The sequence below is a fragment of the Nocardioides marmoriginsengisoli genome, assembly GCF_003725695.1.
Classification (GTDB): Bacteria; Actinomycetota; Actinomycetes; order Propionibacteriales; family Nocardioidaceae; genus Marmoricola; species Marmoricola marmoriginsengisoli.
This window is the reverse complement of sequence record NZ_RJSE01000003.1, coordinates 331,018-387,145: the sequence shown is the minus strand read 5'-3', so window position 1 is coordinate 387,145 and position 56,128 is coordinate 331,018. Positions and strand designations below refer to the sequence as shown.

Here is a 56,128-nt window from a genome sequence, read left to right as displayed (position 1 = left end):
GCGCCCTGGGAAGCACCCTGGCCCGTCGATCCATCACCCCCGCCCACCCGGTCTCCGGGCTGCGGATCCTGGTCGTCACCGAGTCGTTCCTGCCCCAGGTCAACGGCGTGACCAACTCGGTACGGCGGGTCCTCGAGCACCTCGAGCCCACTCCGCACCAGGTCCTGGTGCTGGCGCCCTCCGGCCCCGACGAGTACGCCGGAGCGCGGGTGCACCGGGTTGCCTCGGTCGCGATGCCCAGCTACCGGGACTTCCCGATCGGGTTGGCCTCGGCGCACACGCTGCGCCGGATCTTCGCCGAGTTCCAGCCGGACGTGGTGCACCTGGCCTCGCCGGCCCTGCTCGGTCGTGCCGCCGGCGCGATGGCCCGCAGCCTGGGCATCCCGGTCGTCGCGGTCTACCAGACCGACCTGATCGGGTTCGCCGCCCGCTACCGGTTCCCGGGTGGGACCGCGATGATGCGCCGGCTGACCACCAGCATCCACGGCGCTGCCGACCTGAACCTGGTGCCGTCGTCGGCCAGCGCCGAGCAGCTCGCGGCGCTCGGCGTCGGGCGGACCGTGCTCTGGCCGCGCGGCGTCGACACCGCGCAGTTCCACCCGGGTCGTCGTACCGACCAGCTCCGCGAGGAGGTGGGCGCCGAACCGGGGGAGGTGCTGCTCGGCTACGTCGGGCGCCTGGCCGCGGAGAAGGAGCTCGACCTGCTGCACGCCATCCAGCACCTGCCCGGCCACCGGCTGGTCGTCGTGGGCGGAGGCCCCGAGGAGGGCCGCCTGCGGGCGCTGCTCCCGGACGCGCACTTCCTGGGGGTGCGGCACGGCGAGGACCTGGGCCGGATCGTGGCGTCGCTCGACGTGTTCGTGCACACCGGCAGCACCGAGACCTTCTGCCAGGCGGCGCAGGAGGCGCTCGCGTCCGGCGTACCGGTGGTGGCGCCCGACGCGGGCGGGCCCCGCGACCTGGTCCGCTCCGGCGAGAACGGGCTGCTCTTCACCCCGGGCGACGGGTCCGACCTGTACGCCCACCTGGACGCCCTGGTCTCCAGCCCGGGGCTGCGCGCCCGGATGGGGGCAGCGGCGTACGCCGGCACCCGCGGCCGCACCTGGGCCGGGGTCAACAACGCCCTCCTCGACCACTACCTCCGCCTGGTCCGACAACCCGGCGTCCTCCCCCTGGCAGGTTGAGTAGGCCCGTTCTGCACGTTGAGTAGGCCCGAGATTCCGTCGAGAGAGACGAAAGGGGCCCACTCAAGCATCAAACGGGCCTACTCAACGTCACCAGGAGGCGGCGAGGAGCTCGGCGAAGAGCTCGTGCTCGTCGACCTCGAGGCCTCGGCGGACGAACCAGGTGCAGACGTTGTGGCAGTCGCGCATCAGGAACTCCGACCCTTGGGGATTGGCGACCACGTCGACCATCTGCGGCAGGTCGATGATCACCAGGCGCTCGCCCGCGGCGAGGATGTTGTACGGCGACAGGTCACCATGGGCGAGCCCGCGCTCGGCCAGCGTGACCATCGCGGAACGCAGCTGGTCGAACCAGTCCTCGAGCAGCGCGCGCTCCGGCCGGGTGTTCGCCAGCCGCGGCGCGGCCTCGCCGTCCACGGTGATCAGCTCCATCAGGATCTCGGTGCCGTCGATCTGCACCGGGTAGGGGACCGGAACCCCGAGCTCGTAGCAGCGCTTCAGCGACTCCCACTCGGCGCCGGCCCACTGACCGGCGGCGACCTGGCGGCCGAAGCTGCTCTTCTTGGCCATCGCCCGGGTGACGCGGGTGTCGCGGACCCGGCGGCCCTGGGTGTAGCCGTCGTTGCGGTGGAAGTCGCGGTGGTCCTCGCCGCGGTAGCGCTTGGCGGCGAGCACGCACGAGGCGCCCGTCGCCGGGACCGACCGTTCCAGCAGGAAGACCTCGGCCTCCTTGCCGGTCTTCAGGATGCCGAGCTCGTGCTCGACCGCCGCGCGGTCGGTGACGAGCCAGTCCGGGACCGGCTGCGGGCCGCGCTGGAGCGGCTCCAGGTCCCAGTACCGGGTGAACCGGCCGCCGTCGGTCGGATCGTCGATCGCGACGTAGTCGAACTCGAAGGCCGGGTCGAGGGTGGAGAAGTCAGCGTCGGGAGACGCCGGATCGTGCGTAGTCATGAGTACTCCGGGAAGAAAGGGAAGGGGCGGCGGGCAGGCCGACAACAGCGACGTACATGTCACGCTCCCTTCTCCGGAGTACGGGGCGACCGATCAGCCGCAGCACCATGGTGACGGACCGGCCGCGGCGGGGCAACGGGTTATTCGCGGCTACGGTGCAGCAGGGTCGCGAGCTCCTCGACGCCGTCCACGAGCCGCGTCCCCGGTCGTGCCCAGGAGGCGTTGGCGTCGACGGCGTGCACCGGGACGCCGGCGGGAAGCACCCCGGTCGCCACCAGGGCGTCGGCCAGCGCGGCGGAGCCGGCCCGGTCGTACCCGCACGGCGCGACGATCACGACCTCGGGAGCGGCCTCGTGCACCTGCTCCCAGGTCACCCGCTCGGACTTCGCGCCGGGGGTGGCGAGCAGCGGCTCGCCGCCGGCCAGCCGGATCATCTCCGGGATCCAGTGCCCCGGAGCGAACGGCGGGTCGGTCCACTCCAGGAACATCACCCGGGGCCTGCTCCGCCCGGCGATCCGGGCCGCCACCGCGTCGAGCCGGGCGCGCTGGTCGAGGACGAGGGCCCGGGCCTCGCCGAGGTGGCCGGTCGCGGCGCCGAGGGTCTCGATCGAGTCGAAGACCTCGCCCAGGGTGTACGGGTCGATGGTGAGCACGTCCGCCGTGCAGCCGAGGTGGGCGAGCGCCTCGTCGACGACCGAGACGTCCACCGCGCAGACGGCGCAGAGGTCCTGGGTCACCACCAGGTCGGCGTCCAGGCCGCGCAGCGCGCCCGCGTCGAGGTGGTAGAGGTCGTCGCCCCGGGCCATCGCGGCGACCACGAACGCGTCGATCTCCGCCGGGGTCAGGCCCTCGGGCATCGCCGAGGTCGAGACGATCCTGCGGGACCGCGCCTCGGCGGGGAAGTCGCACTCGAAGGTCACGCCGACCACGTCGCCACCGGCACCGATCGCGAACAGGATCTCGGTGGTCGACGGGAGCAGGCTGACGATGCGCACACGACGACTCTAAGGTGATCAGCATGACCAGTGTGCCCACCGAGCAGTCCGTCCTGAGCGCCGTACCGAAGCAGCTGCTGATCGCCGGGGAGTGGCGCGACGCCTCCGGCGGAGCGACCTTCGGCGTCGAGGATCCGGCCACCGGCCTGACCCTCTGCGAGATCGCCGATGCCACGCCCGACGACGCCCGCGCCGCGCTCGACGCCGCGGTCGCCGCGCAGCCGGGCTGGGCCGCGACCCCGCCGAACGAGCGCTCCGAGATCCTGCACCGCGCCTTCCTGGCACTCGGCGAGCGGTCCGAGGAGCTGGCGCTGCTGATGACGCTGGAGATGGGCAAGGCGCTCGCCGAGTCCCGGGGCGAGCTCGCGTACGCGGCTGAGTTCTTCCGCTGGTTCTCCGGCGAGGCGCTGCGGCTCGACGGCTACTACAAGACCAGCGGCAACGGAGCCAGCCGGGTGCTGGTGATGCGGCAGCCGGTCGGTCCCTGCTACTTCATCACGCCGTGGAATTTCCCGAACGCGATGGGGACCCGGAAGATCGGTCCGGCGATCGCGGCCGGGTGCACGATGGTGGTCAAGCCGGCGCAGCAGACCCCGCTGTCGATGCTCGCGCTGGCGAAGGTGCTCGAGGAGTGCGGTCTGCCGCCAGGGGTCCTCAACGTGATCACCGCGACCAGCTCGTCGGCGGTCTCGGAACCGATCATCGGCGACCCGCGCCTGCGCAAGCTCTCCTTCACCGGTTCCACCGAGGTCGGCAAGAAGCTGATCGCGCAGGCCGCCGACCAGGTGCTCAAGGTCTCGATGGAGCTCGGCGGCAACGCTCCGTTCCTGGTCTTCGCCGATGCGGACCTGGACGCCGCGGTCGACGGCGCGATGCTGGCCAAGATGCGGAACATGGGCGAGGCCTGCACGTCGGCCAACCGGTTCCACGTGCACGAGTCGGTGGCCGAGGAGTTCGCCGCGAAGCTCGCCGCCCGGATGGGCGCTCTCGCCGTCGGCCGGGGCACCGAGGCCGGCACCGACGTCGGGCCGCTGATCGACGCCGTCCAGCGCGACAAGGTCGCCGAGCTCGTCGACGACGCGGTGGCCCGCGGTGCGACCGTGGTCACTGGCGGGACGAAGGGCGACGGCGCCGGCTACTTCTACGCCCCGACCGTGCTCACCGGCGTACCGGCCGAGGCGCAGGTGCTGAACGAGGAGATCTTCGGCCCGGTCGCCCCGATCGCCACTTTCGCGACCGACGAGGAGGCGATCGCGGCGGCCAACCGCACCGAGTACGGGCTGGTCGCCTACGTGTTCACCCGCGACCTCGGCCGGGCCTTCAAGGTCTGCGAGGCACTGGAGACCGGGATGATCGGCCTCAACCAGGGCATCGTCTCGAACGCCGGCGCGCCGTTCGGAGGCGTCAAGCAGTCCGGGACCGGCCGGGAGGGCGGCAACGAGGGGATCGCGGAGTACCTGGAGACCAAGTACGTCGCCTTCCCCGCCTAGTCCGCCTCGCCTTTCGGGGTTTGGAAGAATGCTCCGGTGAGCAGACGCGATGTAGTGATCCTGGGTTCGACCGGATCGATCGGGACTCAGGCGCTGGACGTCGTACGGGCCAACCCGGATCGGTTCCGGGTGGTGGGGTTGACGGCCGGTGGCTCGAACCGGGACCTGTACGACGCGCAGGTGGCCGAGTTCGCCCCCGGATTCTGCGGGTTGGGGGAGAGCGCCTCGGTCGAGGCGGCCTCGCTGGAGGTCGACGTCGTCCTCAACGGGATCACCGGGGCCGTCGGCCTGCGTCCGACCGTCGCGGCCCTGGACGCCGGCAACACCCTGGCGCTGGCCAACAAGGAGTCGCTGATCATGGGCGGCTCGGCGGTGACCTCGCGGGCACGGCCGGGCCAGATCGTGCCGGTCGACAGCGAGCACAGCGCGCTCGCCCAGTGCCTGCGCTCCGGGTCGGCCGCCGAGGTCCGCAGGTTGGTGCTGACCGCGAGCGGGGGACCGTTCCGCGGCCGCACCCGGGCCGACCTCGCGTCGGTCTCGGTCGACGAGGCGCTGAACCACCCGACCTGGGACATGGGACCGGTGGTCACGATCAACTCCGCGACCCTGGTCAACAAGGGCCTGGAGGTGATCGAGGCGCACCTGCTCTTCGGGATCCCGTTCGACCGGATCGACGTGGTCGTGCACCCCACCTCGGTGGTGCACTCGATGGTCGAGTTCGTCGACGGGTCGACGATTGCGCAGGCCTCGCCGCCGACGATGCTGATCCCGATCGCGCTCGGGATGGCCTGGCCGGACCGTCTCGACGACGTGGCGCCGGCGGTCGACTGGACCAGCGCCCAGACCTGGGAGTTCTTCCCGCTCGACGACGAGGCGTTCCCGTCGGTCCGGCTGGCCCGTGCGGCCGGCACCGCCGGCGGCACCGCACCGGCGGTCTACAACGCCGCCAACGAGGAGTGCGTCGCAGCGTTCCGCGCGGGGCGGCTGCCGTTTCTCGGCATCGTGGACACAATTGGGGCAATTCTTGATCTTCGGGCAGGCGGTTCGACCGGGAACGACGTACGCTCGTCGGGAACGAACCTCACCGTCGAAGACGTGCTCGAGGCCGACGCCTGGGCTCGCCGCGAGGTCGCCCGTCTGCTGGAGAAGAATTGATGACCGTGCTGTTGTACGTGCTCGGCGTGCTGGTGATCGTGGTCGGCCTGGCCATCTCGATCGCCTTGCACGAGTGCGGCCACATGCTGCCCGCGAAGCGCTTCGGCGTCCGGGTTCCGCAGTTCTTCGTCGGCTTCGGGAAGACCCTGTGGTCGACCAAGCGCGGTGACACCGAGTACGGCGTCAAGGCGTTCCCGCTCGGCGGTTTCGTCAAGCTCGTCGGGATGCTCCCCCCGAGCGACCCGTCGACCCCGGCCAAGGACAGCACCTTCGGGCGGCTGATCTCCGACGCCCGGGCCGCCGAGGCCGAGCTGGTGCGTCCCGGTGACGAGCACCGGATGTTCTACCGGCTGCCCTGGTGGAAGAAGGTCATCGTGATGGCCGGTGGCCCCACGGTGAACCTGGTGATCGCGTTCTTCCTGTTCGGTGCCGTGTTCTGGTTCCACGGGGTCTCCGAGACGACCACCAAGGTCGCCACGATCCCGGACTGCGTGGTCGCGGTGCTGCCGGACAAGCCGGCGCCGAAGTGCACGACGAGCGACCCGGTCGCTCCGAGCAAGCTGGCGGGCATGAAGGTCGGCGACGAGATCGTCGGCTTCAACGGCACCCGGATCACCTCCTACGACCAGTTGCAGAAGCTGATCCGGGCGACCCCGGAGCAGAAGGTCGCGATCGACGTCATCCGGGACGGCGAGCGGCTCACCCTGACGGCGACGACGCTGCTGAACACGGTGCCCACGTCGGGCGACTCGACCAAGACCGTCGACGTCGGCTACCTCGGCATCAGTCCGCTCGCCGAGAACGTCTCCAAGGGTCCGATCTTCACCCTCCAGCAGATGGGGGACTACACCGGCCAGACCGTGCAGGCGCTGGGCCAGCTCCCGCAGAAGCTGTGGGGCGTCGCCAAGGCCGTGGTCGGCCAGCAGGACCGCGACCCGGAGAGCCCCCAGAGCGTGCTCGGCGTGAGCCGCTTCGCCGGCGAGGTGACCTCGGACGACCGCCTCGACGCGGGCACCCGGGTCACTCTGCTGGTCTCGATCCTGGCCAGCGTCAACCTGTTCGTCGGCATGTTCAACTTCGTGCCGCTGCTGCCGCTCGACGGCGGGCACATCGCGGGCGCCCTCTACGAGGCGGTACGACGCGGCTTCGCCCGGCTCTTCGGTCGCCGCGACCCCGGGCACTTCGACGTCGCGAAGCTGCTGCCGGTGACGTACGTCGTCGCGGGGCTGCTGCTGCTGATGACGGCGCTGCTGGTCGTCGCCGACCTGATCGTCCCGGTCAACACCGGTCTCTGAGCCTTCCCGAGCGCCGGTAGGCTGGTCCCATGACATCGGTCTCCCTCGGCATGCCCGCAGCACCGCCGCCGGTCCTGGCTCCGCGCCGTACGACGCGCCAGATCAAGGTCGGCAAGGTCGGCGTCGGCAGCGAGTCGCCGGTCTCGGTGCAGTCGATGACGACCACGCTGACCTCGGACGTGAACGCGACGCTGCAGCAGATCGCCGAGCTGACCGCCACCGGCTGCGACATCGTCCGGGTCGCCTGTCCGTCCCAGGACGACGCCGAGGCGCTGCCGGAGATCGCGAAGCACTCGCAGATCCCGGTGATCGCCGACATCCACTTCCAGCCGAAGTACGTCTTCGCGGCGATCGAGGCCGGGTGCGCCGCCGTCCGGGTCAACCCGGGCAACATCAAGAAGTTCGACGACCAGATCAAGGAGATCGCCGCCGCGGCCACCGACCACGGCACCTCGATCCGGATCGGCGTCAACGCCGGCTCACTCGACCCGCGGCTGCTCGCCAAGTACGGCAAGGCGACGCCCGAGGCGCTGGTCGAGTCCGCGAAGTGGGAGGCGTCGCTCTTCGAGGAGCACGGCTTCCGCGACTTCAAGATCTCGGTCAAGCACAACGACCCGGTCGTGATGGTCCGCGCCTACGAGCTGCTCGCCGAGGCGGGGGACTGGCCGCTGCACCTCGGCGTGACCGAGGCCGGCCCGGCGTTCCAGGGCACGATCAAGTCCGCCACCGCGTTCGGCGCGCTGCTCTCGCAGGGCATCGGCGACACCATCCGGGTGTCCCTGAGCGCGCCGCCGGTCGAAGAGGTCAAGGTCGGCATCCAGATCCTGCAGTCGCTGAACCTGCGTCCGCGCAAGCTCGAGATCGTCTCCTGCCCGTCCTGCGGTCGCGCCCAGGTCGACGTCTACACCCTCGCCGAGCGGGTCACCGCCGGTCTGGAGGGGATGGAGGTCCCGCTGCGGGTGGCCGTGATGGGCTGCGTCGTGAACGGACCCGGCGAGGCCCGTGAGGCGGACCTGGGTGTCGCGTCGGGCAACGGCAAGGGTCAGATCTTCGTCAAGGGCGAGGTCATCAAGACGGTGCCCGAGTCGATGATCGTGGAGACCCTGATCGAGGAGGCCATGCGACTGGCCGAGGAGATGGAACCCGTCGAGGGCGCCTCCGCCGAGGTCACCGTCTCCTAGGGAGTCGGGGTCGGCGTCGAACCGCCGACACTGCCCTCCTGCGCCCGTACGGCGGCGACGAGCACCTGCAGCGCCGCCTCGCACTGGCGCCAGCTCGGGCTGTCCTGGGCCAGGAAGTCGAGGTCGTCGAGGGCGGTCTTGACGGCGGTCGCGTCGGTGAGCTCGACCGAGGCGAGCTGGCCCCAGCCGGGTTGCAGCTCGCCGTTCGCGTTCGTCGCGTGCGCGGTGAGCGTCCCGATCGCGGCAGTGACGACGGCCTTCGTCGGCGGCTTGACCAGCTTGCCGTTCTCGTTGCGGGCAGGCTTCGGCAGCGGCTCGTGCAGGTACAGGTCGATCGACGCGCTCACCCGGTCGAGCTGGTAGGCCATGTCGTAGGGGCGGAGCTTCTCGCTGAACTGGCGCAGCAGGGTGATTGCCTTGACCTGCGACTCGACCTGGGTCTCGCAGTCCTTCGCCGTCTTCGTGTTCCGGTAGTAGTCGACCGTTGCGACCACGCTCGTCCACCGGCTCGCCAGCGCCGAGGGGTTCGGGTCGGTGTCGAGGCCGACGACACTCTCGGCGACCTCGCCCCACTGGTCGTGGCACTGCTCCAGCGCGGAGGTCTTCGCCTGAGGCGGGTCCTCGTCCGCGCTGCAGGCACCGACCCCGAAGGTCAGCGCGAGCGCCAGCGCGGAGGCGGCGACCAGCGGCGGACGAGGCATGGGGCAACGGTAGCGGTCGGCGGTGTCGCGGGTGGGTGTTCGGAGGACCGAATCGCGGGCCTCTACGCCTACCGGCGAGGAACCTTTAGGCTCACGACGTGATCGTCTCCCCAGGCCCGGACGCCGACCGGACGCAGACGCGTCCGGGGGTCGTCCGCGTCCTCGGCCCGGCGGACCTGCCGGCGGCGCTGGCGGTGCTGGAGGCCGACCCGGTCACGAACGTCTTCGCGGACTACCGCAGCCGGATCACCCAGCTGGACCAGCGCTGGCTCGGCGGCCAGATGTGGGGGTACATCGAGGACAGCGCGCTGGTCTCGCTGTGCCACGTCGGCGCGAACCTGGTGCCGGTCCAGGCCGGCGAGAACGCCTGCGCCGCGTTCGCCGAGCGGGCGCTGAGCCAACGCCGGCTCTCCTCGACGATCGTCGGCCCTGCCGAGTCGGTGCGCTGGTTGTGGCGCGACCTCGCCGACGCCTGGGGGCCCGCCCGCGACGAGCGCTGGGACCAGCCGCACCTGGTGATCTCGACGCCGCCGCTGGTGGCTGCGGACCCGGGCGTGCGCCGTACGACGCCCGAGGAGGTCGACACGCTGTACCCGGCCTGCGTCGCGATGTACACCGAGGAGGTCGGGGTCTCGCCCGAGGCCGACGGCGGCCGGAACCTCTACCGGGCGCGAGTCACCCAGCTGGTCAACAAGGGCTGGTCGTTCTCCCGGATCGAGGGCGGCAAGGTGGTGTTCAAGGCCGAGATCGCCTGCGCCTCGCCGCTCGCGTGCCAGGTCCAGGGCGTGTACGTCGATCCGGAGCACCGCGGTCGCGGGGTGGGTGCGTCCGGGATGGCCGCCGTCGTGGCCTACGCGCTCGCCGAGATCGCGCCCGCGGTCTCGCTCTACGTCAACGCGCACAACGCGCCCGCGCGGGCGGCGTACGCGAAGGTGGGCTTCAGCCAGACGGCGACCTTCTCGACGTTGATGTTCTGAGGTTGGACCCGTGGCTAGGGTGGCGGCATGACTGCACCGTTGCGTCGTGACGCCAAGATCGTCGTCGCCGGCTTCCTCGCGTCCGGCACCGTCCACCTGGTCAAGCCCGAGGTGTTCGAGCCGCTGATGCCGGACTGGGTGCCGATGCACCGCGAGGTGATCATCTACTCCGGGATCGCTGAGCTCGCCTGCGCGGCCGGGATGTTGTTCCCGCCCACCCGCAAGCTCGCCGGGCTGGCCAGTGCCGCTCTGCTGGCAGGAGTCTTCCCGGGCAACGTGAAGATGGCCGTCGACGCGTCGAGGTCCAAGAACGTGCCGTTCAAGGCGGCGGCGTACGGGCGGCTGCCGTTGCAGCTCCCGATGATCCGGGCGGCGTTGCGGGCGGGGCGAAGCTGACGGTCATCGACTCCCGGGGCAGTGGTCGGCGTCGACCGGGTCCTCGGGGAGGAGCGTCTCCTCTGCCGGTCGCTTGACCGAGAACGTCCGATTCAGGTCTCCGATCGTGAAGGTCGCATCTGCGTTCTGCGCCCTCACGACGTACGCAGTCGAGGCGTCGATACCTCGCTCCGGTGCAAGGCTGGCGGCAACGTCTCGGCCGCTGAGCTCGAACCCGCCAGGTGATCCATCAGCGTTCAGGTACAGCGTCAGCGGAACCGTACGGGCCGACAGTTCCTTTCTGGTCTCCTCGGTGACGAGGTCCTGCTCGTCACGGTATTCCTCCACTCCCAGGACCCTTAGCGCGGCGAGGGCAACGGTGCGGCCCCTGATGGTCGAGCGTGTCGACTTCGCCGGCCGATCGCTCAGCACCGCAGAAGTGCGCAAGACTTCAAGACTTGCGCGGAACCTTGCGCTGAACATTTCCACCATGGGTGCTGCATCGGACGCCCAGCAGCTGCTCGTCCCGTCGGTGAGATCGCTTTGGAAGTAGGAGGATCCGTCGGCGAGCTGGCGGAACCCCATGCGCATGTCGATGTCGAAATCGCCCGGAGCTGGTGGCTTCTCGACCAGTTGCTCGCTGTCAAGGCTGGCTGGGTCAGTGGTGAAGTACCCGTGCTCGCTTATGACGACGGGCGCCGATCCGCACGTGTCCGAATCGGGATACGTGCAATGCCGGTTCTCCGCACGCAACCGGTACGAGGCCGAGGTCAGGTTCAACACCTGGGTGTGCGCCGACGCCCACGCCCCGTTGCTGATCCTCCCTCGATCGGGATCCGGAGGGTCGACTTCGCTGCAGCCGGTGAGCGCAGCCGCAGCCGCTACGACTGCCGCGGCACGGACCCGGAGCTGAGAGTGCATGACGCGATGATGCCACCAGGGTCTGTTCCGGTGAGGCAGCTCGACCAGTAACCGCTTCGCGCCCCACCCCGCCACGCAGATAGCCTCATCCCCATGATCTTGAAGATGTCGTCCCTGTTCGTTCGGACCTTGCGTGACGACCCCGCCGACGCCGAGGTGCCGAGCCACCGGCTGCTCGTCCGCGCCGGCTACGTCCGTCGTGCCGCGCCGGGCATCTACACCTGGCTGCCGCTCGGCCTGCGGGTGCTGCGCAACGTCGAGGGCATCATCCGCGACGAGATGAACGAGATGGGCGCCCAGGAGCTGCAGTTCCCGGCGCTGCTGCCGCGCGAGCCCTACGAGGCGACCGGGCGGTGGACCGACTACGGCGACGGGATCTTCCGGCTCAAGGACCGCAAGGACGGTGACTACCTCCTCGGGCCGACCCACGAGGAGATGTTCACCCTCGTGGTGAAGGACATGTACTCGTCCTACAAGGACCTGCCGGTCTGGCTGTACCAGGTCCAGACCAAGTACCGCGACGAGGCGAGGCCGCGGGCCGGCATCCTGCGCGGGCGCGAGTTCGTGATGAAGGACTCCTACTCCTTCGACACCACCGACGCCGGCCTGGACGCCTCCTACGCCGCCCACCGTGCGGCCTACATCAAGACGTTCGACCGGCTCGGGTTCGACTACGTGATCGTGAAGGCGACCGCGGGCGCGATGGGCGGCTCGAAGTCCGAGGAGTTCCTGGCCAAGGCCGAGGTGGGCGAGGACACCTACGTCAGCTGCACGACCTGCGACTACGCCGCGAACGTCGAGGCCGTCGAAGTCCCCACCCCGCCCGCGATCGCGTACGACGACGCCCCGGCCGCGCACGCCGAGGCCACCCCCGGCACCCCCACCATCGACACCCTGGTCGACCACCTCAACGAGGCGTTCCCGCGGGCCGACCGCCCGTGGGCCGCCGGCGACACCCTGAAGAACGTCCTCGTCGTCCTCAAGCACCCCGACGGCACCCGGGAGCCGCTCGCGATCGGCCTGCCCGGCGATCGCGAGGTCGACCAGAAGCGCCTGGAGGGCCAGCTCGAGCCGATCGAGGTCGAGGCGATGGACGACGCCGAGCTCAGGAAGCACCCCGAGCTCGTCAAGGGGTACATCGGCCCCGCCGCGCTGGGGGAGAAGTCCGCCTCGGGCATCCGCTACCTCGTCGACGCCCGGGTCTCCGAGGGCACCCGCTGGGTGACCGGCGCGAACGTCGACGGCAGCCACGTGATCGACCTGGTCGCCGGTCGCGACTTCACCCCCGACGGCACCATCGAGGCCGCCGAGGTCCGGGACGGCGACGCCTGCCCGGTCTGCGCCGTCGAGGGCCGCGACGGGACCCTGGAGTCCGCCCGCGGGATCGAGATGGGCCACATCTTCCAGCTCGGCCGCAAGTACGCCGAGGCTCTGGATCTCAAGGTCCTCGACGAGAACGGCAAGCTGGTCGTCGTCACGATGGGCTCCTACGGCATCGGCGTCTCCCGCGCGGTGGCCGCGATCGCGGAGGGCAACAACGACGAGCTCGGCCTGGTCTGGCCGCGCGAGATCGCGCCCGCCGACGTGCACATCGTCGCCGCCGGCAAGGAGGACGGGATCTTCACGGCCGCCCAGGCCCTCGCCGACGAGCTGAGTGCCGCCGGCCTCGACGTGCTCTACGACGACCGGGCCGGCAAGGTCAGCCCCGGGGTGAAGTTCAAGGACGCCGAGCTGATCGGCGTCCCGACGATCGTCACCGTCGGGCGCGGGCTGGCCGACGGATCGGTGGAGGTCAAGGACCGGCGGAGCGGGGATCGGACCGAGATCGCCGTCGGCGAGGCCGCGTCGTACCTGATCGGGCTCGTCCGGGGCTGAGTCGACCCGCCGCGCCGGGCACCGCGAAACCCAGGTGCCGGGTGCGGGGTCGCGCCGGTAGGTTCGCGCGATGAGCACTCCTGGCATCGACGCCGTCCTCTTCGACTGGGGCGGCACCCTCACCGCCTGGCACGACATCGACTTCCACGCCGAGTCGCTGGCGCTGGCGCAGGCGGTCCGCCGTACCGAGTCACCCGACGACGACGTGCACGCCTACGCGGCCAAGCTGCACGCGGCCGGCAGCACGGTCTGGGGCTGGAGCCGGGACGAGCAGCGCAGCGCGACCGTGGAGGACCTGTTCGAGGTGGCCGGCCTCGGTCACGATCCCGAGCTGCTGACGGCGTACTACGAGTTCTGGGAGCCGCACACCCTCACCGACCCGCAGGTGGCACCGCTGTGGACCTCGTTGAAGGAGTCCGGGATCAAGATCGGCGTGCTCTCCAACACGCTCTGGCCGCGCGAGTGGCACCGGGGCTGGTTCCGTCGCGACGGGGTGCTCGACCTGATCGACGGCGACGTCTACACCAGCGAGATCGCGGTGACCAAGCCGTCGCCGGTGGCGTTCGAGCTGGCGATGGCGGCGGTCGGAGCCACCGACCCCGCCCGCTGCGTGTACGTCGGCGACCGGCTCTTCGACGACGTCTGGGGCGCGCAGAACGCCGGCCTCAAGGCGATCCACGTCCCGCACAGCGCGATTCCGGCCGAGCAGATCGGTCACACCGAGGGCGTGCCGGACGCGGTTGCCGTCGAGCTGGCTGACATCGCCGGGATTGTTGCGCGGTTGTGCAATGCATGAACACGACCCGGCGCGGTAGTTCCTTCCCGGTGCGGCACCGGACAAGATCAAGAAGCGGAGCCGGGGAACATCTCGGGGGTTCCTCGGAACTCCAAGTACCTGGTGGCCGACTCGGTGAGAGCGACAAGGGCCCATCGGCGTTCTGCGCCGGCGGTGTTCTCGACGAGTTGGCCATAGGTCTCCGCGATGCGGCGCTCCAATTGGAGCGCCGCATCGTTCAATTCCGAGGCGTTCGACATCGCCGGCGGCAGCTCGTAGGCAACCGCTGCCGCGACCGGTACGCCGCCCGCGGTCGTGATCGCCACGGTGAGGTGGTCCCGGTTCCTGCGGTGCGCCCGGTAGGCGGAGGTGAGCGCGGCGTACAGCACCGGCTGGCGGGACTGCGACGCCTGGGCGCCGAGGACGCCGGTGAGGTACACCGCCGCGTGCTCGGCCGCCAGCGTCGCCTGCAGCGCCTCCAGGGGCGTCATCGGGCCACCGGGGTGCGCTGGAGGAGGACGACCTGCTGGGCGAGTCCGGCGGACATGCTGCCGAGCAGTCGGGCGAACGGTCCGCTCCGGGCCTGGACGGCGAGGTCGACGAGCCCGACCTGGACGGCGGCGGCGTCCTTGCCGACCAGGGCCAGCGCGGCAGCGCGTCCGGCGGGGACCGGTCGCGGCGCCGTGGCGGGGGTCGTGTCGACGCCGTCGGGCACCGCCGCGACCAGCGCCTCCAGGTGCGCCCGGTAGAGGTCGGTGAGCCCCGAGAGTCGCTTGGTCAGCGCCGGGTGTGCCGCACGGGCGGCGTCCAGATTGGCCTGGTTGGTCCGTAGCCGACCGACGGCCGTGACCGCCGCCGCGACATCGGGAGCGAGGTTCCGGACGGCCTCCGCAGCCGGGGTGGTGGAGGTGTCGAACGGGTTGTTCAGCCCGCAGCCGGTCACCAGCGCGGCGGCCGCGCCTGCACCGAGCAGCAGGAACGCGCGCCGATCGGGGTGCGGGGGAGTCGGGCTCATCAGGCGCATCGTATCCAGCCGAGCGACACCGCTCGCGACGGTCGGCGGGTCAGGCCCGATGCCCTAGGCTTGCCCCACCACAACAACACAGCAGGAGGTCGCCCATGAGTTCTGGGAAAGCGCCGGACATCACCGACCGTCTGACTGCTGTGCTCAGCGCGCCGGTCGAGGCCCTCGGGCTCGACCTGGAAGCGGTGGAGCTCTCGAAGGCCGGCAAGCGCTCGGTCCTGCGGATCGCCGTCGACAAGGACGGCGGCGTCGACATGGACGACATCGCGGAAGCCACCAAGGCGGTCTCCGAGGTGGTGGACGACTCGCCGCTGCTGGGGGGCAACCCGTTCACCCTCGAGGTCACCTCGCCGGGGGTGGACCGGCCGCTCACGCTGCCGCGGCACTGGCGGCGCAACGTCACCCGGCTGGTGAAGGTCGCGCTGCACGAGGGCGAGCCGGTCGAGGGCCGGATCCTCGCCGCCGACGACGCCGGCGCGACCCTGGAGGTCGACGGCGACCGGACGACGATCGCGTACGACGCGGTCAGCAAGGCCAAGATCCAGATCGAATTCAAGAGGGAAGGCTGAGACGTGGACATCGACATGAGCATCCTGCGGATGCTCGAGCGCGAGAAGGAGATCTCCTTCGAGGTACTGGTGGAGGCGATCGAGCAGGCTCTGCTGACGGCGTACCACAAGTCGCCGGGGGCGCTCGAGCACGCGCGGGTCCAGCTCGACCGCAAGAGCGGCCACGTCGTCGTCTTCGCCCAGGAGACCGACGAGGACGGCACGCTCGTCGGCGACGAGTTCGACGACACGCCCGCGGACTTCGGCCGGATCGCCGCGACCACCGCGAAGCAGATCATGCTGCAGCGGCTGCGCGACGCCGAGGACGAGATCCGGTTCGGGGAGTTCCTCGGCAAGGAGGGCGACATCGTCTCCGGGCTGATCCAGCAGGGCCGGGACCCCAACGACGTGATGGTCGACCTCGGCAAGCTGGAGGCGCTGCTGCCCTCGGGCGAGCAGGTCCCCGGCGAGGACTACTCGCACGGCACCCGGATCAAGGCCCTGGTGGTCAGTGTCCGCAAGGGCATGCGCGGCCCCCAGGTGATGCTGTCGCGCACGCACCCGAACCTGGTCAAGAAGCTCTTCTCGCTGGAGGTCCCCGAGATCTCCGACGGGACCGTCGAGATCATGGCGATCGCCCGCGAGGCCGGTCACCGCACCAAGATCGCGGTCCGTACCGAGGTCGACGGGGTCAACGCGAAGGGTTCCTGCATCGGGCCGATGGGCCAGCGGGTGCGGAGCGTGATGGCCGAGCTGCACGGCGAGAAGATCGACATCGTGGACTGGAGCGACGACCCGGCGGAGATGGTCGCGAACGCGCTCAGCCCGGCCCGGGTCAGCAGCGTCACGGTGGTCGACGAGGCCACCCGGTCGGCGCGGGTGGTCGTCCCGGACTTCCAGCTGTCGCTGGCGATCGGCAAGGAAGGCCAGAACGCGCGGCTCGCGGCGCGGCTGACCGGCTGGCGGATCGACATCCGGAGCGACGAGGCCGCGGACGGCTGACGCGGCGCGCGGGCGGGAACCGGTTCGGAGTTCGGACCGGGAGCGGCTAGACTCTCCGCTGGTGACCCCGCACGACGCCGTACGCCTGCCCGGACCTGTCCGGACGTGCATCGGATGTCGCGAACGGGCCGCCAAGCGTGAGTTGCTGCGAGTCGTCGCAGGCGAGGGGACCGTGGTCCCTGATCCGGGCGGTTCGGCGCCGGGCCGAGGTGCGCACCTGCATCCGACCCTGGCGTGTTTCGAACTCGCCGAGCGAAAGCGTGCTTTCGCCCGGGCCCTGCGGCAGAAGTCCGCTGGATCCGGGGGTGCGCTCGACCTGGACGACCTGAAGCAGTACCTCACGACAACCCTGACCGAATCAGCACCGAGATGAAACTGGAGCATCAGCTCATGAGCCTGCGATGAGAACTTCGCGATGAGCGTGCACATCAACTAGCGGTCCGCAGACCCCGGTTTCAACCCGGGCTCGGACCAGGAGGAACAAGAGTGTCCAAGGTCCGAGTCCATGAGCTCGCAAAGGAATACGGCGTCACCAGCAAGGACGTGCTGGGGATGCTCAGCGAGCTCGGTGAGTTCGTCAAGGCAGCTTCGTCGACGGTGGAGCCTCCCGTCGTCAAGCGCTTCCAAGACAAGTACGGCGCCGAGCTGACCGCCAAGGCGGAAGCCGCGGCGGCCAAGAAGGCTGCCAAGAAGGCCCCCGCCAAGAAGGCTGCCGCCAAGGCCGCCGAGACGGACGCCGAGTCCGCCGAGCCGACCGCCGTGGTCGCCGACGAGGCGCCCGCCGAGGCCGAGGCCGCACCGGCCGCCGCCAAGGCAGCCCCCCGTCCGGGTCCGCGTGCGGCGAAGGTCGACGAGGTCGTCGAGCCGGAGCCCGTCGCGGTCGCCGAGCCGGTGGCCGAGGTCGCCCCGGCTGAGACTCCGGTCGCCGAGCCGCCCGCGGACGAGCCGCCGGCCGCTGCCGGTCCGCGTCCGGGCGCCCGCCCGGGTGCCCCGCGCCCCGGCAACAACCCGTTCTCCTCGACCCAGGGCATGGGCCGCCGACCGGCAGCTCCGGCTCCGCGCGACGGTGCGGCGCCGGGTGCGCCGGCCGCCGCCGGCGCCCCCGAGGCCCGTCCCGGCATGCCGCGCCCGAACCCGGCGATGATGCCCAAGTCCCCGGCCGCCTTCGGTGGCGGCCCCGGCGGTGCGCGTCCGCGTCCCGGCGGTCCTGGTGCCCCCGGCGGCCGTGGCCCCGGTGGCCCCGGTGCCGGTCGCGGTGGTCCGGGCGCTCGTCCCGGTGCGGGTGCGCCCGGCCGCGGCGGCTTCGGCGGCGGTCCCGGCGGAGCCCCCGGTGGTGGCCCCGGCGGCGGCCCCGGCGGACGTCCCGGCGGCGGTGGCCGTCCCGGTCAGCGCGGCAGCACCCAGGGTGCCTTCGGTCGTCCCGGCGGCCCGTCGCGCCGCGGTCGCAAGTCGAAGCGCGCGCGTCGTCAAGAGTTCGAGCAGATGGAAGCGCCCACGATCGGCGGCATCCGCGTCCGCAAGGGCAACGGCGAGACCGTGCGTCTCGCCCGCGGTTCCTCGCTGACGGACTTCGCCGAGAAGGTCGGCGTCGACCCGGCCTCGCTGGTGCAGATGCTCTTCTCGCTCGGCGAGATGGTCACCGCGACCGAGTCGGTCAACGACGAGACGCTGGAGCTGCTCGGTGAGGAGCTCAACTACGTCCTGGAGATCGTGTCCCCCGAGGACGAGGACCGCGAGCTGCTCGAGTCCTTCGACCTGGAGTTCGGCGCCGACGAGGGCGACGAGGACGACCTGGCCCACCGCCCGCCGGTCGTGACCGTGATGGGTCACGTCGACCACGGTAAGACCAAGCTCCTCGACGCGCTCCGCAACGCGAACGTCGTCGACAAGGAGGCCGGTGGCATCACCCAGCACATCGGTGCGTACCAGGTGCACGCCGAGGTCGACGGTGCCGACCGCCGGATCACCTTCATCGACACCCCCGGTCACGAGGCCTTCACGGCCATGCGTGCCCGTGGTGCCCAGGCGACCGACATCGCGATCCTCGTCGTCGCCGCCGACGACGGCGTGATGCCGCAGACGGTGGAGGCGTTGAACCACGCCAAGGCCGCCGGCGTCCCGATCGTGGTCGCGGTGAACAAGATCGACAAGCCGGACGCCGACCCGACCAAGGTCCGCGGACAGCTCACCGAGTACGGCCTGGTGCCCGAGGAGTACGGCGGCGAGGCGATGTTCGTCGACGTCTCGGCCAAGGCCAACCTCAACCTCGACAAGCTGCTCGAGGCCGTGGTCCTGACCGCGGACGCCTCGCTCGACCTGCGGGCCAACCCGAACCAGGACGCGCAGGGTCTGGTCGTCGAAGCCCACCTCGACCGCGGTCGCGGTCCGGTGGCGACGATCCTGGTCCAGCGCGGAACGCTCCGGGTCGGCGACTCGCTCGTGGCGGGTCCGGCGTACGGGCGGGTCCGGGCGATGCTCGACGAGCACGGCGAGAGCATCGAGGAAGCCGACCCGTCGCGCCCCGCGATGGTGCTGGGTCTCTCCGGGGTCCCCGGAGCCGGCCAGAACTTCATCGTGGTCGAGGACGACCGGATGGCCCGTCAGATCGCCGAGAAGCGGGAGGCGCGCGAGCGTGCCGCCATGCAGGCCAAGCGTCGCGTGCGCCGCAGCCTCGAGGACTTCATGGCGTCCATGGAGAAGGGCGAGAGCCAGGAGCTCAACCTCATCCTCAAGGGTGACGTGTCCGGTTCCGTCGAGGCGCTCGAGGACGCCCTCGCGGGCATCGACGTCGGCGACGAGGTCAGCCTGCGGGTGATCGACCGCGGTGTCGGTGCGATCACCGAGACCAACGTGGACCTCGCCGCCGCCTCCGACGCGATCATCATCGGCTTCAACGTCCGGCCCCAGGGCAAGGCGAGCCAGATGGCCGACAAGGAAGGTGTCGAGATCCGCTACTACTCGGTCATCTACCAGGCGATCGAGGAGATCGAGGCAGCGCTCAAGGGCATGCTCAAGCCGGAGTTCGAGGAGTCGGTCCTGGGCCAGGCGGAGATCCGGGCGATCTTCCGCAGCTCCAAGATCGGCAACATCGCCGGCTGCATGGTCACCAGCGGCCTGATCCGCCGCAACGCCAAGGTGCGGGTGATCCGCGACGGTGCCGTCATCGTCGAGACCGCCGACCTGGCCTCGCTCAAGCGCGAGAAGGACGACGCCTCCGAGGTCCGCGAGGGCTTCGAGTGCGGTCTCGTCGTCAAGGGCTTCAACGACGTCAAGGAAGGCGACGTCATCGAGGCCTACGAGATGCGCGAGATTCCTCGGAGCTGACGCTGAGGCCGCGAGCTCGGGCTCGCGGCGCTGCGGCAGCGTTCGAGGGGACAGACGAGGGAGATTCACGATGGCAAGTCCACGCGTCCGGAAGGTCGCCGACCGGATCAAGGTGATCGTCGCCGAGATGCTCGAGCGACGGATCAAGGATCCGCGGCTCGGGTTCGTCACGGTGACCGACGTCCGGGTCACCGGGGACACCCAGCAGGCGTCGATCTTCTACACGGTGCTCTCCCTGGGGGGAGAGCAGAGCGCCGAGGACCTCGCCGGGACCGCGGCCGCGCTGGAGTCGGCCAAGGGCATGATCCGCTCCGAGGTCGCCAAGCAGCTCGGGATGCGGCACTCGCCGGCGATCGAGTTCTTCCACGACGCGCTGCCGGAGTCGGCACGCGCGATCGACGACCTGCTGGACCGGGCGCGCGCCTCCGACGAGGCCGTCGCCGCGGTCCGCACCGGCGCGACCTACGCCGGCGAGGCCGACCCGTACAAGAAGCCCCGGGTCGCCGACGACGAGCCGGCCGACGACGAGGACGTCGAGGACGCGTGACCGGGACGACGATTCCCGGCAACGGGCTGGTCGTCGTGGACAAGCCCGCCGGCATCACCTCGCACGACGTGGTCGCCCGGGTACGACGACTGGCCGGCACCCGCAAGGTCGGCCACGCCGGCACCCTGGACCCGATGGCCACCGGCGTGCTCGTGGTCGGGATCAACCGGGCCACCCGGTTGCTCGGTCACCTGCTGCTCACCGACAAGGCGTACGACGCGGTGGTCCGCCTGGGGGCGAGCACCAGCACCGACGACGCCGAGGGCGAGACGATCGCGTCGGCCCCGGCCGGCGAGGTCCCCGAGGACGCGATCCGGGCCGGTCTGGCGGCGATGGTCGGCGAGATCGACCAGGTGCCCTCGGCTGTCTCCGCGATCAAGATCGACGGCAAGCGCGCCTACGAACGGGTCAGGGCCGGCGAGGACGTCCGGATCGCCGCACGCCGGGTCCGGATCGACGCGATCGAGGTCACCGGCATCGAGCGGACCGACGACCACGTCGACGTGGCGATCTCGGTGCGGTGCTCCAGCGGCACCTACATCCGGGCGATCGCCCGCGACCTGGGCGAGGCGCTCGGGGTCGGCGGGCACCTCACGGTGCTGCGCCGGACCGCGGTCGGCGAGTTCGGCCTCGATGACGCCCGGACCCTGGACCAGCTCGCCGACGAGCTCGCCGTGGTCGACATCGCCGATGCCGCCCGGGCCAGCTTCCCGGCGTACGAGCTGGACGACGTGCAGGCGGCGATGGTGCGGGTCGGCAAGAAGCTCCCGATCGACCTGCCCAGCGCCGGTCCGGTCGCGGTGTTCGCGCCGGGCGGCGAGTTCCTGGCGCTGTACGAGCGCGCCGGAACCGGTCCGGGCGACCTGGCGCGTCCGATCGCGGTGTTCGTGTGAGCGCCGAGCAGATCTTCCACGTAGCGCTGGTCTCGGACTGGGAGGCCGCCGTCGCTGCCGGTGACTACCGGGTCTCCAGCCTGGGCGTGACGCTGGAGCAGGAGGGGTTCCTGCACGCCTCCCGGGCCGACCAGTGGGAGGGCGTGCTGCAGCGGTACTACGCCGACGTCACCGAGCCGCTGGTGCTGCTGGTGATCGATCCCGCCCGGCTGACCGCGCCGATGGTGGTGGAGGCGGTCGGCCAGGACACCTACCCGCACATCTACGGGCCCCTCAACGTCGACGCCGTCGTCGAGACGCGTCCCCTCGACCGGTAGCACCCCGGGCGCCGTGGTGACGCCGCCCGGCAGCCACGGGTGGGTCACGAGCAGGGGCAGACTCTCGGTAACCTCTGCTCATGCGTGTGTGGCGTTCCCTTGACCAGGTGCCGGCCGACCTCGGCAGGTCCATCGTCGTCATCGGCAACTTCGACGGCGTGCACCTCGGTCACCAGCACGTGATCGGCCGGGCGCACGAGATCGCCGAGGAGGCGGGCGTCCCGTTGGTCGCGGTCACCTTCGACCCGCACCCGATGGCGGTGCTGCGGCCCGATCACGCCCCGCTGACGCTGACCGACATCGAGACCCGGTGCGCCCTGCTGCACGCGGCCGGCGCCGATGACGTGCTGGTGATCCCGTTCAGCCGCGCGATCGCGGACTGGACCCCCGAGGAGTTCATCGTCCGGGTCGTGGTCGACGCGCTGCACGCCCGGACCGTCGTGGTCGGCGCCAACTTCCGCTTCGGCAACCGGGCGGCCGGCGACGTGAGCACGCTGACCGCCTCGGGGAAGGAGCACGACTTCACCGTCGAGGGGATCGTCCTGGACGGCGGCCCGCAGGTCTGGTCCTCGACGTACGTCCGCACCTGCCTGCTCGCCGGTGACGTCGAGGGTGCCGCCGAGGCGCTCGGCCGCCCGTACTCCGTCGCCGGCGTGGTGGTCCAGGGGGACCAGCGCGGACGCGAGCTCGGCTTCCCGACCGCGAACGTGCCGACCCACGGCATCGCCGCCCCGGCCGACGGGGTCTACGCCGGCTGGCTGCGCCGCCTGGACGAGCCGGGCTCGGAGCCGTTCCCGGCGGCGATCTCGGTCGGCACCAACCCGACCTTCGACGGGGAGCGGGAGCGCCGGGTCGAGGCGTACGTGCTCGACCGCACCGACCTCGCCCTGTACGGCGTCCCGGTCGAGATCTCCTTCGTCGCCCGGATCCGCGGCATGGTGGCGTTCGAGGGAATCGACGCACTGGTGGAGACGATGAAGGGCGACGTCGTGAAGACCCGGGAGATCCTGGGCGTGACCGGCGGATGATCGCTCCGGTGGTTCTCGGCCTGCGGGCCGTGGTCGCGGCGTTCAGCTTCCTCACCGTCCTCCCGTTCGGCCGGCTGGTCGCGCTAGACGGCAAGGACGTCGCCCGGGGATCGGTGCTGTTCCCGCTCGTCGGCGGCGCGATCGGCGCGCTGACCGGGGGAGCGGCCTGGATCCTCGGCGACCACCTGCCGCCGATGCTCGCCGCCGTCCTGGCAGTGGCGATCGGTGCCGCCGTCACCGGTGCGCTGCACCTGGACGGGCTGGCCGACTGCGCCGACGGCTTCGGCGCCCGGACGCCGGAGGACCGGCTCCGGGTGATGCGCGACCACACCAACGGCACCTACGGCGGTACGGCGCTGCTGCTCGACCTGCTGATCCGGGTGGCGGCGCTGAGCGCGCTGGCCGGCTCGAAGGAGGCGCTCTGGATCTCGGTGGCGGCGGGAGCGCTCTCCCGAGCCGCCGGACCGGTGCTCGCCGCGCGCCTGCCGTACGCCGCGGACCGTCCCGGAGCCGGTGAGGCGCTGAACGCGAATCCCAGCTTCGTCCGCGCGATCGCCGCGGTCTTCCTCGCCCTGGTGATCCTCTCGCTCAGCCTCTGGGCGGCAGGGCTGAACGGTTCCGACGGTCCGGCCGGCTTCACCCCGGCGCTGATCGCCGCGGTCGTCGTGGTCCTCCTGGTGGGCTGGACCGCGAAGCGCCGCCTCGGCGGGGTTACCGGCGACGTGATGGGGGCGTGCTCGGAGCTGGTCGAGCTCGCCGTGCTGGTCGCGCTGGTCGCGACGATCTCCTAGCGGCGTCTCGACGCACCCGGGGCCGCCGTACGCGGGGGTGGACCGGGGTTCCGCCTTCCTGGCGTCTGTCGGATCAGACCCGCAACCAGGCCAGCACCGCGCGGACCCGGCGGTTGTCGTCGATGTCGATCGGCAGGTCGAGCTTGGTGAAGATGCTGTTGGTGTGCTTCGCGACTGCCTTCTCGGTGACAAAGAGCGCGGTCGCGATCGCGGCGTTCGACCGCCCCTCCGCCATCAGCGAGAGCACCTCGGCCTCGCGGGCGGTGAGCCGGTCCACCGGCTCCTCGGGGCGCCGGGCCATGATCGAGGCGATCACCTCGGGGTCGATCACGGTCCCGCCGCCGATCACCCGGCGCAGCCCGTCGAGGAACTCGGCGACGTCGGAGACCCGGTCCTTGAGCAGGTAGCCGATCGCGCCGTCGCCGCTGGCGAGCAGCTCGCGGGCGTAGAGGTGCTCGACGTACTGGGAGAGCACCATCACCGGGAACCCGGGCCGCTGCCGCCGTACCTCCACCGCCGCGCGCAGTCCCTCGTCGGTGAACGACGGGTGCAGCCGGACGTCGAGCACCGCGGCGTCCACGGCCGGGTCGGCCAGCGCCTGCTCGAGCTCGGGGGCGTTGTCGACGGAGGCGACCACGCTGAAACCACCGGCCTCGAGGATCCGGATCAGCCCTTCGGCGAGGAGGGCGTGGTCTTCGGCGAGGACAAGGCGCACGGAACCTCCAGCGTGATCAGGGTGGGTCCCCGTTCGGGACTCGACACCCTCATCGTGCCGTCAAACGCCGACAACCGCCGCATCACCCCCGTCATCCCCGTGCCGCGAGCGGGATCCGCGCCGCCGGCGCCGTCGTCACCGACCTTCGCGGTGAGCACGCCGTCGGCGTGCCGCAGGTCGACCCAGGCGCGCTGGGCGCCGGAGTGCTTGCCGACGTTGGCCAGGCACTCCGCCACCGCGAAGTACATCGCCGACTCGACCGGGGCGGGCGGACGTCCCGGGAGGTACTGCATCACCGTCACCGGGATCGGCATGTCCAGGGCCAGCGCCTCGACGGCTCCGCCGATGCCGCGGTCGGCGAGGACCGGGGGATGGATCCCGCGGACCACCGAGCGCAGGTCGCCGAGGGCGCCGCTGGTCGCGGCCCGGGCGTCGGAGACCAGTTGCTGGGCCCGCTCGGGGTCGGTCTCGAAGAGGCTCTCGGCCAGGCCGAGGCTCATCCCGACCGCGACCAGCCGGGCCTGGGCGCCGTCGTGCAGGTCGCGCTCGATTCGGCGCATCTCGGCGGCGGAGTGGTCGATCGAGGAGGCCCGGGTCTCGGTGAGCACCTGGACCCGCTGCTCCAGGCGGTCGGTGGTGCCGTAGCTGAGCAGCGCCCGATCCAGCCGGGCACGGGCCCGCATGATCGGCTCCGCGCCGTACCACCAGAGCGCGCCGGTGACGATCACGACGAGCAGCAGGAAGGTGAGCAGCGAGAGCACGAAGCCCGCGGTGAGCGAGACCAGCATCCAGGCCAGGTCGCGCCAGGTCATCGGGTCGAGCGCGTAGATCGCGATCCGGTTCGGCAGGTGCGTCCCCTCGGGCACCGGCCGGTAGTCGGCCGGCACCGGCGTGCCCAGGATGGCGGCGGCCAGGTTCCGGTGCCGGGTGGCGATCCAGCGGCTCGCCGGGACGAACAGGAACAGCACCGGCAGCCCGACCCAGGCGATCGAGAGCACGCCGCCGACCACGCTGAGCACGAAGAAGAGCAGGGTCGGCAGCACCATCAGCAGGTGCGCGCCGGCGTACAGGGTCAGCTTGAAGCGTCCCGGGGGAGCCCAGGGAACAGCGCCGGGGGCGTCGGCGACGACCTCGTCCGCCGACGTTCCGATCTCCAGCGTGGGCTCGTCGTCCATGACACCCATTCTGGCCGACGACGCCGATTCGGACAGGGGTGCTGGGTCTACCTCGACTGGGGTGATGACGCCCCTGACGCAGCGCCCGCTCCTCGCCAGGGTTGAACCACACCCCCAGTCCGGTGCACGCCCTTCGAGACGGGCCGGGCCGGCCCTCCTCAGGAACCGAGCTTAAGGAGCCTCTGATGTCCCTCTCCCACACCCTCTCGGCGGTGCCGCTGCGTGCGGCCCGCTGGAGCGCGACCCACCCCTGGCGCGCGATCAGCGCGTGGCTGGCCTTCGTGCTGGTCGCGGTCGGTATGGCGATCGCGATCCCGACCCAGGAGACCACCGATGCCGACTACGCCGTCGGCGACTCCGGCAAGGCCTCGGCGCTGGTGCGCGACGCCGGCCTCGACGGCCTCCCGACCGAGGACGTGCTGATCACGGCGCGCGACGGCGCGATCGACCGGGGCGCCGCCACCGCTGCGGCAGCCTCGCTGGCGCAGCAGATGCGGGCGCTGCCCAAGGTCAAGAGCGTCGCCGATCCGGCGTGGAGCCCGTCCGGCAAGGCGCTGCTCGTCGACATCGAGCTGGTCCGCGGGACCGACGACGTCGACGCCCTGCAGAAGATCACCGACGCGACCGCGAAGGCGAACCCCGATCTCTCGATCCGGCAGGCCGGTGACGTCAGTATCGACGACGGCATCGGTGACCGGGTCGCCGACGACCTCGCCTCGGCCGAGGGGATCAGCCTGCCGATCACCCTGATCCTGATGCTGCTCGCGTTCGGTGCGCTGATCGCGGCCGGTATCCCGGTCCTGATCGCCGCCAGCAGCGTGGCCGCCACCATCGGCATCACGGCGCCGCTCTCGCACCTCGTGCACGCGGAGCCGACGGTGAGCAGCATGATCGTGCTGATCGGGATGGCGGTCGGTGTCGACTACTCGCTGTTCTACCTGAAGCGCGAGCGCGAGGAGCGTGCCGCCGGGCACTCCACGGTCGACGCGGTGGAGATCGCCGCCCAGACCTCGGGGCACTCGATCATCGTCTCCGGGCTCGCTGTGATCGCGGCGATGACCGGCCTGTACGTCGTCGGCGGAGCCACCTTCAACTCCCTGGCGACCGGATCGATCCTGGTGGTGGCGATCGCCGTCCTCGGCTCGATCACCGTGCTGCCGGCGCTGCTGGCCAAGCTCGGCCGCTGGGTCGACCGTCCCCGGGTTCCGCTGCTGTGGCGCCTGAACAAGCGGATGGGCCGCGGCTCGATCAGCCGGCGCATCCTCGGCCCGGTGGTCCGCCGTCCGCTGGTGGCGCTGCTGGTCGGCGGTGCTGCGGTGGTCGCGGTGGCGGTGCCGTCGTTCGGGATGAAGGTGCACGAGGGCAACCTGAAGACGCTGCCCGCCGACATCCCGCAGGTGCAGACCCTCCGGACGATGACGGCCGAGTTCCCGAGCCAGGGCGCCAAGGCCGAGGTCGTGGTGAAGGCCGATGCCGCCGACCGGGCCGCTGTCGCCAGCGCGCTGGAAGGCCTCAAGGACGACGCGGTGCGCAGCGGCGCGTTCGTCGACGAGGTCACCGACCCGCTGCAGGTCTCCCGGGACGGGACCGTCTCGGTGCTGCACCTGGTGATGCCGTACGACGAGTCGGACAGCCGTGCCGACAAGGCGATCGAGACGTTGCGCGACCTGACGCCGAAGAGCCTGAAGGAGATCGACGCGGCCGGTGCTGAGTCGTACGTCGGCGGCGGGGTGGCCGAGTCCTACGACAGCGCCGACCACCTGCGCACCTACCTGCCGATCGTGGTCGGGTTCGTGCTGCTGCTGACCTTGCTGATGATGGGCCTGGCCTTCCGCAGCGGCGTGATCGCGGTGCTGTCGGCGGTGCTCAACCTGGTCTCGGTCGGGGTCGCGTTCGGCCTGCTGACCCTGGTCTTCCAGCACGGCTGGTTCGAGGGCCTCCTGGACTTCGACTCGCCGGGGTTCGTGATCGACTGGCTCCCGATGTTCATCCTGGTGGTGCTGGTCGGGCTCTCGATGGACTACCAGGTCTTCGTGCTGAGCCGGATCCGCGAGCACGTCCGTGCCGGACTCCCGGCCCGGCTCGCGGTCGAGCGCGGGGTCACCGACACGGCGGGCGTGGTCACCAGCGCGGCTGCGGTGATGGTCTCGGTGTTCGCGATCTTCGCGACGCTGAGCATGCTGGAGATGAAGATGATGGGCGTCGGGCTGGCGGTCGCGATCCTGATCGACGCGACCCTGATCCGGCTGGTGCTGATGCCGGCCGCGCTGGTCCTGATCGGGGAGCGGGCCTGGGGCAGGCGCCGCCCGGTGATCGGGGAGCAGGTCACCGAGTCCGATCCGGCGTACCAGCTGGTCTGAGCGGGACGCCTGTCCCGGACCTCGAGCCTGTCCCGGACATCGAGCCTGTCGAGATGCCGCAAGGCTCTCGACAGGCTCGATGTCTGGCTCACACCGTTGCCGGCACCAGCGCCTCGACGGTCACCGGGACGCCGCTCAGCGCGGCGTTGCCGCTGACGTCGAGGCGCTCGGGGTCGGTGAGGTCGTTGATCGAGACGCCGGCGACGCTGGCCGCGTGCCCCATCCGGGTGCCGGCGACCTGGTGCCCGTAGCCGTGCGGGAGCGAGACCACGCCGGGCATCATGTCGTCGGCCGCGGCGACGTCGACCTCGACCGAGCCCACCCGGGAGGTGATCCGGACCAGGTCGCCGTCGTTGATGCCGCGCTCGGCGAGGTCGCCGGGGTTCATCAGCAGCTGGTGGCGGGGCTTGCCGCGGGTCAGTCGCTCCAGGTTGTGCGACCAGGAGTTGCAGTCGGACTTGTGCCGGCGCCCGATCAGCACCAGCTCGCCGTCGGCCGGCACCGGCAGCGCGGTCCGCAGCCGGTCCAGGTCGGCGACCAGGGGAGCGGGCGCCAGGTCGATCCGCTTGTCCTTGGTGTGCAGCCGGGCGGGGAGGGTCGGACGCAGCGGTCCGAGGTCGATACCCTCCGGGTGCAGCCGCAGCTGCTTCATCGACGTCTTCCGGCCGTAGGCGAGCAGCAGGGTGACCATCATCGTCGGGCTCAGTGCCATCCGGGCACGCTCGGTGACCCGCTGGAGCAGTGGCTTCTTCGCCTTGATCCGGGCGTTCGCCCGGCTGGCGATCTCCCGGAAGATCTCCCAGTCGTGCATCGCGCCCTTCTCCTTGTCGAAGACCGCGGGGGTGAACCGTGCGGTGTTGCGCACGCTGAGCATGTGGAAGACCAGGTCGTAGTGGTCGCGCTCCAGCGCGGTGGTCGGCGGCAGGATCACGTCGGCGTGCCGGGTGGTCTCGTTGAGGTAGATGTCCACGCTGGCCATGAAGTCCAGGCCGGCGAAGGACTCGGCGAGCCGGCTGCCGTCCGGGGTGGAGAGCACCGGGTTGCCGGCCAGGGTCAGCACTGCCTTGATCTGGCCCTCGCCCGGGGTGTCGATCTCCTCGCGGAAGCAGGAGACCGGCAGCTCGCCGCCGAACTCGGGCATCTTCCGGACCCGGCTCCGCCAGACGTCGAAGTGGCCGGCGCCCAGCAGCCCGTTCTTGGCGGCGTCGATCGCGGGCTCGGGGAAGAGCACCCCGCCGACCCGGTCGAGGTTGCCGGTGAGCATGTTGAGCAGGTTGATCGCCCACTGGCAGAGCGAGCCGAACCCCTGGGTCGAGAGCCCCATCCGGCCGTAGGCGGCCGCGCCGTCGGCGGCGGCGAACTCCCGGGTGATCCGGCGGATCTCCGCTGCCGGGACGCCGCTGACCTGCTCGGCGTGCTCCGGGGTGAAGTCGGCGATCGCGGCCTCCAGCGCATCGCTGTTGTCCAGGTACGCCGCGGGCCGGGTCAGCCCCTCGGCGAAGAGGGTGTTCACCATCGCCAGCAGCACCGCGGCGTCGCTGGCCGGCCGGATGAAGTGGTGCTCGGTGGCCACCTTGGCGGTCTCGGTCCGGCGCGGGTCGAAGACCACCATCGAGCCGCCGCGGGCCTTGAGCTCGCGGACCCGGTTCGGGAAGTCCGGCACCGTCATCAGCGAGCCGTTGGAGGCCATCGGGTTGGCGCCGAAGACCAGGAAGTAGCTGGTCCGGTCGAGGTCGGGGACCGGGAGCAGCAGCTGGTGGCCGAACTGGAGCATCCCGACGTACATGTGCGGGATCTGGTCGACCGAGGAGGCGGAGAACTTGTTGCGGGTCTTGAACGTCTTGATCAGCTCGAAGCCGTGCGTCATCGAGCCGAGCGAGTGCGCGTTCGGGTTGCCGACGTAGATGCCGAGGGCGTTCTTGTCGTTCTCGTTGACCGCCTTGGCGATCCCGTCGGCGACCAGGTCGAGCGCCTCGTCCCAGCCGATCTCGGTCCAGGTCGCGTCCGCCCCGGTGCCGGTACGGCGGATCGGCCGGCGCAACCGGTCGGGATCGGTGTAGATGTCGGCGAGCGCGACACCCTTCGGGCAGATGTGACCCCGGGAGAGCGGGTCGTCCTCGTTGCCCTTGATGCTGGTGACGACGCCGTCGTCGATGGTCAGCCGGAGGCCGCAGATCGCCTCGCAGAGGTTGCAGACGCCGAGCTTCGTCGTGGTGCCGACGGGGGTCAACGGGAGGGTTTGGCTCATCGTCGGATCGTCCCACGCGGATCGCGACACGCCGGTGCGTCAAACGCAGTACTGCGCAGTCCGTAGTACTGTGCGCTGCATGGATACCACCCAGCTCCTCAAGGGAGTACTCGATCTGACCGTGCTCGCGGTCGTCGAGGGCGAGGACGGCTACGGCTACGACATCGTCCGACGACTGCGCGACGGCGGCCTGTCCGATGTCGGCGACGCCTCCGTCTACGGCACCCTGCGGCGGCTCTACACCGCAGGCGCGCTGACGTCCTACGTCGTCCCGTCGGAGTCCGGGCCGCACCGGAAGTACTACGGCATCACGCCCACCGGTCGCGACCAGCTCAAGCAGCAGCGCGACGACTGGTCGGTCTTCTCCACCACCGTCTCGACCATTCTGGAAGGGGTGCCCGCATGAGCACCGTTGTCATCGCTCCCGAGCTGCAGAAGTTCCTGGAGGTCGTCCGTGCGGAGCTCTCCGACCTCGATGCCGAGGAACAGCGCGAGATCACTGACGGATTGGTTGCCGACCTGACCGACCTGATCGACGACCAGGGGATCGAGGCGCTGGGCGATCCGGTGGCATACGCCGCCGAGCTGCGGCAGGCAGCCGGTCTGGTGTCTGCGCGGAAGCAGGTCCGCGAGCGGGTTGCCGTTGGTATCAGGGTGCACGCTGTCCTGGATGCCGCCAAGGCGCGCTGCAGGCACGTTCTCGAAGGCTTGCCGGGTGATGTTGACGAGCTCCTGACGTCGCTCCAGCCGGCCTGGTGGGTGGTTCGTGCTTACATCGCCGTGCAGTCTGTGCTGCTCTCGTCTGGAGGTTGGTCGCTCAGCCCGGTGCCCGACGACTCGATCAGCGGCGCCCTGGCGTTGTTGGTCGTCGTCGCTGCCTCGGTGCAGCTCGGTCGCGGGCGGCTGTGGCCGCTCACGCGTTGGAGCGGCAGTGCCCTGTTGCGCGTGGTGGTGCTCGCGATCAACCTGATCGCGATCGGTTTGGTGCCCGCTGTCGCCGGCGGCTTCGAGAACAGGGAGTGGGACAACTATGACGCCGGGTACTCCGATGGCATGAACGAGGCGACCGGTGCCTACGCGGTCGACGACGCGGGTGGCACCCTCTTCGCCAGTGGGCTCCCGGTCGGGAACATCTACCCCTACGACGCGGCGGGCAACCCGTTGGTCGGTATCCAGCTGTTCGACCAGCACGGCAATCCCATCCAGGTGAAGGGCAAGAACGAATGCGTCTACGAGGGCCCGGAGGAGGTGTTGACCGACACGTCGCGGGTGTTCTTCCCGTGGTCCGACGGCGCAGCGCAGCGGTGGAACGTGTTCCCGCTCCCGAGCCGAATTCAGGGGGCCGATGTCGCTGAACCCGACCCGACCGCGTTCACCGGGACGAACCGCCCGGCTGTCTCCGGGTTCCCTTTCGTCGCGGTCCCGAAGGTGTCCCTGCCCGGTCTGCTGACCAGTGCGGCTACGACACCGCCGAAGGCTTTCGTCCCCGGTGCGCGTACCGAAGACGTCAACCTGGTCGAGTCCGGCTGCTGACCATTCGGGTCGCCCTTCCGGTGTGGCCCGATCGGGCTGCACCGGAAGCGGAGGTCGCCAATTTCGGCTGGGCCAGTCCCGCTGATAACCTTGGTCGTTGCCGTTTGATCGGCCGCGGATTCGAAGTGCCCGGAGGGATGTGCCCCGGCGCGCCGCGCAGCGAAATATGAAGGGAGTCCACGTGTCCATCGGTACCGACGCGGAGACCAAGAAGAAGATCATCGCCGAGTACGCCACCGTTGAGGGCGACACCGGCTCCCCGGAGGTTCAGATCGCGCTGCTCTCGCACCGCATCTCGCACCTCACCGAACACCTGAAGTCGCACAAGCACGACCACCACAGCCGTCGCGGCCTGCTGCTCCTCGTGGGCCAGCGTCGTCGGCTGCTCAACTACCTGTCGAAGACCGACATCGAGCGCTACCGCTCGATCGTGCAGCGCCTCGGCCTGCGTCGTTGACCTCTCAGCACCCCGGATGCCGCTAGCATCCGGGGTGCTGCACAACTCCACAGAAAACCACCCACAGGAGCGGCCCGCGATCGCCGGCCTCCGGTAGTGGCTTCCGGGGTACCGCCCAGAATCATCGGCGACACCCCGTGGGCCTCGATCGAAGACCGGCCCCGATGCTGGGCAGGCGCCCACACGGGCTCGCGGCACGCTCCGCGAAGAGAAAGGGAAACCCTTGAACGAGGGCCCCGTCATTTCCGCTGTTGAAACCGTTCTGGACAACGGCAAGTTCGGCACCCGCACCGTCAAGTTCGAGACCGGCCTCCTGGCCCGCCAGGCCGCCGGAGCGGTCACCGCGTACCTCGACGACGACACGATGCTGCTCTCGGCGACCACCGCCGGTAAGCAGCCGAAGGACCACTTCGACTTCTTCCCGCTGACGATCGACGTCGAGGAGCGGATGTACGCCGCGGGTCGCATCCCCGGCTCGTTCTTCCGGTCCGAGGGTCGCCCGGGCGAGGACGCGATCCTGGCCTGCCGTCTCATCGACCGCCCGCTGCGCCCGACCTTCAAGAAGGGTCTGCGCAACGAGGTCCAGGTCGTCATCACCGTGATGGCGCTCAACCCCGACGCCCCGTACGACGTCCTGGCGATCAACGCCGCGTCGGCCTCCACCCAGATCTCCGGCCTGCCGTTCACCGGCCCGGTCGGCGCCACCCGGGTCGCCCTGATCGAGGGCCAGTGGGTCGCGTTCCCGTCGTACAGCCAGACCGAGAAGGCCGTCTTCGACATGGTCGTCGCCGGTCGGGTCACCGAGACCGGTGACGTCGCGATCATGATGGTCGAGGCCGAGGCCACCGAGAACACCATCGAGCTGGTCGCCAACGGCGCCACCGCGCCGACCGAGGAGGTCGTCGCCAGCGGTCTGGAGGCCGCGAAGCCGTTCATCAAGCAGCTCTGCGAGGCGCAGGTCGAGCTGGCCAAGCAGGCCGCGAAGCCGGTCCAGGAGTTCCCGATCTTCCTCGACTACGAGGACGACGTGTACGACGCCGTGGCCGCCGCCGCGAGCGACGACACCGCCGCTGCGCTGACCATCGCCGGCAAGGCCGAGCGCGAGGACAAGCTCGACGACATCAAGGCCGGCGTGCTCGCCAGCCTGGGTGAGAAGTTCGAGGGTCGCGAGAAGGAGATCGGCGCCGCGTTCCGGTCGCTGAACAAGTCGCTGGTCCGCCAGCGGGTGCTCCGCGACAAGATCCGCATCGACGGCCGCGGCCTGACCGACATCCGGACCCTGTCCGCTGAGGTCGAGGTCCTGCCCCGGGTGCACGGCTCGGCGCTGTTCGAGCGCGGCGAGACCCAGATCCTGGGTGTCACCACGCTGGACATGCTCAAGCTGGAGCAGCAGCTCGACGGTCTCTCCCCGGAGAAGTACCGCCGGTACATGCACAAGTACATCTTCCCGCCGTTCTCCACCGGTGAGACCGGCCGCGTCGGCTCGCCGAAGCGTCGCGAGGTCGGCCACGGTGCGCTCGCCCGTCGTGCGCTCCTGCCGGTGCTCCCGACCCGCGAGGAGTTCCCGTACGCGATCCGTCAGCTCTCCGAGGCGATGGGCTCCAACGGCTCCACCTCGATGGGCTCGGTCTGCGCCTCGACTCTGTCCCTGCTGCAGGCCGGTGTGCCGCTGAAGGCCCCGGTCGCGGGTATCGCGATGGGTCTGATCTCCGACACCGTCGACGGCAAGACCGAGTACGTCGCGCTGACCGACATCCTCGGCGCCGAGGACGCGTTCGGCGACATGGACTTCAAGGTCGCCGGTACCAAGCAGTTCGTCACCGCGCTGCAGCTCGACACCAAGCTCGACGGCATCCCCGCCGACGTGCTGGCCGGTGCGCTGACCCAGGCCCGCGACGCGCGCCTGGCGATCCTCGAGGTGATGGCCGAGGCCATCGACGGACCCGAGGAGATGTCCATCCACGCTCCGCGGATCATCACGGTGAAGATCCCGGTCGACAAGATCGGCGAGGTGATCGGGCCCAAGGGCAAGGTCATCAACCAGATCCAGGACGACACCGGCGCGAACATCTCGATCGAGGACGACGGCACCATCTACATCGGTGCGACCAACGGCGAGGCGGCCGAGGCTGCTCGCCAGGCCGTCAACCAGATCGCGAACCCGACGATGCCGGAGGTCGGCGAGCGGTACCTCGGCACCGTCGTGAAGACCACCAACTTCGGTGCGTTCGTCTCGCTGATGCCGGGCAAGGACGGGCTGCTGCACATCAGCAAGCTGCGCGCCCTCGCCGGTGGCAAGCGCGTCGACAACGTCGAGGACGTCGTCTCGGTCGGCCAGAAGATCCAGGTCGAGATCGGTGAGATCGACGACCGCGGCAAGCTCTCGCTGGTCCCGTACATCGAGGACGGCGCCGCGGGTTCCGAAGGCGACGACGCTGAGGACTCCACCGAAGCGTGACGCTCGCAGCTGAACAGAAGCCCGGCACGACCCGCACCCTCATCGGGGGAGTCCAACGGACTGTCCTCCCGGGAGGGCTGCGGGTCGTGACCGAGCACGTCCCCGGTGTCCGCTCCGCGGCCATCGGGGTCTTCGTCGGGGTCGGATCGCGTGACGAGACCCCGGCGCTCAACGGCGCCTCGCACTTCCTCGAGCACCTGCTGTTCAAGGGCACCCCGACCCGGACGGCGATGGAGATCTCCTCCGCGCTGGACGCGGTCGGCGGCGAGTTCAACGCCTACACGGCCCGCGAGTACACCTGCTACCACGCCCGGGTGCTCGACCAGGACCTGCCGATGGCGGTCGACGTGCTCGGCGACATGCTGACCGCGTCGCTGATCACTCCGGAGGACGTCGAGGCCGAGCGCGAGGTCATCCTCGACGAGATCGCGATGCACGACGACGACCCCGACGACGTGGTGCACAACCTGTTCGCCGCGAAGGCCTGGGGCGGTACGTCGCTGGCCCGACCGATCGCCGGCACGGCGGAGTCGATCCGGGCGCTGACCCGGCCGCAGATCAACCGGTACTACAAGACCCGCTACACCGCTCCGGCGATGACCGTCGCGGTCGCCGGCAACATCGTGCACCGCGACGTCGTTCGGCTGGTGCGCAAGGCGTTCTCCCGCAACCACTTCCTCGCCGACCACGACGCGCGGCCGCTGCCGCCCCGGCTCGCCGAGAAGCCCCGGCCCACGAAACCTGGCGAGGAGCACACCTCCCGCCCGTTCGAGCAGGTCAACCTGGTCCTCGGCATGCGCGGGATGACCCGGTCCGACCCGCGGCGCTACGCGCTCGGGGTCCTGAACGCCGCCTTCGGCGGGGGATCGTCCTCCCGGCTCTTCCAGGAGGTGCGCGAGAAGCGCGGGCTGGCCTACTCGGTGTACTCGTTCGCGACCAGCTACTCCGACGCCGGCATGGTGGGCGTCGCGGTCGGCTCGTTGCCGAGCAAGGCCGAGGAGGTTCTCGACGTGGTCCGCAGCGAGCTGACCCGGATGGTCGAGTCCGGCCTCACCGCCGAGGAGCTCGAGCGCGGCCGCGGCCAGATGCGCGGCGGCATGGTGCTCAGCCTGGAGGACACCGGCTCGCGGATGACCCGCCTGGGCGAGGTGGAGCTGTTCCAGGAGCGGCTGCTCTCCCTGGACGAGGTGCTCGGCCGTCTCGACGAGATCACGCTGGACGACGTCCAGTCCCTGGCGAGCGACCTGTTCAAGCGTCCTGAGACGCTCGCGGTCGTCGGTCCCGCCTGAGCCCCGCTAGTTCAGCAAGCCGAGCAAGAGGCCCGCGCAAGCGATCGCCCACAGCACGCTGACGAACGACCCGATGATGAACCGTTCAGCCGCGCCCGGCTGCTTGAGCTCGGGGTAGCGCCCCAGTCCCTTCATCGCGAGGACGACGGCGAGTCCTTCCGGCCAGCCGGCGATCAGGGTGCAGAAGATCGCGGCGCGTTCCATCGCGCCGATCCAGGCACCGCCCCTGAGCACGTCGCCCGCGGACTCGATCGGCCCGCCGTGGTCGACCCGGTGCAGGACCGCCGCGGTCACCGGTCCACCGCCGAAGGCAGCGAGCACGGCGACCAGCAGGATCAGGGTGGCACGCAGGGCTTCGCCGTCCGCGCTGTACGACGGGTCGTAGAGGGTCCAGCCGCCGAGGCCGACGAGAGCACCGAGGCCCACCAGCACGCCCAGCAGATGGGCGCGGGTCTTGTCGCTGAGCAACCAACCGGGCAGGGTGCCGGCGAGTGCCAGCAGCAGTGCGGCGATCGTCACCGACGGGTCTCCTTCATGGTGACCAGGGACTGGTCGACCATCGCCTCGAGGAGCTGCCGGGCCCGGTCCGCCTCGATCACGCCGGCGGCCTGGGCGCGCTGCGAGACGGCCGACTTGCTGATGCCGAGGTGCTGCGCCGCCTCGGCGTGGGTGAGTCCTGCTGCGAACAAGTCGGCCACCTCCCAGCCCCGGACACTGCGCCGGGTCAACACTCCGGCCCAGAGCCAGAGGACGGTTTCGATCTGCTCTGCACGGTAGTCGGGAGCACCGACAACGCTGATCCGGCTCGGCTGCTGCTTGGCACGGGTGACCGCCTGGCGGGCCTGCACGAACGCCTCGCCTCGACCGGCCCGGGTGGAGGTCGGCAGCGGGCTCTCCACCGTGCCGATGCCGATGCCGATGTTCCAGGCGTCCGCGCGCAGGAGTGCCTCGACCCGGGCGATCAGCGCGGGGCCGTTGTCGAGGACGCCTTGGACCTCGTCGCCGGCCGTGCGCTCGAAGCCACGCAGCGGACGCCCGGTGCCGGGTTCGTTGAGGGTCTCCAGGACGTCGGGGACCAGGTCGGGGCCGGTCTGGGAGCCGCGCTGGTCGACGGTGAGGACGATGACCGCCATGGTTCAGCCTCCTGCCTTATCAGGCTTGAGTTAAGGAGTATACCTTACCAAACGACAATGAAGGTCTGAGCCTGTTCGGGTAGGCTGGCTCCCGTGAACGCGGAGAAAGACCTGAAGGTCGCAGTCCTGGGAGCCCGAGGCAAGGTCGGCAGGGAGATCTGCGCCGGCGTACGGGCTGCCGAGGGGATGGCCCTGGTGGCCGAGCTGGACCTCGGGGACAGCCTGGACGACCTGGTCGCGGCGGGCGCCGAGGCGATCGTGGACTTCACCCACCCGGACGCGGTGATGGCGAACCTGGCGTTCTGCATCGAGCACGGGATCGACGCGGTGGTCGGCACCACCGGCTTCGACGAGGAGCGCCTGGCGACCCTGCGCGCCCAGCTCGGGGAGAATCCGGGCAGCGGGGTCCTGATCGCCCCCAACTTCTCGATCGGCGCGATCCTGATGATGCGGTTCTCCGCCCAGGCCGCCCGCTACTTCGAGTCCGTCGAGGTGATCGAGCTGCATCACCCGGACAAGGCCGACGCCCCCTCGGGGACCGCCGGCCGGACCGCGGACCTGATCGCGGCCGCGCGCCGCGAGGCCGGCCTCGGCGCGCCTCCGGACGCCACCTCGACCGGCATCGAGGGCGCGCGCGGTGCGGACGTCGACGGCATCAAGGTGCACAGCCTCCGGATCCGCGGGCTGGTCGCGCACCAGGAGGTCGTCCTCGGCGGGTCCGGTGAGACGCTGACCATCCGGCACGACTCCCTCGACCGGGTCTCGTTCGTCCCGGGCGTCCTGCTCGGCCTCCGCCGGATCGGCGCGGCTCCCGGCCTCACGGTCGGCCTGGACGCCTTCCTCGACCTGGACTGAGGAGACGGCCCGGCAGACGGCCCGGCGCGGATCGCCCGCGCCGCGCCTGGGCTTCTCCGACCGTTGCCGACCAGCGGCGGCCGTACGTGGTCACGCCGACCGGAGGTGCACGCGCCCGGCACGCTCGGTGCCGGACGCGTTCCTCAGAGATCCAGGACCAGCTCGTCCTCGGCCCGGGAGACGCAGACCGCCAGCCGGTGCTCGCGCTGCTGATCGGTCAGGCACCGGTCCCGGTGGATCGGCGTCCCCGCCAGCACCTCGACCGGGCAGGTGCCGCAGAAGCCCTGCTGGCAGGAGTACGCAATCGCCGGGATCTCGCGGCGCAGCGCGGTGAGCACGGTCTCGTCGCCCGCCACCTCGACGGTGCGCCCGCTGCGGTGCAGCCGCACCGTGAACGGTTCGCCGCCGCGGACCGGGAGCGCCGAGAACCGTTCGTGGTGCAGGCTCCCGACCCGCTCGGAGGGCACCGCGGCCCGGATCGCGTCCACCATCGCCGGCGGACCGCAGGCGTACACCGTCGCCGCCGGAGGCGCGGCGGCGAGGATGTCCTCGGCGTTCGGCAGGCCGCACAGGTCGTCCGGCCGCAGGTAGACCCGGCCGGGGTGCTCGGTGGCGAGCCGCTCGACCTCCGCGAGGAACGGCATCGTCGTGACGCTGCGCCCGGTGTAGACGAAGGCCCAGTCGTCACCCCGGGCGACGGCCTCCCGGATCATCGGCAGGATCGGGGTGATCCCGATCCCGCCGGCCACGAACAGGTAGCCGGGCGCCTCGATGAACGGGAAGGCGTTCCGCGGCCCGCGCAGCACCACGGCGTCCCCGACGGCGAGCCCGTGCGCCTCGATCGAGCCGCCGCCTCCGCCGGGGATCCGCCGTACGGCGATCCGGTACGACGTCAGGTCGGCCGGGTCACCGGTCAGCGAGTACTGCCGCATCGCCCCGGACGGGAGCACCAGATCCAGGTGGCAGCCCGGCTCCCACGCCGGGAAGTGCTCGCGGTCGCGCGGTCGCAGCTCCAGCCCGACCACGCCGTCCGCCTCGCGCCGGACGCTGTGCACCACCGCGGGCAGGTCCCGGTCGACCGCGACCACCTCGGGACGGAAGCGTCCGGAGACGGCGGAGATCCGCTCGTACACGGCGACCAGCCGCGCGGTCGCCCGGAACGCGAGCCCGAGGGCCGGCTCGTCAGGCACCGCCACCAGCTCGGCGGGGCTCATGCCTCACCGTGCTGCTCGGCCGCCAGCGCCGCCGGCGACGTCGCCAGGTAGGCGACCGCCTGGCTGGTGGAGCCCTCGTGACTGGGGTGGTAGCCGGGTCGCAGGTAGCGCCAGGACATCGAGATCAGGTCCCAGTAGCCCGGGGTGGTGCCGCGCCGCTTGGTCCGGAACAGGTCGCGCCACCGCGGCTTGTCCTTCTTGCCGAGCCCCGGATCGGCCTTCATCAGCGCCCGGACGCCCCGGATCCACAGCCAGCCGAGGTAGCCGACCGCGACCAGGTAGGTGCGGACCCGACGGGAGTAGCGCCCGTCCAGGTGCATGTAGACGTCGTAGGCGACCGCCCGGTGCTCGACCTCCTCGGCGCCGTGCCAGCGGAGCAGGTCCAGCATCCGCGCGTCGGCGCCGGCCGCGTCGAGAGCCGGCGAGTTCAGCACCCAGTTGCCCAGGAACGCGGTCAGGTGCTCGATGCCGGCGACCAGGGCCAGCCGCTCGATCAACCACTCCTCGGCTCGGCGCCCGCTCAGACCCCGGTCGTCGAGCAGCCGCCCGAAGACGTGCTCGATCTCGTGCACGTAGGTGCTGGTGTCCAGGTCGTGGGCGCTGAAGTAGTCCTGGACGCCCTGGTGCGCGGAGGCGTGCATCCCCTCCTGGCCGATGAACCCGATCACCTCCTCGCGCAGCTGGTCGTCCTTGATCAGCGGCAGTGCCTCGGAGAACACCTTCACGAACCAGCGCTCGCCCTCGGGCAGCAGCAGGTGCATCACGTTGATCAGGTGCGAGGCGAACGGCTCGCCGGGGATCCAGCGGAGCGGCAGCCCGGACCAGTCCCAGGAGACGTCGCGTGCCTGCAGGACGACCTTGGCCGGCTCCTGGCGCTTCGGTGTCTTCATCGGGTTCTCCTCCAGGTGCTCGGGTCCAGCTGGGTGGGGTCGATCGTGGCGAAGAACCGGCTGATCGGCGGGGCGAGCCGGTGGACCAGCCGGAGCAGCTTGGTCTCGATGCTGATCGCCGCGATCGGCCGGTTCGCGGCGGCGGCGCGGACCGCGTGCCGGGCCAGCCGTTCGGGCGTGTAGCCGCGGCGCCGGTACGACCGGACGGCCTGGTCCCGCAGGGCCTGCTGGGTGCCGTCGTCCACGCCGACGTACCGGGTGGTCGCGGAGATGTCGGTGTCCACGAACCCCGGGCAGATCGCGGTGACGCCGATGCCGTCGCGGGCGAGCTCGGCGCGCAGGCAGTCGGTGAGCATCAGCACGGCGGCCTTGGTGGTGGCGTAGGCGCTCATCACCCGGTTCGGGGCGAACGCGGCGGCCGACGCGACGTTGACGATCCGGCCGCCCTCGCCGCGCTCGACCATCTGCGCGCCGAACAACCGGGACCCGTGGATGACCGACCAGAGATTGACCCCGAGGATCTTCTCCCAGTCCGCGGCGGAGGTGTCCAGGAACGCTCCCGCCATCCCGATCCCGGCGTTGTTGACCAGGACGTCCGGGACGCCGTGCTCGGCGCGGACCGCGTCCGCGAACCGGGTCCAGGCCTCCGCGTCGCTGACGTCGAGCGGGTGGAAGGTCGCGGTCACGCCGAGCACCTCGACCTCCGCGACCGCCTCCTTGCCGGCGACCTCGTTGATGTCGGCGATCACCACGTCGGCACCTTCGCGGGCGAACTCGAGCGCGGTCGCCCGGCCGATTCCCCGGGCGCCTCCGGTGATCACCACCAGCTGGCCGGCGAACGTGCCGTTCCGGCGTACCGGGCCGGTCCGGCGGGAGAGCGGTGCCGAACCGTCGGCGTACGCGGCGAACTCCTCCACGCAGCGGGCGATCACGTGCGGGCGCTGGGCGACGACCCAGTGGTTGCCCTCGACGACCCGGGTGTGCAGGGTGTCGGCGTACGGCGCCGGAGCCTCGGTCTGCAGGCGGGCGGAGACGTGCAGGTCGCGCGTCGGGGCGAGCACCTGCACGGGCACCCGGCACACGCGCGGCGCCGGGCGCAGCAGCCGGGCCAGGTTGGCCCGGTACAGCTGGACACCGTGGGCGGCGTCCAGCCGGGAGGTCACGTGCGCGGGGGCCCGGTCCGGTCGGCGGAGCCTGCTGGACGCGGCTATCACCTGGGTGATGGCCCCGGCCCGCGCCAGCAGCTCGGGCAGCCGCGGCAGCTGGAAGACGCCGAGGTAGAACGATTCGAGGATCTGCTTGGCCGACGCCACGGGATGGCGGACCGAGCCGCGGAGCCAGACCCCTGCCTGGTCCAGCGACGGGCCGGAGATGCTCGTGAAGGAGCGCAGCCGGCCGTCGAAGCGCTCGTCGCCGACGGCGTCCCAGGTCTGGATCGAGCCCCAGTCGTGTGCCAGCAGGTGCACCGCCTCGTCGGGTGCCAGCAGGTCCAGGACCACGGCGAGGTCGTCGACCAGCTGCTCGATCCGGTAGGCGGCCTTGGCCGCCGGGCGGTCGGAGGCACCAGCCCCGCGGACGTCGTAGGTGACGACCCGGAAACGGCCGGCCAGGGCGGCGACGACCCCGTCCCAGACGGTGTGGTCGTCGGGGTAGCCGTGCACCGCCACCACCGTCGGCAGACCGCGGTCCCCGGTCTCGTACGCCGCCAACCGCACCCCGTCGGTGCAGGCCACCCGGTGCGGGACCGTGGTCGGTCCGGGCTGGGCGGTCACGAGGTCGCGTCCAGCCGTGCGTTCCACCGGCGTACGTGCGGCACGTCGTCGTCGAGCCAGTACGCATCGTCCTCGGTGATCACCAGGAGCTCCTCGAACTTCACGCCGACGGGACCGTGGCCGATGTGCGGCTCGACGGCCCACAGTCCCGGCGGCGGCACGAACCGGGACATCCGGCCGTCCGCCCAGAGCGGGGAGCGGCCCTTGATCGCCTCGCCGACGAACTCGCGTCCGAGGGTCTGCAGCGTCCGGATGCCGAAGCCGAACATGGTGACGCCCTTCGGCCCGACCGCGCGCTGGCGGGTGACCTGGTGGCCGATCACCCGGCCCGGGTAGACCCGGTGCCGGTTGTCGTTGCCCTGGGATGCGATCTTGCCGTCGACCTCCAGGTAGATCGCGTCCAGGGTGTGGCCGGCCCGGATGCCGTCGAGGACCAGCGGGCGGAGCTCGGACAGGTCCCGGTCGAGCTGCTCCCAGACGGGGTCCTCGCCGAGCACGCCGCCGTACCCGATGTCGGCGGTGTAGCCGTCGATCACCGGTGCGCAGTCCAGGACGAACGGCATCCCCTCCGCCAGCCGCCGCTTGCCGGGGAAGAACTGGAACGGCACCTTGAAACCCCGGAACGCGGTCCGGTCGCCGAACCAGGCGAACGGCACGTGGAAGAGATCCTCGACGCCGGCCCGGACCAGGCGCCGGCGCAGCTCGGCCGCGGCCTGGCGTTCGGTGACGCCGGGAGCCAGCCAGGCGGCGGTCTCCTCGGCGCAGGAGTACGCGATCTGCTGGACTTGGCGGAACCGGTCGAGCTCGGCCGGGGTGTAGGACGTGAGCATCTGTCGCCTTTGCTGCGCAGGGGTGGTGTCCCGGGCGGGACCGTACATCTGTGTTGACTCGACGCGGCCGCGAAAATTACGCGGCGCGGAGAACAAAGTGGGACGCCTCAGGACCCCCCGACGCCGAAGAGCCACAGGTGCAGCAAGCCGCCGGCGAAGCCCATGATCGCGCCGTGCGCGTAGAGCAGCCACTCGTCCTCCTGGATCGCGGCGCGCATCATCTCGACGAACTGGGCCGGCGGCAACTGGGCGCAGCGCTCGGCGATCAGGGCCCGGATCCGCACCGCCTGGACCTGGCTGAACTCGGGGTCCTGGAACGGGCCGATGGTGCGGACCACCGCCTCGGTCGCCATCGATTCCTTGATCCGGTCGAACTTCTCCGCCCCGATCGCGATCCGTACGGCGGCATGGGTCGGGCCGAGGGCCAGCTCGATCGCCGGCCGCATCGCGGTGCGGACCAGCCACTGGGTGCGGTCCCCGCGCGGACCTTCCAGCAGGTGCTGGCCGATCCGCTCCAGGGTGATCACCTCGCCGGCGATCAGCTCGGCGTACACGACGGCCGCCTCGGCCTGCCGGCGCGGGAACAGGCCCTGGACGGTGAACGGGCCGACCTTCCGGGGCTCCGCCGGCGCGAAGATCAGCCACATCCCGAGCAGGTTGGTGCACCACCCGACCACGACGCCCAGGACCGGCAGCAACCACCACGCGCCGACGACGTGGTCGAGATAGGCCACCGGGATCCCGAACAGGAAGCCGAAGACGAACCCGAACCGGACCATCATCGCGAGCTCGCGGCGGCCGAAGTTCCGGAAGATCCGGACGACCAGCGACGGGTCCCGACGGAACTGGTCGATCACCATCGCCTTCGGGTCGAGCAGCTGGTCGATGTGCAGGCCGATCTGGTCGGTGACGGACCTGATGATCGCCGGCAGCATCCGGGTCACCCGGTCGATCAGCATCGACCGCGCCCGCGGCGGCATGTCCCGCCACAACCGGGGGTGCTCGGCGACCATGATCGTCTCGATCAGCGTCGGCACCTGCGGCTGGAAGGCCCGGACGATGTGGTCGGCGATCTGGTCGGGCCCGAGCTGCTGGTAGAAGTCGCTCGGGGTGCCGAGCCGGGAGATCGCCTTGTCGACGGCGATGCTGCCCATCTTCGCGGCCCGCATCGGCACGATGCCCTGCCACCCGAGGCCGCCGATCAGCATCCCGGGCACCTCCTGGAGCCGGCGCGGGAAGGCGCGGGCCAGGAGTGCGAGACCGGGGACCCTGATGCCGCGGAAGTGCGTCGGCGCGAAGAGCATGATCAGGCCCGACCAATTGATCAGCCAGCCGATGACGCCGGTGAACAGCGGGATCGTGACGGCGTGCAGCATCAGCAGTGCTGGTCGCCGAGGGCGGGTCGGACCTTGAGCGAGCGCAACGTGATCCCGTCGGCCAGCACCAGGCCGTAGGCCTGCATCTCGACCCGCTCGAGGTCGACGCCGCCCCGGGTGCGCGCGGTCTCGATCATGAAGCCGCCCGGGGTCAGCCCCTGGTCGCCGGCGGCCGCGCCGATCACGGTGGCGGGCAGGTCGACTCCCGCCCTGGTCTGCGCCGCCGAGAGGGTGACGTCGCGCAGGCCCACCGCGTCGCCGGTGTGCAGCCGGATCGAGGCCAGGCCGCCGATGATCGGAAGCTCCAGACGCGGGACCAGGCACAGGTCGTCGAACTCGGCCCCGGTCAGGTGGACCAGCGCCTGCGGCCGGACCGACCCCATGTCCAGGCCGGTGATCGCGCGATCGGTGCTCATCACCAGGGCCAGCGAGTCGGCCGCGCCGTGGCTGGAGGAGATCTCGATCGGGCGAGCTGCCGCGAGCGACACCGTCAGGTAGCCGAGCACGATCGCGGCACCGATCGCCGCGCAGGCCGCGAACGACGGCGCGGTCACCGCCAGGAACCGCCGGCGCATGGTGGCGCCACGGGTGCGGCCGGGTCGCGTCACTTCGGGTACGCCGAACCGGCGGCGGAGCACGCCGTACCGGTGCCCGGGGTCACCGCGATCTTGAGGTTCGGCAGGTTGATCGAGCCGTTGACCTGCGCGTCCCAGAGGGTGCCCTTGACGCTGGACAGCGACCCGGAGGTGGCGTCGATGCCGAAGGCGCCCTTGCCGTAGCCGCTGGTCGATGCCTCCAGCGGGTTGGCGTCGAAGACCCCGCCGGTCCGGGTGGTGGTGACATCGGTGGCGGCCAGGCCGAGCTGGTCGATCCCCTGGAGGACCAGGCCGTTGGTGGCCTGACCGGCCTGGCCGGCGCTGCGCATGCTGCTCAGGTCGAAGACGGCGTTGTTCGCGGTGATCTCGTTGGTGGCCAGGTTGCCGTCACCGGCGCTGAGGGTGATCGTGTAGGTGAACCCGGCGATCGTCTCGGTCTTGGACAGGCAGAAGCCGTTGAGCGAGACGGTGGCGAAGCCGGCCCGCAGCACCGAGCCGGTGGAGCCGTTCGACCGGAGGATCGGGACGACGCCGAGCCCGACGTCCTGGCCGACGATCGCGCTCGAGGAGAACGAGGCGCTGGCGTTCTGCACCACGATGCTGGAGGCGATCACGCTGGTCCGGACCAGGGCGACGAGGGCGACGACGACCGCCAGTCCGGCCCCGAGCAGCACCCCGGTACGACGCCAGCGGGTGCCGTACCGGGGGAGCCCGTCGGCGGCGACCGCACTCACGAGATCGCCATCGACGTGTTCGGCAGCTGCACCGACGACCCGGTGGGTACGCCGCCGCCGGTCTTGTAGGTGACCAGGTACTTCACGTGCAGCTCCATCCCGTAGCCGTTGTACGAGCTGCCGTTGAGCAGCCAGGAGAGGGAGGAGAAGGTGCCGACGGTGAGCTTGCACGGGTTGCCGCTGATCGTCAGCACCAGGCAGCCGAGACCGAGCATGTTGTCGTTGACCCGCACCCAGCTGTCCTCGGTGACCCAGAGGTCGGTGGTCACCCCGGGCCCGCCGAGGGTGACGCCGGCGTCGGGGGAGAGGTTCAGGGTGTAGCCGTTGCCGTTGGTGGTCGCCAGGGTGACGCCGCTGACCGGGACCGCCGCCCCGCTGGTGTTCTGGCCGATCACGAACGAGTCGAAGGAGATGTGCACCAGGTCGGTCATCACGGTGCCGTTGGCGTCGACCAGGTTGTTGGTGTCGACCGAGCGGATCTTGTTGATCGCGTAGCGGACGTTGCTGGTGTTGTCCGGGATGGTGACCTGCAGGTCCACCCCGGAGAGGCAGGGCCGGATCGTGCCGCCGCCGGAGGAGAGCGTCAGCGGTCTGCGGTTCACGTCGTTGGGTCCGCAGACGTAGGGCCCGTCCGGGAGTGCCGCCGCGGACTCGTCGCCGACCCGGCCGGGCAGCGGCCAGCTGGTCAGACCGAGCACCAGGGCCAGGGCCGCGCCGGTCGCGAGCACCCGCTGCCGCCACCGGCTGCTGAGCACCGGGCGGCTCACGAGCCCGCCGCCCGTCGCCCGCGACGGGGCCGGCGCGGCTGCTTCTCGCCCCAGCCCCAGACCATCGACCCGCCGAGGATCGCGAGCACGGAGCCGAGCAGGAAGCCGCCGAGGTTGGCGCCGACGAACGCCCCCAGGCCGAGCAGGAACCCCAGGATCCCGAAGAGCGCCCGGTAGAGCGGGGTGAACCAGGCGGCGACCCCCAGCAGGACGAGTCCGCCACCGATCACGTAGCCGGCCGAACGTCCCCAGCCGCCGCCGACGACCAGGGCGATCGGGTTCTGCGTCCAGTAGACGATCTCGATCCCGGCCAGGGCGAGCCAGAGCCCGCCCCAGAACGGCCGGGTACGCCGGAACGCCCGGAGCTCGCGTCGGAACCGGCTCGCTCCCCGCCGGGTGGCGGCGGCCGCGGCCCCGAGCCGTACCCGTGCTCGCTGCAGGCTGGTTGCTTGATGGAGGCGCACGGCCTCGACGATCTCCTCGGTAGTGCTGGTCACGCTGCTCACCCTTCCCCCGGGTCCTGTCGGCATCTCGTCGGCTCCGGTCGCCTCAGGGGCAGTTGGCCTTCGTCAAGGTGCCGGGCTTCACGGTGATGGACAGGTTCGGCAGGTTGATGCTGCCTTCGAGAGCCACCCCGTAGGTGTTCGCGTTCAGGTTCAGCAGGTCCAGCTGCACCGCCTGGAGGCCGAACGCTCCCGGCGTACCGGTCTGGCCGGCGGGGAGCGGCGTGCCGCCCATCGTGACCGTGCTGGCGGACTGGCCCAGGGTCAGGCCGCTGATGTTCTTCCCGGCGCCGGTCAAGGTGTCGGCGGCCAGGAAGAGGTAGGACGCGTTGATCTTGTTCGCGGCGGTCGAGGTGACGGTGCCGTCCACCTTCTCGCCGGCGCTGATCAGCAGCGAGACGTCGCCGATCACCGGCAGCGTCTGCTTGGCGATCAGGCACATCCCGTTGAGCTCGGCCGTCTTGAAGCCGATCTGGGCGACCCCGACGCTGCCGTTGTTCTTCTGCTGGGCGTTGATGAAGCCGGCCGCGTTCGCGCCGATCACCTCGTCGGAGTAGATCGAGTAGGCGGAGTCGCCGGTGGTGAAGTTGACCGCGAGCACGTTGGCCGAGACCAGGCCGAAGAGGGCGCCGAGAGCGCCCAGACCGGTGGCCGCCATCAGGGCGGTCCGCTTCCGGGTGCCGTTCCGGCTGCTGTCCGAGGTCGTCACCATGGCGTCGACGTGGGCGCGCCAGGACGAGCGGGACCGGCCGGCCAGGTCGCGGAGCCGCTGCCGGAGCCGGGCTCCGCGGCGGGTCGGGGATGCGTCAAGGTGCTGCATGGGGGTTCCTCCCGTTGCGTCGGTTCTGCCGGCGTTCGTCGCGTTGGCGGGCGCGCTCGGCGAAGCGCTCGAGCTGGGCCTCGGTGTAGGGCGTCCAGGCGAAGACCAGGCCGCTGCCGACGATCCCGAAGAACATCCCGACCAGCCAACCGCCGAGGTTGGCCAGCGGCAGCGAGGCGACCGAGGAGCCGGCGGCCATGATCGCGGGGAAGTGCCGCTGGGCCGGGGCGACCATCGCGATCGCGGCGGCCAGGATCATCGCCCCGCCGAGGAGGTAGACGACCATGCCGCCGGCGCCGAGCTGCACGATCATCTTGAACGAGCCGCCGACGACGGGCTTGAGGACGAACCAGCCGCCGAGCGCCAGCGTGAGGCAGCCCCAGAACGGACGGGTACGACGGAACCGGGTGAAGGCGCGGCGGTAGCGCCGGAGGACGCCCGGCTCGGCCGGCGGGTCGGTGAGGACGCCGGCCTGGTCGTCGGGTGCGGGTGCGGCGTCCACGTCGTGGTGCGCCGGAGGTGTGCTGCGAAGCATGTCGGTCCCTCCCAGGTCGACAGTCGGTCAGGTGCTGCCGGCGTGGCCGGCGGACGGTTGCGGTCCGCCGGCCACGGTCCAGCTGTGTCTCAGCAGCCCGCCATCGCGGAGCCGAGCTGCGGCGCGATCGACATGTTCGACACCGTCAGGCCGGACAGCGACAGCGCGTAGGCGTCGGCGTCGAGGCCGTCGAGCTGCACCGAACCGGCAGCGCCGGCCGACTGCAGACCGAAGCCACCGGCACGACCGCCGGCGACCCCGCTCTGGTGCGCCAGCGTGCTCTGCGCGACACCGATGTCGGTGGCCGGCAGCGTCGCGGTCGCGGCGTTGACCGCATCGGCGCTCAGGTCGGTGGTGGCACCCAGCGGCACGTCACCGGTGGCGGTGAGCGTGAGACCGAGCGTGCCCAGCGGACCCGGCAGCGGCTGGTCGGCGCACAGCTTCAGGTCCTTGATGGTGCCGTTCTTCAGGGTGACCAGCGCCGACTTCTTGTCGGTCGAGTTGGTCCCGTCGTCCTGGCTGGCCGCCACCGTCGCCCCGCGGAGCGAGAGCTCGAGGCCGTCGGCGGTCGCGTTGGCCGCCTTGACCTTGAACGGATCGGTCGCCGAGAGCTGTGCCGAGACCATCCCCTGCACGATCGCGAAGCCGAGGCCGAGGGTGATCGCCGTCGCCGGCATCGTCACCGCGGCGAACCGGCCGAGCCGCGTACGGCCCATTCCACTTTCCTTCATCAGTAATCCCTCCAAGTGATGCGCCCGGCAGTCGCCGGACGACATGGCTCGGCCCCCGTGAGCCCCCGGGAAGCGGTCCCCCCGGAAGCCGTGAAATGAATCGCCGGGTCTCCCTAACCCGGTGTCCGCACCCCGAAAGGTGAGGACAAGGGACGTCGCTGAACGGAAAGTTAGCACCGGATTTCCGAGGGCGTCCAGAACTATTTGCCTTGAATTTCCGCGTAATATTTCATCCCTTTTTCGCTCTCGCTAGGTGAGGCTCAGGGTGCGCCTCGGGCCCGGGGGAGGGCCGTCGTGTCAGGGGAAGGGGACGTGTGATGAAGGGTGCTCGACGCGCCGAGAGATCCAGGAGCTGGAGGGTCGTCGGGTGGCTGGCGATCGTGCTGGTGCTGGTGATCGTGCTGGTCCCGGTGGGGGCGCTGACCTTCTCGGTCAAGGTCAGCGGCAGGAGCATGAGTCCGACGCTCGAGGAGGGCGACCGGTTGCTGATGGACGTCGTGCACCGGCACGAGATCCGGCGCTTCGACCTGGTCGAGGCATCCTTCGGCCAGGGCTCCTTCCGGGTCGTCAAGCGGGTGATCGGGGTGCCCGGCGACCGGGTCCGGATCGAGATCCTCGACGGCAGCGTCCCGCGGGTCACGCTGCGGCCGGCGGGGTCGAGCCGGACCTACGTGGTCCGCAACCAGGCCTGGGTCGACCAGGTCGGCAGCGCGATCACGCCCTGCTGCGACGAGCGCGGTCGGGAGGGCCTGCAGGCACGGTGGACGACGATCCCGAAGGCGTCGTACTGGCTGCTCGGCGACAACTGGGGCGGGTCCGAGGACTCGCGGAAGTTCGGCTTCGTCGCGGCTGCGGACATCGGCGCCCGGTTGAACATCCGGCTGACGCCGTTCGGTCGCGCGGGGTCCGTCCCGCAGTCGGTGCGGCTCGCTCCGGCGGACTGATTCCCTTGCAGGGCAGGGGATCCGGTGGTGTCCGGGCTACCGGGCGCCGATCAGCTCGCACGGCGCCGACGTGCCCGGGCACTGCGCCGCCTCCTGGACCCAGCGGCGTACCTGGGCCGAGCGGTCGTGCTCGCCGGCGGGCACGTAGTACACCGCGAGGGTGCCGGCCCAGTAGGTGATCCGGGCCTTCTCGGCGTCCTTGGCGGTGAAGATCCGAGGGTTGTCGACCAGCCAGCGCTGGGTCATTGGAGGCTGCTGGAACCAGACCACGTAGAGGATGCCGTTGCGTCGTACGGAGTCCGCGTCGAGCGCGTTGGTGGCGACGCCCTGGGCGTCGGGGCTCGCCAGGTCGGGCAGGCCCACGACCCGGGCGAGCGCGTGCCGCGCGGTCGCGTCGGACCGCAGCGGGGTGCCGCCGTAGATCGGGTGCCGGTCTTGGTGCAGGGCGACGTTCCACCGGCCCCCGGTGTCGGCGTCCAGCCGCTGGAGCAGCGCGGCAGGGTCGGCACCGATCGGCCGGTTCCGGTCGACGATGTCCACGTACCCCAGGGGGTCGTTGCCGAAGCTGATCTCGGAGACCCGCTGGTAGGCGAACGTGACGACGACGCCGATCACGATCCCGATCAGCAGGGTGACCGCGGCCCGGGTGTTCTCGTTCTTCATCGGCGGCATTCCTTGAGCGTCATGGGCCGGAACCCTACCTGCTTGATTCCGGCTTGCGAAGAGCATTCCGAGCAGTATTCTTCGTACACGAGTGAGCAATTCTGGACACGATTTCAAAAACTTTTTCGGACCGCGTAATAAATCACCCCCCTCCGGAGTCAATACATGGGGAGGACTCTCGGCTAGGTGCCTCTCGACCCTGTCGTCGACCCGAGGATGACCCTGGATGCTTCACCACGACCTGCCTGAAGACGCACCGGAACCCTGGCGCCGGGACGTGCCGGACGACGTGCTCGCCGAGGCCTGCCGCAACGGCGACCGGTCGGCGTTCGCCGAGCTCTACGCGCGTCACCGGACGGCCGCCTTCGGGTATGCGCTAGCGCTGGTCGGCGACGACGTCCAGGCCACGGACGTCGTCAGCGAGGCCTTCGTCAAGGTGCTCGCCCAGCTCGACGGCGGCAAGGGGCCGCGGGCGAACTTCCGCTCCTACCTGCTCACCACCCTGCGCAACGCCCACCTCGACCAGGCGCGGCGCAAGAGCCACGAGCGGCTCTCGGAGGACGTGACCGACGAGGCCATCGCCCGGTTCGCCGCCGCGGACCCGGTGGACGAGCTCGTCGACAACGCCACCCTGATGCGGGCGTTCTCGACGTTGCCGCCGCGGTGGCGCGACGTGCTGTGGTGCGCCGAGGTGCTGGGGGAGCCGCTGGCGCAGATCGCCGCCCGGCTCGACTCCAACGCCAACGCCGTCGGAGTCGCACTCTTCCGCGCCCGGGAGGGCCTCCGGCAGGCGTACCTCTCCGAGCACCTCGGCGTCCTGGTGGGCGATGCCTGCCGCCGGGTGGCACCGCTGATCCCGCGGCACGTGCGCGGCAACCTCTCCCGAGGCAAGGGAGAGCGGTTGCTGGAGCACCTCGAGGACTGCGAACGGTGCCGCGTCGCCGTCGTCGATGTCTCCCGGATCAACACCGACCTCGGCGCGCTGCTGGCCCCGGTCGTCGCCGTCCTCGGCGGGGCCGGGATCAGCGGGACGTGGGTCGGCGGGTCCGGTCTGGGCGGGTCCGGTCTGGGCGGGTCGGCCGGCTCGGCGGCGGTCCGGGTGAAAGCCGGGGCGGCGGCCGGCGCGACCGCGCTCGGTGTCGCCGCCGTTCTCGGCTTCGCGTTCCAGTCGGACCGTGCACCGGTTCCCAGCGAGCTGCCGGCGACGATCGTCCCGCAGCAGGCGGTGCCCGCTCCGTCGAAGGCGCCGCGTCGCCCGCGTCCGTCCCCGTCGGTCCCGCCGGTGGCCGCGGCTCCGGCGGTCCGGCCTCCGGTCCCGGCCGGGACGGAACAGCCCCGCGGGAAGCCGCGGCCGACGCCGTCGCCGGCGGTGCCGCTCCGGCTCGAACCGTTGCTGGTGAGCACGGTGCGGACGTCGTCGGCGCACTCGTCGTTGATCGGGATCCGGGCCGCCGGGAGCAGGCCGCTGCGGCTCCGGCTGGAGCTGGAGAACGCGGCCGCCGTCGAGGCGCACCGGACCTCCGCGGGGTGGACGTGCGCGGCGCCGACGTCGGCCAGCGGTTCGACGACCGCGATCGACTGCACCGGCAACGATGCCGGAGACGTGGTGCTCTCGGTGACCTGGGCCGATCCGACCCGGCCGCTGGCCGGCTCGGCGACGCTCACCGACGGTGATCGCACCAGCGGACGACGCGTGGACATCAGCCCGTAGCGCCCCGATGACGGCGGGCCGTTTGCACGTTCGTGCAGCGCACTCTTTGACAGGTTCCGACCGCTTCCCGGCTCGGCCATGCTGAGCCTCCGGGCCGCCGCCGGCGGCCCGATCTCTCGGGAGGAACCTGCATGCGCACCCCTGCACGCCTTCTCACCACCCTGACCGCCGTCCTCGCGGCGACCACAGCGTCCGGGTTGATCTCGGCCGCTCCCGTCGTCGGAGCCGACAAGGACACCAAGGCCGCCGCGGCGATCGCCGCCGCGAAGGCCCACGCCTCGACCTCGCGGTTCGGTGCCGGACAGGCGCTGACCGCCACCGACACCATCACCGATCGGGACGGCAGCACCCACGTCCGGTTGCACCGCAGCTACCGCGGGCTCGAGGTCGTCGGTGGTGACCTGGTCGTCCACCAGGACCGGACCGGACGCTGGGAGGGGTCGAGCCAGACCCTGCGCAGCGACCTGAAGCTGTCGGCCGACGCCGTCCTGGCGCCGAGTGCTGCCGAGTCCAAGGCCGCCGCGCCGAACAAGGTCAACCGCCGGATCAGCGGCGACGAGCCGGAGTCCGCGACCCTGGTCGTCGACGCCACCGGTACGGCGCCGCGCCTGGCCTGGCGGGTCCAGTCCGGGGGAGTGCAGGCCGACGGCACCCCGAGCCGGGTGCAGACCTACGTCGACGCCCGTACCGGGGCACTGATCCGGGCCGAGCAGGAGATCCAGACCGCGGACGGCTCCGGCCAGTCGCTGTACGCCGGCAACGTCCCGCTGCGGCTGACCCAGAGCGGGTCGTCGTACCAGCTCAAGGACCCGACCCGCGGCAACACCTACACGACCGACCTGAACGGGGCCACCGACGGCGCCCTGTGCACCCTGCTCGGCCTCGGCTGCAAGGCCGGCACGCTCTTCACCAGCACGGACACCAGCTTCGGCAACGGGTCGACCAGCTCGCGGGAGTCCGCGGCAGTCGACGCGCAGTACGGCACCAACGTCACCTGGGACTTCTACCAGGCGGCGTTCGGGCGCAACGGCATCTTCGGGACCGGGGCCGGCTCGTACAACCGGGTGCACTACGGGAACAAGTACGTGAACGCGTTCTGGGACGGCGAGAAGATGACCTACGGCGACGGCGACGGGGTCAACTACGGCCCGCTGACCTCGCTCGACGTGGCCGGGCACGAGATGAGCCACGGCGTCACCGAGAACACCGCGGGGCTGACCTACTCCGGCGAGTCCGGCGGGCTCAACGAGGCCACCTCGGACATCTTCGGCACGATGGTCGAGTTCTTCGCCGCCAACCCGGCCGACCCGGGCGACTACCTGATCGGCGAGCGGTTCGACCTGAAGAACCACGTCGGACTGCGCCGGATGGACAACCCGGCCAGCGACGGCAATTCGGTGAACTGCTGGACGAGCAGCGTGAAGAACCTGGACGTGCACTACTCCTCGGGGGTCGGCAACCACTTCTTCTACCTGCTCGCCGAGGGGTCCGCGCCGAAGAGTTTCGGCGGGGTGGCGCACTCCAGCCCCACCTGCAACGGATCCTCCGTCGCCGGGATCGGTCGCGATGCGGCCGCCCAGATCTGGTACCGCGCCCTAACGGTCTACATGACGTCGAGCACGAACTACGCCGGTGCCCGCACAGCCACCTTGAACGCAGCCAGGGATTTGTACGGGTCCGGGAGTACCCAGTACAACGCCGTCGCCACCGCGTGGAGCGCGGTGTCCGTCGGGTGAAGCCCCTCCCGGCCCGCCTCCGCTCCGACGGTGCTTCCCCCCAAGCATCGTCGGGCCGGAGGGCAGGGCTGGGGTTGCTGCCGGTGAGGGGCTCGTACCTGGGGGTACGGGCCTCTCACCTCTGGGCCCTCATCTCTGGGCTCAGAGCAGGCGGAGCAGTGCGGCGGTGAGGGCCGAGACGAGCACGACGACCAGGAACGGCGCTCGGAGCAGCAGGGCGACGGCGGCGGCGCCGAGTCCGGCGAGGCGCGCGTCGATCGCGAGCGTCTGGTCGGAGCTGTCGCCGGTGGCGAACACCTGGACGCCGATCAGGGCGGCGAGCAGGGCGACCGGGAGCAGGTCGGCGATCCGCTGCACCAGCCTGCTCTCCAGCACCCGGGCGGGTACCGAGAGCCCGGCGAGCTTCAGCCCGTAGCACCCGGCGGCGCAGGCCAGGATCGCGATCCAGGTCATGACGCCACCTCGCGTCCGCGCAGACCGAGACCCAGCGCCACGACCCCGGCCGCCAGTACCGGGATCCCGGCCGGGGTCAGCGGCACCAGGACGAGGGCCACGCCCGCGGAGAGCACGGCCGCGATCCGGGTAGTGGCCGTGGTGAGCCGTGGCCACAGCAGTGCGAGGAAGGCTCCGCCGACAGCGGCGTCGAGGCCGTAGTCCCGCGGGTCGCCGATCGCGTCCCCGGCGATCGCGCCGACCAGGGTCGAGGCGTTCCAGAGGACGAAGACCCCGAGGCCGGTGGTCAGGAAGCCCACCCGGGCCGCCTCCGTCGATCCCCGGGTGACGCTCATCGCGGTGGACTCGTCGATCACCAGGTGCGCCGCCGCGGCCTTGCGCGCACCGTGCCAGGCCAGCAGCGGCGCCAGCCGGAGCCCGTACAAGGTGTTGCGGACGCCGAGCAGCAGTCCGGACGCGGCGCCGACCAGGGGAGCTCCTCCGGCGGCGATCACGCCGACGAAGGCGAACTGGGACGCCCCGGTGAAGACCAGCAGCGAGAGTGCGCAGGTCTGGATCACGTCGAGCCCGCTGCTCACCCCGATCGCCCCGAAGGAGATCCCGTAGGCGCCGGTGGCCACCGCGACGGCGAGGCCGTCCCGGACGATCTGGCGGCGCTCGGCGGGAGCCAGCTCGCCCGGATCAGGCGCGGCCGGATCGCCGGACTGCCGGGCCGTCATTCAGCCCAGATCCGTGTGCAGCCGGACCTGCTTGACGGTGACGCTGCCGTCGCCGGTGAGGTCGAGGGTGCGGTGCGCCCCGTCGGGCCCCCAGCCGGCGGCGACCAGGAAGGCCCGGGTGGCGTCGTCGGTCGCGGCCACCCAGGTGACCGCCCGGGTGAACCGGTCGGCCTTGAGGGTGTCGACGCAGGCCTGCATCAGCCGCGATCCGTGCCCCGCCCCGCGCTTGTGCGGGTCCACGGTCAGGTCGGTCACCTCGCCGTCGGCGACCGGGTCGCGGTCGGGGTCGCCGGCCGGTCCGGTGAGGGCGAACCCGGTGACCAGGTTGCGCTCGAGGGCGATCAGGGCACGCTGGCGGGCGTCGGCCGGCTTGGCGAGGGAGGCGCGCCAGCCCTCGGCGAGCTGGTCGGGGTCGAGGCCGGCGAGCAGGTCGGCCGGCAGCAGGTCGGCGTACGAGGTGCGCCAGGCGCGGACCTGGACCGCGGCGATCGCGGGGGCGTCGTCGGACCAGGCGACCCGGCAGGAGACATCAGCACTCACCGGCTCATCCAAGCAGGTGCAGGTCGTCGCGGGGCGACCGGGCGACCCGTGGCCGATATATGTCAGATAGGCCGTTGTGCAACGAGATTTTGTAACAACTTCGGTCTATCCTCGAAGGGTGACGACTTTCGAGCAGGTCATCGAGGACCTCGGCCGGGTCGAGCCGCGCGACGCGATGCCGGACGACTACCGCGCGACGCTGATCCGCCAGATCGCCCAGCACGCGCACAGCGAGATCATCGGGATGCAGCCGGAAGGCGCCTGGATCACCCGGGCGCCGAGTCTGCGGCGCAAGGCGATCCTGCTCGCCAAGGTCCAGGACGAGGCCGGCCACGGCCTCTACCTGTACGCCGCCGCGGAGACCCTCGGCGTCGACCGGGCCGACCTTCTGGACGCGCTGCACACCGGCCGGCAGAAGTACTCCTCGATCTTCAACTACCCGTCGCTGACCTGGGCGGACGTCGGCACGATCGGCTGGCTGGTCGACGGTGCCGCGATCGTCAACCAGGTGCCGCTGTGCCGCTGCTCCTACGGCCCGTACGCGCGCGCGATGGTGCGGATCTGCAAGGAGGAGTCGTTCCACCAGCGCCAGGGCTTCGAGTCGCTGCACGCGCTGAGCCACGGCACCCCTGAGCAGCACGCGATGGCGCAGGACGCGCTCGACCGGTGGTGGTGGCCGGCGCTGATGATGTTCGGTCCGCCGGACTCGGCCTCGCCGAACAGCGAGCGCTCGACGGCCTGGGGGATCAAGCGATTCTCGAACGACACCCTGCGGCAGCGGTTCGTCGACATGACCGTCCCGCAGGCCGCCGTGCTGGGGCTCCGGATCCCGGACGACGACCTCGCGTGGAACGAGGAGCGCGGGTCCTGGGACTTCGGCGAGGTCGACTTCGCCGAGCTCGCCGAGGTGGTGGCGGGGCGAGGTCCCTGCAACGCCGAGCGGATCGCGCACAAGGTGCGCGCCGATGCCGAGGGTGCCTGGGTCCGCGAGGCCGCCGACGCCTACGCCGCGAGCGGGGGAG

General features: G+C 71.0%; 56 protein-coding genes (2 of these 56 running past the window's edge). 29 read left to right on the top strand and 27 right to left on the bottom strand.

What is annotated here, in order from left to right; translation table 11 throughout:
* Positions 1-1,184 carry the 3' portion of a glycosyltransferase family 4 protein gene (locus EFK50_RS03830; protein ID WP_123226213.1) on the top strand. 4 nt of this gene lie to the left of the window's left edge, so the window shows 1,184 of its 1,188 coding nt (coding positions 5-1,188); its start codon lies off the left edge, out of view; it ends in the stop codon at positions 1,182-1,184.
* A 90-nt stretch (positions 1,185-1,274) separates the two neighbouring features.
* Here EFK50_RS03830 and EFK50_RS03825 read toward each other — a convergent pair whose 3' ends face one another.
* Together EFK50_RS03825 and EFK50_RS03820 are read right to left on the bottom strand one after the other, a co-directional pair.
* Positions 1,275-2,135: a serine protein kinase RIO gene (locus EFK50_RS03825; RefSeq protein ID WP_123226212.1), complete on the bottom strand. Its 861-nt coding sequence runs from the start codon at positions 2,133-2,135 to the stop codon at positions 1,275-1,277.
* Between the two features lie 140 nt (positions 2,136-2,275).
* A complete protein-coding gene (locus EFK50_RS03820) occupies positions 2,276-3,130 on the bottom strand; it encodes an ABC transporter substrate-binding protein (RefSeq protein ID WP_123226211.1) in 855 nt (284 codons plus the stop codon).
* A 23-nt stretch (positions 3,131-3,153) separates the two neighbouring features.
* On the opposite strand from EFK50_RS03820, the gene EFK50_RS03815 reads away from it, so the two are divergent.
* Genes EFK50_RS03815 through ispG form a run of 4 tightly spaced genes read left to right on the top strand, consistent with a single transcriptional unit; the run spans position 3,154 to position 8,251 of the window.
* On the top strand, positions 3,154-4,620 hold the full coding sequence (locus EFK50_RS03815) for an NAD-dependent succinate-semialdehyde dehydrogenase (protein ID WP_123226607.1): 1,467 nt from the start codon (positions 3,154-3,156) through the stop codon (positions 4,618-4,620).
* 36 nt (positions 4,621-4,656) lie between these two features.
* Entirely contained in the window at positions 4,657-5,775 is a 1,119-nt protein-coding gene (locus EFK50_RS03810; protein ID WP_123226210.1) for a 1-deoxy-D-xylulose-5-phosphate reductoisomerase, read from the top strand.
* Positions 5,775-7,070, top strand: coding sequence for a M50 family metallopeptidase (locus EFK50_RS03805; RefSeq protein WP_123226209.1), 1,296 nt, complete (start codon positions 5,775-5,777; stop codon positions 7,068-7,070). The genes EFK50_RS03810 and EFK50_RS03805 overlap by 1 nt, the downstream gene beginning before the upstream one ends.
* Before the next feature lie 29 nt (positions 7,071-7,099).
* A complete protein-coding gene (gene ispG / locus EFK50_RS03800) occupies positions 7,100-8,251 on the top strand; it encodes a flavodoxin-dependent (E)-4-hydroxy-3-methylbut-2-enyl-diphosphate synthase (protein WP_123226208.1) in 1,152 nt (383 codons plus the stop codon).
* On the opposite strand, the gene EFK50_RS03795 is transcribed toward ispG, so the two are convergent.
* On the bottom strand, positions 8,248-8,952 hold the full coding sequence (locus tag EFK50_RS03795; protein WP_123226207.1) for a hypothetical protein: 705 nt from the start codon (positions 8,950-8,952) through the stop codon (positions 8,248-8,250). The genes ispG and EFK50_RS03795 overlap by 4 nt on opposite strands.
* A gap of 98 nt (positions 8,953-9,050) precedes the next feature.
* Between EFK50_RS03795 and EFK50_RS03790 the strand changes: the two genes are divergently transcribed.
* Together EFK50_RS03790 and EFK50_RS03785 are read left to right on the top strand one after the other, a co-directional pair.
* Positions 9,051-9,929 carry a GNAT family N-acetyltransferase gene (locus EFK50_RS03790; protein ID WP_246004022.1) on the top strand — a complete coding sequence of 293 codons (879 nt, stop codon included), beginning with the start codon at positions 9,051-9,053 and terminating at the stop codon, positions 9,927-9,929.
* 27 nt (positions 9,930-9,956) lie between these two features.
* Entirely contained in the window at positions 9,957-10,325 is a 369-nt protein-coding gene (locus EFK50_RS03785; protein ID WP_123226206.1) for a DoxX family protein, read from the top strand.
* A 3-nt stretch (positions 10,326-10,328) separates the two neighbouring features.
* Here the strand turns inward: EFK50_RS03785 and EFK50_RS03780 are convergent, their stop codons facing one another.
* Positions 10,329-11,225, bottom strand: coding sequence for a hypothetical protein (locus EFK50_RS03780; protein WP_148046044.1), 897 nt, complete (start codon positions 11,223-11,225; stop codon positions 10,329-10,331).
* A gap of 93 nt (positions 11,226-11,318) precedes the next feature.
* Between EFK50_RS03780 and EFK50_RS03775 the strand changes: the two genes are divergently transcribed.
* Together EFK50_RS03775 and EFK50_RS03770 are read left to right on the top strand one after the other, a co-directional pair.
* Positions 11,319-13,100: a proline--tRNA ligase gene (locus EFK50_RS03775; protein WP_123226204.1), complete on the top strand. Its 1,782-nt coding sequence runs from the start codon at positions 11,319-11,321 to the stop codon at positions 13,098-13,100.
* Between the two features lie 70 nt (positions 13,101-13,170).
* Positions 13,171-13,896 carry an HAD family hydrolase gene (locus EFK50_RS03770; protein ID WP_123226203.1) on the top strand — a complete coding sequence of 242 codons (726 nt, stop codon included), beginning with the start codon at positions 13,171-13,173 and terminating at the stop codon, positions 13,894-13,896.
* 47 nt (positions 13,897-13,943) lie between these two features.
* Here EFK50_RS03770 and EFK50_RS03765 read toward each other — a convergent pair whose 3' ends face one another.
* Positions 13,944-14,366, bottom strand: coding sequence for a ferritin-like domain-containing protein (locus tag EFK50_RS03765; RefSeq protein WP_123226202.1), 423 nt, complete (start codon positions 14,364-14,366; stop codon positions 13,944-13,946).
* On the bottom strand, positions 14,363-14,890 hold the full coding sequence (locus EFK50_RS03760; protein WP_123226201.1) for a hypothetical protein: 528 nt from the start codon (positions 14,888-14,890) through the stop codon (positions 14,363-14,365). Before EFK50_RS03760 ends, EFK50_RS03765 begins: the two co-directional genes overlap by 4 nt.
* 104 nt (positions 14,891-14,994) lie before the next feature.
* On the opposite strand from EFK50_RS03760, the gene rimP reads away from it, so the two are divergent.
* From rimP to cobS, 9 genes are all read left to right on the top strand, one after another.
* The gene (gene rimP, locus EFK50_RS03755; protein WP_123226200.1) at positions 14,995-15,468 is read left to right on the top strand and encodes a ribosome maturation factor RimP; all 474 of its coding nucleotides are present in this window, start codon (positions 14,995-14,997) and stop codon (positions 15,466-15,468) included.
* A 3-nt stretch (positions 15,469-15,471) separates the two neighbouring features.
* Complete coding sequence (nusA, locus tag EFK50_RS03750; RefSeq protein WP_123226199.1) at positions 15,472-16,449, top strand: transcription termination factor NusA; 978 nt, start codon at positions 15,472-15,474, stop codon at positions 16,447-16,449.
* Between the two features lie 61 nt (positions 16,450-16,510).
* Positions 16,511-16,822, top strand: a complete 312-nt coding sequence (locus EFK50_RS03745; RefSeq protein ID WP_123226198.1) for a YlxR family protein — start codon at positions 16,511-16,513, stop codon at positions 16,820-16,822.
* 113 nt (positions 16,823-16,935) lie between these two features.
* On the top strand, positions 16,936-19,773 hold the full coding sequence (gene infB / locus EFK50_RS03740) for a translation initiation factor IF-2 (protein WP_123226197.1): 2,838 nt from the start codon (positions 16,936-16,938) through the stop codon (positions 19,771-19,773).
* A gap of 70 nt (positions 19,774-19,843) precedes the next feature.
* The gene (rbfA, locus tag EFK50_RS03735) at positions 19,844-20,320 is read left to right on the top strand and encodes a 30S ribosome-binding factor RbfA (RefSeq protein ID WP_123226196.1); all 477 of its coding nucleotides are present in this window, start codon (positions 19,844-19,846) and stop codon (positions 20,318-20,320) included.
* Positions 20,317-21,213: a tRNA pseudouridine(55) synthase TruB gene (gene truB, locus EFK50_RS03730; protein WP_246004021.1), complete on the top strand. Its 897-nt coding sequence runs from the start codon at positions 20,317-20,319 to the stop codon at positions 21,211-21,213. The genes rbfA and truB overlap by 4 nt, the downstream gene beginning before the upstream one ends.
* Positions 21,210-21,530 (top strand): DUF952 domain-containing protein, encoded by a 321-nt coding sequence (locus EFK50_RS03725; RefSeq protein WP_183407678.1) that lies wholly within the window; start codon positions 21,210-21,212, stop codon positions 21,528-21,530. The genes truB and EFK50_RS03725 overlap by 4 nt, the downstream gene beginning before the upstream one ends.
* Before the next feature lie 80 nt (positions 21,531-21,610).
* Entirely contained in the window at positions 21,611-22,558 is a 948-nt protein-coding gene (locus EFK50_RS03720) for a bifunctional riboflavin kinase/FAD synthetase (RefSeq protein ID WP_123226195.1), read from the top strand.
* A gap of 8 nt (positions 22,559-22,566) precedes the next feature.
* A complete protein-coding gene (gene cobS / locus EFK50_RS03715; protein ID WP_221177257.1) occupies positions 22,567-23,349 on the top strand; it encodes an adenosylcobinamide-GDP ribazoletransferase in 783 nt (260 codons plus the stop codon).
* Positions 23,350-23,422: 73 nt separating this feature from the next.
* Here cobS and EFK50_RS03710 read toward each other — a convergent pair whose 3' ends face one another.
* Together EFK50_RS03710 and EFK50_RS03705 are read right to left on the bottom strand one after the other, a co-directional pair.
* Positions 23,423-24,064 (bottom strand): LuxR C-terminal-related transcriptional regulator, encoded by a 642-nt coding sequence (locus EFK50_RS03710; RefSeq protein ID WP_123226193.1) that lies wholly within the window; start codon positions 24,062-24,064, stop codon positions 23,423-23,425.
* A complete protein-coding gene (locus tag EFK50_RS03705) occupies positions 24,016-25,239 on the bottom strand; it encodes a sensor histidine kinase (RefSeq protein ID WP_123226192.1) in 1,224 nt (407 codons plus the stop codon). Before EFK50_RS03705 ends, EFK50_RS03710 begins: the two co-directional genes overlap by 49 nt.
* Positions 25,240-25,424: 185 nt before the next feature.
* Here EFK50_RS03705 and EFK50_RS03700 point away from each other — a divergent pair, with 185 nt between their 5' ends.
* Positions 25,425-27,599: an MMPL family transporter gene (locus EFK50_RS03700; RefSeq protein ID WP_123226191.1), complete on the top strand. Its 2,175-nt coding sequence runs from the start codon at positions 25,425-25,427 to the stop codon at positions 27,597-27,599.
* Positions 27,600-27,687: 88 nt separating this feature from the next.
* Here the strand turns inward: EFK50_RS03700 and EFK50_RS03695 are convergent, their stop codons facing one another.
* Positions 27,688-29,847 carry a molybdopterin-dependent oxidoreductase gene (locus tag EFK50_RS03695; RefSeq protein WP_123226190.1) on the bottom strand — a complete coding sequence of 720 codons (2,160 nt, stop codon included), beginning with the start codon at positions 29,845-29,847 and terminating at the stop codon, positions 27,688-27,690.
* A gap of 79 nt (positions 29,848-29,926) precedes the next feature.
* Here EFK50_RS03695 and EFK50_RS03690 point away from each other — a divergent pair, with 79 nt between their 5' ends.
* The 5 genes from EFK50_RS03690 to EFK50_RS03670 all read left to right on the top strand — a co-directional run bounded on the left by EFK50_RS03690 (position 29,927) and on the right by EFK50_RS03670 (position 35,584).
* Entirely contained in the window at positions 29,927-30,253 is a 327-nt protein-coding gene (locus tag EFK50_RS03690) for a PadR family transcriptional regulator (RefSeq protein ID WP_123226189.1), read from the top strand.
* A gap of 101 nt (positions 30,254-30,354) precedes the next feature.
* Positions 30,355-31,380: a hypothetical protein gene (locus EFK50_RS03685; protein WP_148046043.1), complete on the top strand. Its 1,026-nt coding sequence runs from the start codon at positions 30,355-30,357 to the stop codon at positions 31,378-31,380.
* A gap of 181 nt (positions 31,381-31,561) precedes the next feature.
* A complete protein-coding gene (gene rpsO, locus EFK50_RS03680; protein WP_183407677.1) occupies positions 31,562-31,837 on the top strand; it encodes a 30S ribosomal protein S15 in 276 nt (91 codons plus the stop codon).
* Positions 31,838-32,060: 223 nt separating this feature from the next.
* On the top strand, positions 32,061-34,295 hold the full coding sequence (locus tag EFK50_RS03675; RefSeq protein ID WP_123226186.1) for a polyribonucleotide nucleotidyltransferase: 2,235 nt from the start codon (positions 32,061-32,063) through the stop codon (positions 34,293-34,295).
* Positions 34,296-34,381: 86 nt separating this feature from the next.
* Complete coding sequence (locus EFK50_RS03670; protein WP_246004020.1) at positions 34,382-35,584, top strand: M16 family metallopeptidase; 1,203 nt, start codon at positions 34,382-34,384, stop codon at positions 35,582-35,584.
* Between the two features lie 6 nt (positions 35,585-35,590).
* Here EFK50_RS03670 and EFK50_RS03665 read toward each other — a convergent pair whose 3' ends face one another.
* Positions 35,591-36,103 (bottom strand): hypothetical protein, encoded by a 513-nt coding sequence (locus tag EFK50_RS03665; protein WP_123226184.1) that lies wholly within the window; start codon positions 36,101-36,103, stop codon positions 35,591-35,593.
* Complete coding sequence (locus EFK50_RS03660; protein ID WP_123226183.1) at positions 36,100-36,717, bottom strand: transposase; 618 nt, start codon at positions 36,715-36,717, stop codon at positions 36,100-36,102. Before EFK50_RS03660 ends, EFK50_RS03665 begins: the two co-directional genes overlap by 4 nt.
* A gap of 93 nt (positions 36,718-36,810) precedes the next feature.
* On the opposite strand from EFK50_RS03660, the gene dapB reads away from it, so the two are divergent.
* Positions 36,811-37,572 carry a 4-hydroxy-tetrahydrodipicolinate reductase gene (gene dapB, locus EFK50_RS03655; RefSeq protein ID WP_246004019.1) on the top strand — a complete coding sequence of 254 codons (762 nt, stop codon included), beginning with the start codon at positions 36,811-36,813 and terminating at the stop codon, positions 37,570-37,572.
* A 143-nt stretch (positions 37,573-37,715) separates the two neighbouring features.
* Here the strand turns inward: dapB and EFK50_RS03650 are convergent, their stop codons facing one another.
* The 12 genes from EFK50_RS03650 to EFK50_RS03595 form a co-directional block, all read right to left on the bottom strand.
* Complete coding sequence (locus EFK50_RS03650) at positions 37,716-38,786, bottom strand: PDR/VanB family oxidoreductase (protein ID WP_123226182.1); 1,071 nt, start codon at positions 38,784-38,786, stop codon at positions 37,716-37,718.
* Entirely contained in the window at positions 38,783-39,676 is an 894-nt protein-coding gene (locus tag EFK50_RS03645) for a metal-dependent hydrolase (protein WP_123226181.1), read from the bottom strand. The genes EFK50_RS03650 and EFK50_RS03645 overlap by 4 nt, the downstream gene beginning before the upstream one ends.
* The gene (locus EFK50_RS03640) at positions 39,673-41,448 is read right to left on the bottom strand and encodes an SDR family oxidoreductase (protein ID WP_221177256.1); all 1,776 of its coding nucleotides are present in this window, start codon (positions 41,446-41,448) and stop codon (positions 39,673-39,675) included. Before EFK50_RS03640 ends, EFK50_RS03645 begins: the two co-directional genes overlap by 4 nt.
* Positions 41,445-42,278, bottom strand: a complete 834-nt coding sequence (locus tag EFK50_RS03635; RefSeq protein ID WP_123226180.1) for a M24 family metallopeptidase — start codon at positions 42,276-42,278, stop codon at positions 41,445-41,447. Before EFK50_RS03635 ends, EFK50_RS03640 begins: the two co-directional genes overlap by 4 nt.
* 107 nt (positions 42,279-42,385) lie before the next feature.
* A complete protein-coding gene (locus EFK50_RS03630; protein ID WP_221177255.1) occupies positions 42,386-43,654 on the bottom strand; it encodes a DUF445 domain-containing protein in 1,269 nt (422 codons plus the stop codon).
* Entirely contained in the window at positions 43,654-44,262 is a 609-nt protein-coding gene (locus tag EFK50_RS03625; RefSeq protein WP_148046042.1) for a DUF6230 family protein, read from the bottom strand. The genes EFK50_RS03630 and EFK50_RS03625 overlap by 1 nt, the downstream gene beginning before the upstream one ends.
* Positions 44,259-44,984, bottom strand: a complete 726-nt coding sequence (locus EFK50_RS03620) for a DUF6230 family protein (RefSeq protein WP_123226178.1) — start codon at positions 44,982-44,984, stop codon at positions 44,259-44,261. The genes EFK50_RS03625 and EFK50_RS03620 overlap by 4 nt, the downstream gene beginning before the upstream one ends.
* On the bottom strand, positions 44,981-45,751 hold the full coding sequence (locus EFK50_RS03615) for a hypothetical protein (RefSeq protein WP_148046041.1): 771 nt from the start codon (positions 45,749-45,751) through the stop codon (positions 44,981-44,983). Before EFK50_RS03615 ends, EFK50_RS03620 begins: the two co-directional genes overlap by 4 nt.
* On the bottom strand, positions 45,748-46,248 hold the full coding sequence (locus EFK50_RS03610) for a DUF6114 domain-containing protein (RefSeq protein ID WP_246004018.1): 501 nt from the start codon (positions 46,246-46,248) through the stop codon (positions 45,748-45,750). The genes EFK50_RS03615 and EFK50_RS03610 overlap by 4 nt, the downstream gene beginning before the upstream one ends.
* A 52-nt stretch (positions 46,249-46,300) precedes the next feature.
* Positions 46,301-47,074: a DUF6230 family protein gene (locus tag EFK50_RS03605; RefSeq protein WP_123226176.1), complete on the bottom strand. Its 774-nt coding sequence runs from the start codon at positions 47,072-47,074 to the stop codon at positions 46,301-46,303.
* Positions 47,061-47,609, bottom strand: coding sequence for a DUF6114 domain-containing protein (locus EFK50_RS03600; protein ID WP_148046040.1), 549 nt, complete (start codon positions 47,607-47,609; stop codon positions 47,061-47,063). Before EFK50_RS03600 ends, EFK50_RS03605 begins: the two co-directional genes overlap by 14 nt.
* A gap of 89 nt (positions 47,610-47,698) precedes the next feature.
* The gene (locus EFK50_RS03595; protein WP_148046039.1) at positions 47,699-48,340 is read right to left on the bottom strand and encodes a DUF6230 family protein; all 642 of its coding nucleotides are present in this window, start codon (positions 48,338-48,340) and stop codon (positions 47,699-47,701) included.
* A 317-nt stretch (positions 48,341-48,657) separates the two neighbouring features.
* On the opposite strand from EFK50_RS03595, the gene lepB reads away from it, so the two are divergent.
* A complete protein-coding gene (gene lepB, locus EFK50_RS03590) occupies positions 48,658-49,284 on the top strand; it encodes a signal peptidase I (RefSeq protein WP_123226173.1) in 627 nt (208 codons plus the stop codon).
* Positions 49,285-49,320: 36 nt separating this feature from the next.
* On the opposite strand, the gene EFK50_RS03585 is transcribed toward lepB, so the two are convergent.
* Positions 49,321-49,947 carry a hypothetical protein gene (locus EFK50_RS03585; protein WP_148046038.1) on the bottom strand — a complete coding sequence of 209 codons (627 nt, stop codon included), beginning with the start codon at positions 49,945-49,947 and terminating at the stop codon, positions 49,321-49,323.
* A 226-nt stretch (positions 49,948-50,173) separates the two neighbouring features.
* Here EFK50_RS03585 and EFK50_RS03580 point away from each other — a divergent pair, with 226 nt between their 5' ends.
* Together EFK50_RS03580 and EFK50_RS03575 are read left to right on the top strand one after the other, a co-directional pair.
* Positions 50,174-51,658, top strand: coding sequence for a sigma-70 family RNA polymerase sigma factor (locus tag EFK50_RS03580; RefSeq protein ID WP_123226171.1), 1,485 nt, complete (start codon positions 50,174-50,176; stop codon positions 51,656-51,658).
* 131 nt (positions 51,659-51,789) lie between these two features.
* The gene (locus EFK50_RS03575; RefSeq protein ID WP_123226170.1) at positions 51,790-53,394 is read left to right on the top strand and encodes a M4 family metallopeptidase; all 1,605 of its coding nucleotides are present in this window, start codon (positions 51,790-51,792) and stop codon (positions 53,392-53,394) included.
* Between the two features lie 141 nt (positions 53,395-53,535).
* On the opposite strand, the gene EFK50_RS03570 is transcribed toward EFK50_RS03575, so the two are convergent.
* From EFK50_RS03570 to EFK50_RS03560, 3 genes are read right to left on the bottom strand one after another with little or no spacing between them, the layout of a single operon-like run.
* Complete coding sequence (locus tag EFK50_RS03570; protein WP_123226169.1) at positions 53,536-53,847, bottom strand: AzlD domain-containing protein; 312 nt, start codon at positions 53,845-53,847, stop codon at positions 53,536-53,538.
* Positions 53,844-54,566 carry an AzlC family ABC transporter permease gene (locus EFK50_RS03565; protein ID WP_123226168.1) on the bottom strand — a complete coding sequence of 241 codons (723 nt, stop codon included), beginning with the start codon at positions 54,564-54,566 and terminating at the stop codon, positions 53,844-53,846. Before EFK50_RS03565 ends, EFK50_RS03570 begins: the two co-directional genes overlap by 4 nt.
* A complete protein-coding gene (locus EFK50_RS03560; RefSeq protein WP_246004017.1) occupies positions 54,567-55,106 on the bottom strand; it encodes a GNAT family N-acetyltransferase in 540 nt (179 codons plus the stop codon).
* A gap of 118 nt (positions 55,107-55,224) precedes the next feature.
* Here EFK50_RS03560 and paaA point away from each other — a divergent pair, with 118 nt between their 5' ends.
* Positions 55,225-56,128: the 5' portion of a 1,2-phenylacetyl-CoA epoxidase subunit PaaA gene (paaA, locus tag EFK50_RS03555; RefSeq protein WP_221177253.1), read on the top strand. The gene runs 8 nt beyond the window's last position; only the first 904 of its 912 coding nucleotides appear in the window; it begins with the start codon at positions 55,225-55,227; its stop codon lies off the right edge, out of view.

Bases quoted from the DNA above. Each gene is read 5' to 3' on its own strand.
- EFK50_RS03645 (WP_123226181.1), bottom strand. From the start codon at position 39,676: ATGAAGACACCGAAGCGCCAGGAGCCGGCCAAGGTCGTCCTGCAGGCA.
- EFK50_RS03580 (WP_123226171.1), top strand. From the start codon at position 50,174: ATGCTTCACCACGACCTGCCTGAAGACGCACCGGAACCCTGGCGCCGG.
- ispG (WP_123226208.1), top strand. From the start codon at position 7,100: ATGACATCGGTCTCCCTCGGCATGCCCGCAGCACCGCCGCCGGTCCTG.
- EFK50_RS03695 (WP_123226190.1), bottom strand. From the start codon at position 29,847: ATGAGCCAAACCCTCCCGTTGACCCCCGTCGGCACCACGACGAAGCTC.
- EFK50_RS03635 (WP_123226180.1), bottom strand. From the start codon at position 42,278: ATGCTCACGTCCTACACCCCGGCCGAGCTCGACCGGTTCCGCCAAGTC.
- EFK50_RS03570 (WP_123226169.1), bottom strand. From the start codon at position 53,847: ATGACCTGGATCGCGATCCTGGCCTGCGCCGCCGGGTGCTACGGGCTG.
- EFK50_RS03795 (WP_123226207.1), bottom strand. From the start codon at position 8,952: ATGCCTCGTCCGCCGCTGGTCGCCGCCTCCGCGCTGGCGCTCGCGCTG.
- EFK50_RS03815 (WP_123226607.1), top strand. From the start codon at position 3,154: ATGACCAGTGTGCCCACCGAGCAGTCCGTCCTGAGCGCCGTACCGAAG.
- EFK50_RS03720 (WP_123226195.1), top strand. From the start codon at position 21,611: ATGCGTGTGTGGCGTTCCCTTGACCAGGTGCCGGCCGACCTCGGCAGG.
- rbfA (WP_123226196.1), top strand. From the start codon at position 19,844: ATGGCAAGTCCACGCGTCCGGAAGGTCGCCGACCGGATCAAGGTGATC.
- EFK50_RS03585 (WP_148046038.1), bottom strand. From the start codon at position 49,947: ATGAAGAACGAGAACACCCGGGCCGCGGTCACCCTGCTGATCGGGATC.
- EFK50_RS03595 (WP_148046039.1), bottom strand. From the start codon at position 48,340: ATGAAGGAAAGTGGAATGGGCCGTACGCGGCTCGGCCGGTTCGCCGCG.
- EFK50_RS03765 (WP_123226202.1), bottom strand. From the start codon at position 14,366: ATGACGCCCCTGGAGGCGCTGCAGGCGACGCTGGCGGCCGAGCACGCG.
- EFK50_RS03660 (WP_123226183.1), bottom strand. From the start codon at position 36,717: ATGGCGGTCATCGTCCTCACCGTCGACCAGCGCGGCTCCCAGACCGGC.
- EFK50_RS03630 (WP_221177255.1), bottom strand. From the start codon at position 43,654: ATGCTGCACGCCGTCACGATCCCGCTGTTCACCGGCGTCATCGGCTGG.
- EFK50_RS03780 (WP_148046044.1), bottom strand. From the start codon at position 11,225: ATGCACTCTCAGCTCCGGGTCCGTGCCGCGGCAGTCGTAGCGGCTGCG.
- EFK50_RS03690 (WP_123226189.1), top strand. From the start codon at position 29,927: ATGGATACCACCCAGCTCCTCAAGGGAGTACTCGATCTGACCGTGCTC.
- EFK50_RS03775 (WP_123226204.1), top strand. From the start codon at position 11,319: ATGATCTTGAAGATGTCGTCCCTGTTCGTTCGGACCTTGCGTGACGAC.
- EFK50_RS03565 (WP_123226168.1), bottom strand. From the start codon at position 54,566: ATGACGGCCCGGCAGTCCGGCGATCCGGCCGCGCCTGATCCGGGCGAG.
- EFK50_RS03770 (WP_123226203.1), top strand. From the start codon at position 13,171: ATGAGCACTCCTGGCATCGACGCCGTCCTCTTCGACTGGGGCGGCACC.
- EFK50_RS03805 (WP_123226209.1), top strand. From the start codon at position 5,775: ATGACCGTGCTGTTGTACGTGCTCGGCGTGCTGGTGATCGTGGTCGGC.
- EFK50_RS03650 (WP_123226182.1), bottom strand. From the start codon at position 38,786: ATGAGCCCCGCCGAGCTGGTGGCGGTGCCTGACGAGCCGGCCCTCGGG.
- EFK50_RS03785 (WP_123226206.1), top strand. From the start codon at position 9,957: ATGACTGCACCGTTGCGTCGTGACGCCAAGATCGTCGTCGCCGGCTTC.
- rimP (WP_123226200.1), top strand. From the start codon at position 14,995: ATGAGTTCTGGGAAAGCGCCGGACATCACCGACCGTCTGACTGCTGTG.
- lepB (WP_123226173.1), top strand. From the start codon at position 48,658: ATGAAGGGTGCTCGACGCGCCGAGAGATCCAGGAGCTGGAGGGTCGTC.
- EFK50_RS03825 (WP_123226212.1), bottom strand. From the start codon at position 2,135: ATGACTACGCACGATCCGGCGTCTCCCGACGCTGACTTCTCCACCCTC.
- EFK50_RS03605 (WP_123226176.1), bottom strand. From the start codon at position 47,074: ATGCAGCACCTTGACGCATCCCCGACCCGCCGCGGAGCCCGGCTCCGG.
- EFK50_RS03575 (WP_123226170.1), top strand. From the start codon at position 51,790: ATGCGCACCCCTGCACGCCTTCTCACCACCCTGACCGCCGTCCTCGCG.
- EFK50_RS03600 (WP_148046040.1), bottom strand. From the start codon at position 47,609: ATGCTTCGCAGCACACCTCCGGCGCACCACGACGTGGACGCCGCACCC.
- EFK50_RS03700 (WP_123226191.1), top strand. From the start codon at position 25,425: ATGTCCCTCTCCCACACCCTCTCGGCGGTGCCGCTGCGTGCGGCCCGC.
- EFK50_RS03760 (WP_123226201.1), bottom strand. From the start codon at position 14,890: ATGAGCCCGACTCCCCCGCACCCCGATCGGCGCGCGTTCCTGCTGCTC.
- EFK50_RS03705 (WP_123226192.1), bottom strand. From the start codon at position 25,239: ATGGACGACGAGCCCACGCTGGAGATCGGAACGTCGGCGGACGAGGTC.